General features: G+C 38.9%; 52 protein-coding genes and 1 riboswitch (1 of these 53 running past the window's edge). Of the genes, 24 read left to right on the top strand and 28 right to left on the bottom strand.

Translation table 11 applies throughout. The annotated features are described in order from the left end of the window. The 3 genes from DRW42_RS23220 to DRW42_RS23210 form a co-directional block, all read right to left on the bottom strand. Nucleotides 1–437: the beginning of a glycosylasparaginase gene (locus DRW42_RS23220; RefSeq protein WP_113951259.1), read on the bottom strand. The gene continues 598 nt to the left of window position 1, outside the view; the window shows 437 of its 1,035 coding nt (coding positions 1–437); the start codon lies at nt 435–437; the stop codon falls past the left edge of the window. A gap of 331 nt (nt 438–768) precedes the next feature. Further along, nucleotides 769–1,575, bottom strand: coding sequence for a nitrilase family protein (locus tag DRW42_RS23215; protein WP_208643619.1), 807 nt, complete (start codon nt 1,573–1,575; stop codon nt 769–771). A gap of 21 nt (nt 1,576–1,596) precedes the next feature. Next, the gene (locus DRW42_RS23210) at nt 1,597–2,742 is read right to left on the bottom strand and encodes a methionine aminotransferase (protein ID WP_113951291.1); all 1,146 of its coding nucleotides are present in this window, start codon (nt 2,740–2,742) and stop codon (nt 1,597–1,599) included. A 252-nt stretch (nt 2,743–2,994) separates the two neighbouring features. Here DRW42_RS23210 and DRW42_RS23205 point away from each other — a divergent pair, with 252 nt between their 5' ends. Both DRW42_RS23205 and DRW42_RS23200 read left to right on the top strand, forming a co-directional pair. Continuing rightward, entirely contained in the window at nt 2,995–4,521 is a 1,527-nt protein-coding gene (locus tag DRW42_RS23205; RefSeq protein ID WP_113951258.1) for a DUF2271 domain-containing protein, read from the top strand. Continuing rightward, nucleotides 4,493–5,176 carry a PepSY-associated TM helix domain-containing protein gene (locus tag DRW42_RS23200; protein ID WP_208643618.1) on the top strand — a complete coding sequence of 228 codons (684 nt, stop codon included), beginning with the start codon at nt 4,493–4,495 and terminating at the stop codon, nt 5,174–5,176. The genes DRW42_RS23205 and DRW42_RS23200 overlap by 29 nt, the downstream gene beginning before the upstream one ends. A 78-nt stretch (nt 5,177–5,254) precedes the next feature. Here the strand turns inward: DRW42_RS23200 and DRW42_RS23195 are convergent, their stop codons facing one another. Further along, nucleotides 5,255–6,481, bottom strand: coding sequence for a multidrug effflux MFS transporter (locus DRW42_RS23195; protein ID WP_113951257.1), 1,227 nt, complete (start codon nt 6,479–6,481; stop codon nt 5,255–5,257). A 201-nt stretch (nt 6,482–6,682) separates the two neighbouring features. On the opposite strand from DRW42_RS23195, the gene DRW42_RS23190 reads away from it, so the two are divergent. From DRW42_RS23190 to DRW42_RS23175, 4 genes are all read left to right on the top strand, one after another. Then, nucleotides 6,683–7,453 carry a queuosine precursor transporter gene (locus DRW42_RS23190; protein ID WP_113951256.1) on the top strand — a complete coding sequence of 257 codons (771 nt, stop codon included), beginning with the start codon at nt 6,683–6,685 and terminating at the stop codon, nt 7,451–7,453. A 25-nt stretch (nt 7,454–7,478) separates the two neighbouring features. Beyond that, nucleotides 7,479–7,925: a hypothetical protein gene (locus tag DRW42_RS23185; RefSeq protein WP_113951255.1), complete on the top strand. Its 447-nt coding sequence runs from the start codon at nt 7,479–7,481 to the stop codon at nt 7,923–7,925. A 167-nt stretch (nt 7,926–8,092) separates the two neighbouring features. After that, complete coding sequence (locus tag DRW42_RS23180) at nt 8,093–8,893, top strand: type II toxin-antitoxin system antitoxin SocA domain-containing protein (protein ID WP_113951254.1); 801 nt, start codon at nt 8,093–8,095, stop codon at nt 8,891–8,893. Between the two features lie 2 nt (nt 8,894–8,895). Continuing rightward, entirely contained in the window at nt 8,896–9,240 is a 345-nt protein-coding gene (locus tag DRW42_RS23175; RefSeq protein WP_113951253.1) for a hypothetical protein, read from the top strand. 75 nt (nt 9,241–9,315) lie between these two features. Here DRW42_RS23175 and DRW42_RS23170 read toward each other — a convergent pair whose 3' ends face one another. The 3 genes from DRW42_RS23170 to DRW42_RS23160 all read right to left on the bottom strand — a co-directional run bounded on the left by DRW42_RS23170 (nt 9,316) and on the right by DRW42_RS23160 (nt 13,153). Next, nucleotides 9,316–10,560, bottom strand: coding sequence for a homoserine dehydrogenase (locus DRW42_RS23170; protein ID WP_113951252.1), 1,245 nt, complete (start codon nt 10,558–10,560; stop codon nt 9,316–9,318). A 171-nt stretch (nt 10,561–10,731) separates the two neighbouring features. Further along, nucleotides 10,732–11,790, bottom strand: a complete 1,059-nt coding sequence (locus DRW42_RS23165; protein ID WP_113951251.1) for a homoserine O-acetyltransferase family protein — start codon at nt 11,788–11,790, stop codon at nt 10,732–10,734. A 31-nt stretch (nt 11,791–11,821) separates the two neighbouring features. Next, on the bottom strand, nt 11,822–13,153 hold the full coding sequence (locus DRW42_RS23160; protein ID WP_113951250.1) for an O-acetylhomoserine aminocarboxypropyltransferase/cysteine synthase family protein: 1,332 nt from the start codon (nt 13,151–13,153) through the stop codon (nt 11,822–11,824). Nucleotides 13,154–13,415: 262 nt separating this feature from the next. Next, nucleotides 13,416–13,526: riboswitch (SAM riboswitch) on the bottom strand. A gap of 211 nt (nt 13,527–13,737) precedes the next feature. Here DRW42_RS23160 and DRW42_RS23155 point away from each other — a divergent pair. Next, entirely contained in the window at nt 13,738–14,751 is a 1,014-nt protein-coding gene (locus DRW42_RS23155; protein ID WP_113951249.1) for a hypothetical protein, read from the top strand. A 193-nt stretch (nt 14,752–14,944) separates the two neighbouring features. Here DRW42_RS23155 and DRW42_RS23150 read toward each other — a convergent pair whose 3' ends face one another. Further along, nucleotides 14,945–16,060 (bottom strand): trans-sulfuration enzyme family protein, encoded by a 1,116-nt coding sequence (locus DRW42_RS23150; RefSeq protein ID WP_113951248.1) that lies wholly within the window; start codon nt 16,058–16,060, stop codon nt 14,945–14,947. A gap of 123 nt (nt 16,061–16,183) precedes the next feature. Here DRW42_RS23150 and DRW42_RS23145 point away from each other — a divergent pair, with 123 nt between their 5' ends. The 5 genes from DRW42_RS23145 to DRW42_RS23125 all read left to right on the top strand — a co-directional run bounded on the left by DRW42_RS23145 (nt 16,184) and on the right by DRW42_RS23125 (nt 20,335). Next, complete coding sequence (locus DRW42_RS23145; protein WP_244215356.1) at nt 16,184–16,678, top strand: hypothetical protein; 495 nt, start codon at nt 16,184–16,186, stop codon at nt 16,676–16,678. A gap of 333 nt (nt 16,679–17,011) precedes the next feature. Beyond that, nucleotides 17,012–18,205, top strand: coding sequence for an aminofutalosine synthase MqnE (gene mqnE, locus DRW42_RS23140; protein ID WP_113951289.1), 1,194 nt, complete (start codon nt 17,012–17,014; stop codon nt 18,203–18,205). A 128-nt stretch (nt 18,206–18,333) separates the two neighbouring features. Next, nucleotides 18,334–18,957, top strand: a complete 624-nt coding sequence (locus DRW42_RS23135) for a histidine phosphatase family protein (RefSeq protein WP_113951246.1) — start codon at nt 18,334–18,336, stop codon at nt 18,955–18,957. 32 nt (nt 18,958–18,989) lie between these two features. Then, nucleotides 18,990–19,718, top strand: a complete 729-nt coding sequence (locus tag DRW42_RS23130) for a menaquinone biosynthetic enzyme MqnA/MqnD family protein (RefSeq protein WP_113951245.1) — start codon at nt 18,990–18,992, stop codon at nt 19,716–19,718. An 11-nt stretch (nt 19,719–19,729) separates the two neighbouring features. Beyond that, on the top strand, nt 19,730–20,335 hold the full coding sequence (locus tag DRW42_RS23125) for a hypothetical protein (RefSeq protein WP_113951244.1): 606 nt from the start codon (nt 19,730–19,732) through the stop codon (nt 20,333–20,335). Nucleotides 20,336–20,409: 74 nt separating this feature from the next. Here DRW42_RS23125 and DRW42_RS23120 read toward each other — a convergent pair whose 3' ends face one another. Further along, nucleotides 20,410–20,724 carry an HPF/RaiA family ribosome-associated protein gene (locus DRW42_RS23120; protein ID WP_113951243.1) on the bottom strand — a complete coding sequence of 105 codons (315 nt, stop codon included), beginning with the start codon at nt 20,722–20,724 and terminating at the stop codon, nt 20,410–20,412. A 70-nt stretch (nt 20,725–20,794) separates the two neighbouring features. Continuing rightward, nucleotides 20,795–21,544, bottom strand: a complete 750-nt coding sequence (locus DRW42_RS23115) for a phospholipase D-like domain-containing protein (RefSeq protein WP_208643617.1) — start codon at nt 21,542–21,544, stop codon at nt 20,795–20,797. 467 nt (nt 21,545–22,011) lie between these two features. Between DRW42_RS23115 and mutS the strand changes: the two genes are divergently transcribed. The 4 genes from mutS to DRW42_RS23095 all read left to right on the top strand — a co-directional run bounded on the left by mutS (nt 22,012) and on the right by DRW42_RS23095 (nt 26,516). Continuing rightward, nucleotides 22,012–24,624 carry a DNA mismatch repair protein MutS gene (gene mutS / locus DRW42_RS23110; protein ID WP_113951242.1) on the top strand — a complete coding sequence of 871 codons (2,613 nt, stop codon included), beginning with the start codon at nt 22,012–22,014 and terminating at the stop codon, nt 24,622–24,624. 135 nt (nt 24,625–24,759) lie between these two features. Next, on the top strand, nt 24,760–25,284 hold the full coding sequence (locus DRW42_RS23105) for a C40 family peptidase (protein WP_113951241.1): 525 nt from the start codon (nt 24,760–24,762) through the stop codon (nt 25,282–25,284). A 152-nt stretch (nt 25,285–25,436) separates the two neighbouring features. Continuing rightward, nucleotides 25,437–25,904, top strand: coding sequence for a TlpA disulfide reductase family protein (locus DRW42_RS23100; protein WP_113951287.1), 468 nt, complete (start codon nt 25,437–25,439; stop codon nt 25,902–25,904). 6 nt (nt 25,905–25,910) lie between these two features. After that, complete coding sequence (locus tag DRW42_RS23095) at nt 25,911–26,516, top strand: thioredoxin family protein (RefSeq protein WP_113951240.1); 606 nt, start codon at nt 25,911–25,913, stop codon at nt 26,514–26,516. On the opposite strand, the gene DRW42_RS23090 is transcribed toward DRW42_RS23095, so the two are convergent. Beyond that, nucleotides 26,513–27,700 (bottom strand): acetyltransferase domain-containing protein, encoded by a 1,188-nt coding sequence (locus DRW42_RS23090; RefSeq protein ID WP_113951239.1) that lies wholly within the window; start codon nt 27,698–27,700, stop codon nt 26,513–26,515. The two genes, DRW42_RS23095 and DRW42_RS23090, sit on opposite strands and share 4 nt — an antisense overlap. A 275-nt stretch (nt 27,701–27,975) precedes the next feature. Between DRW42_RS23090 and DRW42_RS23085 the strand changes: the two genes are divergently transcribed. The 3 genes from DRW42_RS23085 to DRW42_RS23075 all read left to right on the top strand — a co-directional run bounded on the left by DRW42_RS23085 (nt 27,976) and on the right by DRW42_RS23075 (nt 30,986). Then, the gene (locus DRW42_RS23085) at nt 27,976–29,400 is read left to right on the top strand and encodes a glycoside hydrolase family 125 protein (protein ID WP_113951238.1); all 1,425 of its coding nucleotides are present in this window, start codon (nt 27,976–27,978) and stop codon (nt 29,398–29,400) included. A gap of 207 nt (nt 29,401–29,607) precedes the next feature. Continuing rightward, nucleotides 29,608–30,795 (top strand): GAF domain-containing sensor histidine kinase, encoded by a 1,188-nt coding sequence (locus DRW42_RS23080; protein ID WP_244215355.1) that lies wholly within the window; start codon nt 29,608–29,610, stop codon nt 30,793–30,795. Further along, on the top strand, nt 30,792–30,986 hold the full coding sequence (locus DRW42_RS23075) for a hypothetical protein (protein WP_113951237.1): 195 nt from the start codon (nt 30,792–30,794) through the stop codon (nt 30,984–30,986). The genes DRW42_RS23080 and DRW42_RS23075 overlap by 4 nt, the downstream gene beginning before the upstream one ends. 118 nt (nt 30,987–31,104) lie before the next feature. Here the strand turns inward: DRW42_RS23075 and DRW42_RS23070 are convergent, their stop codons facing one another. The 3 genes from DRW42_RS23070 to DRW42_RS23065 all read right to left on the bottom strand — a co-directional run bounded on the left by DRW42_RS23070 (nt 31,105) and on the right by DRW42_RS23065 (nt 33,931). Beyond that, the gene (locus DRW42_RS23070) at nt 31,105–31,458 is read right to left on the bottom strand and encodes a nuclear transport factor 2 family protein (RefSeq protein WP_113951236.1); all 354 of its coding nucleotides are present in this window, start codon (nt 31,456–31,458) and stop codon (nt 31,105–31,107) included. 230 nt (nt 31,459–31,688) lie between these two features. Then, the gene (locus tag DRW42_RS28875; RefSeq protein WP_158544388.1) at nt 31,689–31,865 is read right to left on the bottom strand and encodes a hypothetical protein; all 177 of its coding nucleotides are present in this window, start codon (nt 31,863–31,865) and stop codon (nt 31,689–31,691) included. Then, nucleotides 31,862–33,931: a glycoside hydrolase family 95 protein gene (locus DRW42_RS23065; protein WP_158544387.1), complete on the bottom strand. Its 2,070-nt coding sequence runs from the start codon at nt 33,929–33,931 to the stop codon at nt 31,862–31,864. The genes DRW42_RS28875 and DRW42_RS23065 overlap by 4 nt, the downstream gene beginning before the upstream one ends. A 330-nt stretch (nt 33,932–34,261) precedes the next feature. Here DRW42_RS23065 and DRW42_RS23060 point away from each other — a divergent pair, with 330 nt between their 5' ends. Together DRW42_RS23060 and DRW42_RS23055 are read left to right on the top strand one after the other, a co-directional pair. After that, nucleotides 34,262–36,415: a GH92 family glycosyl hydrolase gene (locus tag DRW42_RS23060; protein ID WP_113951234.1), complete on the top strand. Its 2,154-nt coding sequence runs from the start codon at nt 34,262–34,264 to the stop codon at nt 36,413–36,415. A gap of 442 nt (nt 36,416–36,857) precedes the next feature. Further along, the gene (locus DRW42_RS23055; protein ID WP_113951233.1) at nt 36,858–37,475 is read left to right on the top strand and encodes a class I SAM-dependent methyltransferase; all 618 of its coding nucleotides are present in this window, start codon (nt 36,858–36,860) and stop codon (nt 37,473–37,475) included. Nucleotides 37,476–37,640: 165 nt separating this feature from the next. On the opposite strand, the gene DRW42_RS23050 is transcribed toward DRW42_RS23055, so the two are convergent. The 3 genes from DRW42_RS23050 to DRW42_RS23040 form a co-directional block, all read right to left on the bottom strand. Further along, nucleotides 37,641–38,693, bottom strand: coding sequence for an alpha/beta fold hydrolase (locus DRW42_RS23050; protein WP_113951232.1), 1,053 nt, complete (start codon nt 38,691–38,693; stop codon nt 37,641–37,643). A 94-nt stretch (nt 38,694–38,787) separates the two neighbouring features. Beyond that, nucleotides 38,788–39,588: a M12 family metallopeptidase gene (locus DRW42_RS23045; RefSeq protein WP_113951231.1), complete on the bottom strand. Its 801-nt coding sequence runs from the start codon at nt 39,586–39,588 to the stop codon at nt 38,788–38,790. A gap of 42 nt (nt 39,589–39,630) precedes the next feature. Further along, nucleotides 39,631–40,428, bottom strand: coding sequence for a M12 family metallopeptidase (locus tag DRW42_RS23040; protein ID WP_113951230.1), 798 nt, complete (start codon nt 40,426–40,428; stop codon nt 39,631–39,633). Nucleotides 40,429–41,215: 787 nt separating this feature from the next. On the opposite strand from DRW42_RS23040, the gene DRW42_RS23030 reads away from it, so the two are divergent. Then, on the top strand, nt 41,216–41,845 hold the full coding sequence (locus DRW42_RS23030; protein ID WP_113951228.1) for a TetR/AcrR family transcriptional regulator: 630 nt from the start codon (nt 41,216–41,218) through the stop codon (nt 41,843–41,845). 56 nt (nt 41,846–41,901) lie between these two features. On the opposite strand, the gene DRW42_RS23025 is transcribed toward DRW42_RS23030, so the two are convergent. The 8 genes from DRW42_RS23025 to DRW42_RS22990 all read right to left on the bottom strand — a co-directional run bounded on the left by DRW42_RS23025 (nt 41,902) and on the right by DRW42_RS22990 (nt 48,871). Then, entirely contained in the window at nt 41,902–42,150 is a 249-nt protein-coding gene (locus tag DRW42_RS23025; RefSeq protein ID WP_113951227.1) for a helix-turn-helix domain-containing protein, read from the bottom strand. 158 nt (nt 42,151–42,308) lie between these two features. Next, nucleotides 42,309–43,421, bottom strand: coding sequence for an acyltransferase family protein (locus DRW42_RS23020; protein ID WP_113951226.1), 1,113 nt, complete (start codon nt 43,419–43,421; stop codon nt 42,309–42,311). A gap of 180 nt (nt 43,422–43,601) precedes the next feature. After that, nucleotides 43,602–44,360: a 6-phosphogluconolactonase gene (locus tag DRW42_RS23015; protein WP_113951225.1), complete on the bottom strand. Its 759-nt coding sequence runs from the start codon at nt 44,358–44,360 to the stop codon at nt 43,602–43,604. Next, nucleotides 44,361–44,627, bottom strand: coding sequence for an HPr family phosphocarrier protein (locus DRW42_RS23010; protein ID WP_113951224.1), 267 nt, complete (start codon nt 44,625–44,627; stop codon nt 44,361–44,363). After that, nucleotides 44,624–46,333 carry a phosphoenolpyruvate--protein phosphotransferase gene (gene ptsP, locus DRW42_RS23005; protein WP_113951223.1) on the bottom strand — a complete coding sequence of 570 codons (1,710 nt, stop codon included), beginning with the start codon at nt 46,331–46,333 and terminating at the stop codon, nt 44,624–44,626. The genes DRW42_RS23010 and ptsP overlap by 4 nt, the downstream gene beginning before the upstream one ends. Nucleotides 46,334–46,344: 11 nt before the next feature. Then, entirely contained in the window at nt 46,345–47,940 is a 1,596-nt protein-coding gene (locus tag DRW42_RS23000; RefSeq protein WP_113951222.1) for a PTS system mannose/fructose/sorbose family transporter subunit IID, read from the bottom strand. 36 nt (nt 47,941–47,976) lie between these two features. Beyond that, nucleotides 47,977–48,447, bottom strand: a complete 471-nt coding sequence (locus DRW42_RS22995) for a PTS sugar transporter subunit IIB (protein ID WP_113951221.1) — start codon at nt 48,445–48,447, stop codon at nt 47,977–47,979. Beyond that, the gene (locus tag DRW42_RS22990) at nt 48,440–48,871 is read right to left on the bottom strand and encodes a PTS sugar transporter subunit IIA (RefSeq protein ID WP_113951220.1); all 432 of its coding nucleotides are present in this window, start codon (nt 48,869–48,871) and stop codon (nt 48,440–48,442) included. The genes DRW42_RS22995 and DRW42_RS22990 overlap by 8 nt, the downstream gene beginning before the upstream one ends. Nucleotides 48,872–49,726: 855 nt before the next feature. On the opposite strand from DRW42_RS22990, the gene DRW42_RS22985 reads away from it, so the two are divergent. Continuing rightward, complete coding sequence (locus tag DRW42_RS22985; RefSeq protein WP_113951219.1) at nt 49,727–50,488, top strand: ThuA domain-containing protein; 762 nt, start codon at nt 49,727–49,729, stop codon at nt 50,486–50,488. A 7-nt stretch (nt 50,489–50,495) separates the two neighbouring features. Here the strand turns inward: DRW42_RS22985 and DRW42_RS22980 are convergent, their stop codons facing one another. The 3 genes from DRW42_RS22980 to DRW42_RS22970 form a co-directional block, all read right to left on the bottom strand. Then, the gene (locus tag DRW42_RS22980) at nt 50,496–53,426 is read right to left on the bottom strand and encodes a two-component regulator propeller domain-containing protein (RefSeq protein ID WP_113951218.1); all 2,931 of its coding nucleotides are present in this window, start codon (nt 53,424–53,426) and stop codon (nt 50,496–50,498) included. 172 nt (nt 53,427–53,598) lie between these two features. Then, entirely contained in the window at nt 53,599–54,366 is a 768-nt protein-coding gene (locus DRW42_RS22975; RefSeq protein ID WP_113951217.1) for a ThuA domain-containing protein, read from the bottom strand. A gap of 179 nt (nt 54,367–54,545) precedes the next feature. Beyond that, entirely contained in the window at nt 54,546–55,631 is a 1,086-nt protein-coding gene (locus DRW42_RS22970; protein ID WP_208643616.1) for a ThuA domain-containing protein, read from the bottom strand. 563 nt (nt 55,632–56,194) lie between these two features. Between DRW42_RS22970 and DRW42_RS22965 the strand changes: the two genes are divergently transcribed. After that, the gene (locus tag DRW42_RS22965; protein WP_113951216.1) at nt 56,195–57,409 is read left to right on the top strand and encodes a family 8 glycosyl hydrolase; all 1,215 of its coding nucleotides are present in this window, start codon (nt 56,195–56,197) and stop codon (nt 57,407–57,409) included. The last annotated feature ends 262 nt before the right edge of the window (nt 57,410–57,671 follow it).

Below are 57,671 nucleotides of genomic sequence, written 5' to 3'. Positions count from 1 at the left end.
TGTAAAGCACCATCGCCGGCCAGCATTACGTGAGGTGTTTTTTCCATTACTTTACGGGCTACCGAAATGGGATGTTTAATATGTTCGAGCGCCAGTACTGCCCCACAGTTCCCCTGCTCATCCATAATACAGGCATCGAGGGTAACTTTCCCGTCACGATCGGGCAAACCGCCATAACCCACCGATTGATTTTTTTCATCGGCTTCGGGTACCCAAACACCCTGTTCAACAGCATCTAGCGCGCGGCCGCCGGTTGACAAAACTTTCCAGGCGTCTGCATTGGCGGCAATACCAAAATCCCAGGTAGAAATTACAATTGGTAGGTTTGCAATTTTTGATCTTTTCTCTGGAATCGCATTAGCAATACTGCTTTTATCAATGGCAAGCAAGCCAGCAGATAGGGCAGATGCTTTTATAAATTTACGGCGGTTAAACATTTGTTGGGTTAATTGTTGAAATGGGTTAATTGTATTGTTAAATTGCTTTATTGCTGGATTGTTGGATCGATCGCTCTAGCTTGGTTATTGTGATTTGATTATTGATTCTTGCGATTTGATTATTGGTTATTGCGATTTGATTATTGGTTATTGTGATTTGATTATTGATTATTGTAATCTGATCATTGATTATTGCAATTTGATCATTGGTTACTGCGATTTGATCATTGATTATTATAATTTGATTATTGGTTATTGCAATTTGATCATTGTTATTGCTAAACATTAATCGTTTTACTAATACTCTAAAACTTCACCTTAATCTTCGGATTTAATTTTCAATCGTAAATCGATCCGCATCCTTTAAAAACGGAAACTGCCTTCTGATTTTAACGAGCTCTTCATAATTGATGCTGAAGGTATATAAATCCTCATCCTCTGGTTTATAATATACAGTATTACCATAAGGATCTAAACACATAGATAGTCCGCTGTGATAAATCTGGTTCCCATCATGCCCTACACGGTTCACTGCAATTACATAACTCTGGTTCTCAATTGCCCGTGCGGGAATCAAGGCTTTCCAGTGTGCCGAGCGTCTGTCAGGCCAGTTTGCAACGAGGAGTAAAATGTCATATTCCTGGTCAACATTCCGCAACCAAACGGGAAAACGGAGATCGTAACAGATGGCCAGCCTGATTTTCCAGCCTTTAAGTTCAACAATTAGTTTTTCTTTGCCCGGACTAAAATGATTGTCTTCATCGCCCATGCCAAACAGATGCCGTTTATCGTAATGTTGGTGTTTGCCATCAGGCTCCATCCAGATCAAACGGTTAAAGTATTGGTTGTTTTCTTTTATAATTAAACTTCCGGTAACGATACAGTTATACTGGTGCGCCATTTTTTGCATCCATTGCATCGTTTTTCCACCCATTTCCTCCGCCAAAGCTTCAGAATTCATGCTAAAACCTGTATTGAACATTTCGGGCAATACGATGATGTCGGTTTTTTCCCGAACACCCATTGAGAGCCTTAATGCTAAGTTTAAGAGGTTTTTTTCAATGTTTTCCCAAAAAAGATAGGCCTGAAAAACAGTAACTTTCAGATTTTCTATTTGAGTGTAAACGGGTGCTTCCATTTTTTATAGTTTTTGAACTCGTTAAACATTTTTTAATTTCTCTGCAGCTTTTGCGAGCGTAGCATCTTCTTTAGCAAAGCAGAAGCGGATAATTTTATGATCGGTCGCTTTCTGGTAAAAAGCTGAAACCGGAATGGTTGCCACTCCGAATTCTCTGATCAGGCGCATGCTAAAATCGGTATCTTTTTCATCGCTGATATCACTATAGCTTGCACATTGAAAATATGAACCGTTACAGGGCAAAAGTGTAAAACGGCTTTCGGCTAAAAGACCTCTGAAATAATCCCTTTTCTTTTGAAAAAAACTGGCAAGTCCGGTGTAATTTTTAGGTTGTTTAAGGTATTCGGCAATGGCCTGCTGCATGGGACTATTAACGCTGAAAACATTAAATTGGTGTACTTTCCTGAATTCTTTAGTGAGTTTTTCGGGCGCGAGACAGTAGCCAAGTTTCCATCCTGTGGTATGTAAAAGTTTCCCGAATGATGCCACAATAAAGCTCCGCTGTTTTAATTCAGGGTAAAGCATTACACTCTGGTGCTTTTGTTCATCGTAAATCAAATGTTCGTAAACCTCATCACTTAAAATTAAAATATCGGTACCGGTAACCAATTTAATCAGCGATTCCATGTCGTCCGATGATAAAATACTTCCAGTTGGATTTTGTGGGGTATTTAAAATAATCATCCGTGTTTTGGCGGTGAACAGTTTTTTTACCATGTCCCAATCTATACCATAATTAGGAGGAGCCAGTTCGTAAGTTTTAACCAAACCACCCAGAAGTTTGATCGTAGGTGCATAGCTATCGTAGGCAGGCTCAAAAATAATGACTTCATCGCCTGCGTTGATAATAGCAGCCAGGGCGGTAAAAATGGCCTGTGTTCCGCCAGCCGTAACTGTAATTTCGGTATCCGGATTATATTTTATCTTATAAAGTGCCTCAACTTTTTCTGCAATGGTTTCTTTTAAAAAGGCAGAACCCGGCATGGGTGCATATTGGTTAAAACCATCTTTCATAGCTTTGTTTACCAATTTAACCAACTCAGGGTCGCAGGCGTAATCAGGAAAACCTTGTGATAAATTAATGGCATTGTGTTCTGCCGCAAGTTTACTCATCACCGAAAAAATGGTGGTACCTACACCAGGAAGTTTAGATTGTATATTCAGCATCTTATAAGCGAAAATAGCAAAAAAAAGCATAAACACTAAACCGGAATATGAAAAGCCAAAGCGGAATAAGGGAAATAAGTTTTATTTTTTAGTGATAATTATTAAACCCTTCGATCTAATTTACGTCCATAAACGGGTACGAAATAAATCAACTTGCCAGTAAATTTGTATTATTTCAAATATAATTTCTGCTTATTTAAAATTATTCCAGATAAACTATTTTCTTTGCATTAAAATCTCAAAAATTCCTAAATGAAATTTAAACACTTAACCGCCATCTTTTTACTGGTGATCACTGCTTCGGCATTTGTGAGTCCCAAAAAAGTTTTAAGAACATTTGTTTCCAACTATGAGAATGTACTCGGTACTTCTTTAGAATTAAAATTTAAAGCAACAAATCAGGCTGATGCAGATTTGGCTGAGCAGCATGCCTTAAATGAAATAGATAGATTGGATAATATTTTGAGTGCCTACAAAACTTCGAGTGAGTTTAGTAAATGGATGAAAAACGGAAAACAACCCACTAAGGTTTCTCCTGAATTATTTGAGGTTTTACAACAATTTGAAAACTATAAAAACTCTACTAACGGTGCGCTCGATGCTTCAGCAGCTTTAATCGGCAATATGTGGAAGAAAGCAGCTGCCGAAAACCGTTTGCCAAGAGCCAATGAACTGGAAAGCGCAGTGGCACTGGTTAAACAGAAACATTATTTATTAAATAAACAAGATCAAACTGTTACCCGTGTGGATGATGTGCCTTTGGCCTTAAATTCTTTTGCTAAAAGTTACATTATCAATAAGGCTGCTGAAAAAGCTTTACAAACTATAGGAATTGAGAATGTGGTAGTAAACATTGGCGGTGATATGGTTATCAAAGGAAATCAGGCCGAAAACATTGCAATAGCCAATCCTAAAGCTGATGCCGAAAATGATGCTGCTTTAACCACGATCAAAGTTTCCAATATGGCTGTGGCCACCAGTGGTAATTACCGCAGGGGATTTAGCGTATACGGTAAATGGTATTCGCACATTGTTGACCCACGAACCGGAAAACCTGCTTCAGAAATTATCAGCGCTACAGTTATTGCGCCTGATGCGAGCGAAGCGGGAGCTTTAGCAACTTCTTTTAATGTATTATCGCTTTCGGAAATTGAGAAAATAGTTGCCAATAGAAATGATATTGCTTATTTATTGGTTACTAAAGACGGTAAAGAAATTAAAAATAAAGCCTGGGCTAAATATGAAACCCTTTCAGAGAAACCAGCGATGGCTTTAACCAAAGCAAATAAAGCTGATAAACTTTGGAATACCAAATACGAATTGATCGTTAATTTGGAAATCGCTAACATCGAATCAACAGACGGAAAACGTGTTCGTCGTCCGTTTGTGGCTGTGTGGGTTGAAGATGCTGCTAAAACACCTGTATGCAATCTTGCTATCTGGTATAATAAACCACGTTGGTTACCGGATTTAAAATCGTGGAACCGTGCCAATGGCGATGAATTTAAAAAAGGAGCGGAAGGGAAATTAAGTTCGACCAGTTCTGCTACGCGTGGACCTGGAAAATATAGCCTGTCATGGGATGGAAAAGATGACAGCGGAAATCTGGTAAAAGCAGGAACTTATACCGTTTACATCGAAGTAGCCCGCGAACATGGCACCTACCAGGTAATTTCGAAAGAAATGAAATTTACCGGTTCGGCACAAAAAATAGAATTAACCCCAAATACAGAACTAGCATCAGCATCCCTTGACTACAGAAAAATCCCAAAAAAGTAATATCGTTTCGGCACCCGGCGGACTAGGAAAAAAGCCTGTAAAAAAGGATAGCGGGAAGGGCAAAGGCAAAAAACGATTAGCGGGTGCATCCCGTTGGCTGCATATTTATCTGTCGATGGTAAGTTTTACCATCCTGTTGTTTTTTGCGGTATCAGGCTTAACCTTAAACCATGCCGATTGGTTTACATCAGGAAAGGAAGTAGTAGTTAAAGATTCGGGGTCAGTGAATTTAAAGTGGGTAAACCAGCCTGATACCAACAAAATCAATAAATTACAATTGGTAGAGTTTTTCAGGAGCAAACACCAAGTAAAAGGAGCTTTGAGCGATTTTAGGATTGATGACCGTGAAATCAGTTTAACCTTTAATGGCCCAGGCTATCTTGCTGATTCTTTTATTGACCGTGAAACGGGTAAATATGAATTAAGCACCACCAGGTTTGGTGCGGTGGCCATAATGAACGACCTGCATAAGGGCCGTGATTCGGGTAAGGCCTGGTCGTGGATTATCGATATTTCAGCAGTGCTGATGACATTGGTATCCATCTCGGGCATTATTCTGATCTGTTTCATCAAAAAGAAACGCTTAAGCGGTTTCATTATCGTCGCTGTAGGAACGATTATCTGTTATATTATTTATAAGGTATTTGTGCCATAAATTTTCAACACTAAGACACGAAGTAGGAGCGTATTGCTGCTTTCTTTGTGTCTTAGTGCTTTATGTAGTCTAACAAATTTAATGTGCCACAACAGTCGAATCGGAAGAAGCTTCAACTTCGGTAGTAATAAATCTTCGGCCTATAAATAAACACAATAAGGCTATAAATGCTGCAGCTGTCATTACCAAAGGCATAGGCACTACAGAATGCTCGCTGAATAAACTTACCATTACTGACGCCAGTGCACCTAAGCCCATTTGTAATGCGCCCATCAAAGCGGAAGCACTTCCAGCATTTTTAGTGAATGGTGCAAGCGATAAAGCGGCCGCATTTGGGTTAATCAATCCCAAACAAGCCAAAAATAAGGCGATAAATCCAATAGTGGAATATAGGCTCAACCAGTTATTTAAAGCAAAAACCAAAAATATCAAACTGAAAATACATTGTGCAATTAATGCCCAGGTAACTATTTTTTTACTGGTAAACCATTTTAAAATTAAACTATTAACCTGACTAGAGCCGATAAACGATACGGATAACAAGGCGAAAATCCAGCCATAACCCGTTTTGCTTACCTCATAAATCTTCATAAATACCTGTGGAGAGGAAGATACATAAGCAAACAGTCCCGAAAAAGTAATCGAACTGATTAACGCGTAGGTATAAAACTGAGGTTCTTTTAAAACTGTTAAAAAATTGGTTAAAATAGGTTTTGGTTTTAAAGAGTAATTCGGATCGGGTTTATAACTTTCGGGTAATTTGAAAATTGATGCCAGCAACATTAAAACAGCCATTAATCCTAAAAATACAAATACATATTTCCAGCCTAATGCCGAAATGAGATAACCACCTGCGGTTGGGGCCAGCATTGGCGAAACGGCAATAACCAGCATTAATGAAGCAAAAACCTTTGGACTTTCCTCTACCGAAAACAAGTCCCTAACCATGGCCACAGAAGCCACTGCTGTTGCACAACTTCCAATAGCCTGTATAAAACGCAGCACGATTAATTGATTTACATCAGTTACGGCCAAACAGCAAACAGAAGCTAAAATGTAAAGGGCTAAACCAAAATATAAAGGTTTTTTCCGGCCAAATTTATCTAAAAGCGGTCCATAGAGTAACTGACCAGCCGAAATCCCGATAAAAAAGCTGGATAAAGAAAGTGCAACTGTAGATTCAGTGCTTTTTAAATCTTTTGCAATATCCACAAAACCTGGCAGGTACATATCGATAGAAAAGGGGCCAAGCGCCGCCAGCGAACCTAAAATAAGTATTAAGAAAAAGTGTTGTTTTTTAGCCATGAAGTTACCGGATTTTGACGGCGTAAAGATTGGGAGATTTAAGTTGCGAACCTATTTTTAACGTCGAACGATTGTAAAAATCATTAATTTAATTCAAACTAATTTTACAGTGACAGAGATGAGTAAACTTTGTATTACCCCTTTCAAAAATAAGACCATGATTGTATTAAAATCTGCGATTTATTTTTAGATTTATAGCCTATGACTTTTAAAACTAAAGAAAGCCGTTTATTACTCATTCTGGGTAGCTTTTTCGTGGCAAATGCCATATTATCAGAATTTATCGGAGTTAAATTATTCAGTGTTGAAGAAACATTGGGTATCAAAAAGTTTGATATTAATCTGCTTGGGGTGCCGAATCTTTCATTTGTAATGTCGGCAGGCGTATTAACCTGGCCGATTATTTTTATAATGACGGATATTATAAATGAATATTTCGGTGTAAAACAGGTCCGCTTCCTTTCCATTCTTACTTCAATTCTTATTGCATTTGCTTTTTTAGTGGTTTGGGGATCGATGCACTTAAGCGCAGCCGACTTTTGGGTACATCAGAATATCAACGGGGAAGACCTTAATATGAACAACGCTTTTGCAGGCATTTTTGGGCAGGGAATGTGGATCATCGTAGGATCAATTACTGCCTTTATCATCGGGCAGCTTGCCGATGTTTTAATTTTCCACCGGATTAAAAAGATTACAGGCGAACGGGCTTTATGGCTACGCGCCACCGGCTCTACACTGGTTTCGCAGCTGATTGACAGTTTTGTGGTGATTTTTATTGCCTTTTATTTAAACCCGCAGTACCATTACAGCTGGCAGATGGTTGCGGCTATTGGCCTGGTTAACTACACCTATAAATTTGTGGTAGCCATTTTAATGACACCTATTTTATATGTGGTGCATGCTATTATTGATGGCTATTTAGGAAAAGACCTCGCCCACAAGCTGATAAAAATGGCCGGAAGGGGATAATTTTAACCAAATAATATAAACCGTTATGAGAAACATCTTAATGCTTTTTGCTGTGCTTTTGTTGTTGGCATGTTCTAATAAAAATGAAAACAAAAAAGACCTTGACATCCAGGGCACCTGGCAATTGATTTCGGCTACAACCATTGATAAAGGAAAAAGCCAGACAACAGATTACTCTGGTAAGCTGAAAATGATCAAGATGTTTAACGATACTCACTTTGCATTTTTAAAACACAGTCTTGATTCGAAAGATACAACCAGTTTTGATGCGGGTGGCGGAACATTCCTTTTAAAAGGAGAGGACTACACCGAACACCTCGAATATTATAAAAACAAAAACTGGGAAGGTAAAACCTTTAATTTTAAACTGGCCATTCATCAGGATACCTTAATCCAGAAAGGCATTGAAAAAGTAGAAGCTGCTGGGGTTGATCGTGTGATTATAGAAAAATATATCAGGTTAAAGCCCTAAACCATATTGATAAATTATAATTTAAGTCAGAAGTTTTGCGGATAAACACAGATTAATATCTGCATGAATTCCCCTCATTATCTATGATTGCAATTTAGATAATTAATGATTTGTTTTAATATAGATCATCATGTTGTTCGTTTTTAAAACATTTCATATATTTGTATATGGGAAATGAAATATCGAAAAAAGAAATTGGTGAGCGTATTATAAATCTGCGTTTAAAAAAAGGTTTCTCTCAGGATGATCTTGCGAAAAGCATTGGCATTTCGCGTCCGTCATTAACACAGATAGAGTTAGGTAACAGAGGAATCAGTTTTAGTGAAATGCAAAAACTATCGGTTGTTCTGAGCTTTTCTCTGGATGATTTTGTATCCAAAGATTTTTACAGCAAACAGCATTTAGAACTTCCTGACGAAGCAGAAGAAAATATTGCTGAAGAACGTATTTCTGTACCCACTTTAAATATAAATAAGTTTAAAAATATCCTCCTTTACATATTAGAACATTGTTCTGGCAAACCCAATGTAGGCGAAACAGTATTATATAAATTGCTTTATTTTTCTGATTTTAATTATTACGAATTATACGAGGAGCATTTAACAGGAGCCAATTATAAAAAACTTCCTTATGGTCCGGTTCCCCAAAAACTGGATGCAATTATCGACCAGATGATTGAGCTTAAACAGATTGAAAAAATCAAAACTGATTATAAAGGCTTTCCTCAAAAACGTTTTATACCACTGGAAAAAGCAGATTTAACCAGGCTAAAAGCAAGTGAAAAGGACGTAATTGATAAAGTAATCGATCAGATGAGCGATTGGTCTGCCAATGCCATCAGCGATTATTCCCATAAAGATTTACCCTGGGAAGTAACGGAAATGGGTTGTGATATCAGTTACAATTTGGCTTTTTATCGCGAATTGCCTTATTCGGTAAGGGTTTATAATGAGGAAGAAAACGATTAATTATGCGCTTTGAATCTATAATAGAATTTGACAAAGACCTCAAAAAACTTTTAAAGCGATACCGTAGCCTGCATTCAGATTTAGAGGATGTTAAAATCATTTTAAGGGTAAAACCTGATGAACGTAATCCTTTTAGTTTTCGGATAGATAATTTAGGCATTACGACCTGTGTAATTAAGATTAAAAAAATAACCTGCGATAGTTTAAAAGGTAAAGGCGTAAATTCAGGGCTGAGATTAATTTATGCTTATTTCGCTGAGGAAAAGAAAATCATTTTTATTGAGCTTTATCATAAGAACGATAAGCCTAATGAAGATAGAGATAGAATTTTAGCGCATTTTAAATAAACGCAAAAGGCCGGACTCGCTCCGACCTTTGTACTTAACAACAAAACAAATAAAAAAATTAACCTTAAAATTAAGTTATAGGGTTGCCAATTCTTCGGCAAAAACATTTTCTGTTAACTGATCCTGTTTGTAAATCTGTCTGCCGGTATAGGCTACAAAAACAGATTTATCCAGAAGCAGGTCGCGGTTTTTAATCAAACTTTCCAGTTTAACTGTTCCAACCACATATTTATAACTATTTGCAGCATAACGTTCGCTGATATTATCAAATTCCAACAGCGTAATCAGATCTTCGTCAGCATAACGCAGATAGATTTCCAGCAGGATTTCGTCTGTATGTTTCACGCCGTTTTCCGAATGATATTTTTTATACTCGTAACGGTAATCGTAACGTAAAGCCGCAATATCCGAAAGTACAGCTGCACCGGTAGGGTGGCCGCCGGCACCTTTACCATAGAAAAACTGTTTATCTGCAAAAGCCGCCTGAACAGCCACAGCATTATACTCGTTCTCTACATTGTAAAGGAAATCGTCTTTGGTTACCAATTTAGGCAGCACGTAAGTCACAATATCTTTTGTATTTACTTTACGTGCCGTTGGAACCAGTTTAATTTTGAAATTTTTCTCGCGTGCGTATTTAATGTCGTGCGATGAAAGGTTTTGGATACCAATATTTAAAATCGCATCCGGATTTACAAACAATCCATAAGCGTGTGCTGTGGCAATGGCCAGTTTGTATTTCGGATCGTAACCTCCTACGTCTAAAATCGGATCAGTTTCTGCAAAGCCTAAATCCTGTGCTTCTTTTAATGCAGCGTTATAATCCTGATTTTCGTTGAATATTTTAGAAAGGATGTAATTAGACGATCCGTTAAAAATGCCGCTTAAAGCATGGAAAAGTTCATTATCGTAATATTCTTCCAGGTTACGGATTATCGGGATACTTCCGCAAACCGCACCTTCGTATAATAGGGAAGTACCATATTCCTGCTGCAGATCTACCAGTTCTTTTAAATGCGTAGCAATCATTTTTTTATTGGCAGAAACTACATTTTTGCCATTTTTTAATGCAGTGGTTACAATTTCGTAGGCTGCATCGGCATCGTTGATTAATTCTACAATCGTATTGATTTCTGTATTGTTCAGTATTTCATCACGATCAGTAGTAAACAGATCTTTATTTAGGGTACGTTTTTTTCTGGGATCTTTTATCGCAATTTTTATGATCTCCAGGTTCAGGTTCTGGCTTTGGATAATATCCAGTAAACCTTGCCCCACAACGCCGAAACCAAATAAACCGATTTTTAAATTCTTACTCATTATTTTAGACTTGATTACACAGATTAACGGATTACTCCGATTAATCATGGTTATATTATTGTTGTTATTTTAATTGATTATACAGATTTTAAGGATCCAACTGATTTAGTTATTCTTCTTGATCATAAACCCTAAACCTTCCACCTTTATGCCTTCTACCTTACTAATTATCTAGGCCGTTTGCTGCAACTTGATAATCTTCTTGTTGCGGCTTTCTTTGATAAAATTTCCGATAATATTGGTTAAGGCGTCTGTTTCGATCAGGAAACCATCATGACCATAATCAGAATGTAAGGCTGTAAATTCTGCTCCGGTTATGTGATCTGCTAAATATTGTTGCTCCGATAACGGAAATAATACGTCGTTTTCTATTCCGATTACCAGGGTATTTGCTGTGATCAGTTTTAGAGCATCGGCAATACTTTTGCGGTTACGGCCAACATTGTGGCTATCCATTGCTTTTGTTAAATAGTAATAGCTATAGGCATTAAAACGGTTGATTAGTTTTTCTCCCTGATAATTCTGATACGAAGACGACCTGAAATGATCAGTTTTATCGTTTACACTTTCTACCTGTGTGCTGCCGTAAGCACTATAAGTTCTGTAACTTAAAAGCGCAATGCTACGGGCGGTTTTTAACCCTTTGCTGCCACCATTGGGTTGGTTGGCGTAAAAAGTCCTGTCGGTAGTAATGGCCAAACGCTGACTTTCGTTAAAAGCAATGCCCCATGGAGAATGTGCTGCATTTGTAGCAATTAAAATCAGGTTTTCTATTTTGTTAGGTTCTGAAATGCTCCATTCAACAGCTTGTTGCCCACCTAAAGAACCACCAATCAATAATTTAATATAATCGATACCCAGGTGCGCCGCCAGTAACTGGTGGGCTGAAACCATATCACGAATCGTAAACTGTGGAAAGGAAAGGTAATAAGGCAAACCATTAACCGGGTTGGTATGTAACGGACTGGTGCTACCATAATGCGAGCCCAAAACGTTGGCGCAAACGATGTAATGATCTTCTGGATTGAACAAAGCATTTTGCCCGAACAAACCTTCCCACCATTCAAAAACATCGGCATTTGCTGTAAGTGCATGGCAAACCCAGATTACGTTATCCTTTGCAGCATTTAATTTGCCATAAGTTTGATAAGCAATCTGCAGGTTGCGGATCTTTTTCCCGCTTTCTAATTTAAACTGTTTATTATAATTATACGTTGATGCTGTACTCATTGTTTTGTTGTATTCGGAAAAATGAACGGGCTTAGGCTAATAAACTCTCTGTCGGAACCGGAACATGGATGGCTGCAAAAGCCTGTTCAAAATCGGCCTTAATATCGTCGATGTGCTCAATACCGACTGAAACCCGTAATGCGTTCGGTTTTACGCCAGCGGCCAATTGCTCGGCTTCGCTTAGTTGCTGATGTGTAGTTGCCGAAGGCTGGATAATCAATGTTTTGGCATCACCCACATTTGCGAGGTGAGAAACCAGTTTTAAATTATCGATCACCTGTGTGGCATTTTCTTTACTTCCTTCCAATTCGAAAGATAGAACCGCACCAAAACCATTACTTAAATATTTTTTTGCCAGGCTGTTGTATTTGCTGCTCGTTAAACCTGGATATTGTACTTCTTTAACCAAAGGATGATTTTCTAACCAGGTAGCCAGTTCTAAGGCATTATCAACATGGCGTTGTACGCGAAGCGATAAAGTTTCTAAGCCTTGTAATAAAAGGAAAGAGTTGAAAGGCGATAGGGCCGGACCTAAATCCCTTAAACCCTCTACACGTGCTCGGATAATAAACTGAATATTGCCAAATGGTCCGCCGATGCCAAAAACATCACTGAAAACCAAGCCATGATAGCCTTCTGATGGCTCGGAGAACTGAGTGAATTTTCCATTGCCCCAGTTGTAGTTTCCGCCATCGATAATTACACCACCAATGCTTGTTCCGTGTCCACCGATCCATTTTGTAGCTGATTCTACCACAATGTTTGCACCATGCTCTAAGGGTTTAAACAGATAACCACCAGCACCGAAAGTATTATCAACCACTAAAGGGAGATCGTATTTTTTAGCAATTGCGGCAATTTTCTCAAAATCAGGTATACTAAATGCCGGGTTGCCGATCGTTTCGAGATAAATGGCTTTGGTTTTTTCGGTGATTTTACTTTCAAATTCTTCAGGAACATCCGGATTTGCAAAATCTACCTGTATGCCCAAACGTTTAAAAGCGACTTTAAACTGGTTATAGGTTCCACCGTATATATGTGAAGAGGAAACAATACTATCGCCAGCTTCTAAAATATTGTTTAATGCAATAAACTGGGCAGCTTGTCCTGATGCAACAGCCAAGGCCGCCACACCGCCTTCTAAAGCTGCGATACGTTTTTCGAAAACATCATTGGTAGGATTCATGATCCTGCTGTAGATATTTCCAAACTCTTTTAAAGCAAATAAATTGGCACCATGCTCTGCACTGTTAAAGCCATAAGAAGTAGTTTGGTAAATCGGTACGGCCCTCGAGCCTGTTGTTGGATCTATTTCCTGACCAGCGTGTAATTGTAGCGTTTCAAATTTATATGATGTTGACATAATTTCTGTTTTATTTGTTGAATGATGAGATATGGCGGTTTAGGTTAACCCTAAAACCTGACATGGCGTATCCCGGTTTTCCGGGACCTTCCAGTTTGAAAAAGACAAAAAAGGAAGATTTTTAAATTACTGTATGCAACAGCACATACAAGTAATCGCACGCATATCGCAACAAATAAAAGAAATAGAATATTTTTCTACTGTTTTAATGTTTACGCAGGGCTCGCTTGGCGATTGAAGATTTAATGTTTTCATCAGTTCTAATTTATATCTCCAGATAACACCGTGTTATCCGGTCAGGAATTGGCACCTTCTCTTTCTGAGGGTTGCCAGTGGGTCTTAGAGCCAGTCTCTCGCCACTTCTTTATAAATCAACCTGTTTAGATTGACTTTTATTCAGCTTTCCGCCAAATAATATTTCAAATGTCTGAAATTAATTTTAATCCACAAAATAAAATTTTGAATTTATATTAACTTGCTGATAATGAATTTAGTATTTTAATGATTAGTTAACTATTTAAAACTTTTAACACAAACTTAATACATAAAATGATAAGTTTGTTACCTATCTAAATCTAATCATCATGAAAAACACAAGATCCCTGTGTTTGAGCCTGCTCATTTTTCTGGCAGGTTTAAGCAATGTAAATGCTCAGTTTGGAGGCCTTAAAGATAAATTATTAAAAATTGGAACTGCCCAAGGTGCCAAAGCCTTAGGTGTAGATAAGTTCTTGAAGCAACCAGCCGCGATCACCACCAGTTTTGAAGATGTGAATCGGGAAGGTGAAAAAATGCCCGACTTTATCAATTCACTAAAATTGAAAGCACAGCCATTATATTTATTGCCTAAAAATCCTGATGGTGGTTTTGTACTTTGTGAAGGCTTGTACGAAATGACAAACAAAAGCTATTGTTTAAAAGCCGGAACTTTTGCCCCATCAAAAGGTGATGGTTACATGTTTGCCCCGGTTTTGGGCCCGAAAGAGGAAATCGTGGTTTCCATTTTAAAAAGCGCCGAAAATCATCCCGAAGTAGAACAGCACGATATACAGGCTTTATTGTGGACCATTATTGCCAGAACAAAATTTGCCGACTATAATGGACAGGTTAAATTAACCGCTATAAAATTATTAACAACCAAACAGCTTACCCAATTGGAAGGTGGCGCTTTGGGTGTTTTGCCATTTGATGTGATGGAAAAAGCAAAAGATCAGTTACCATCAGGCGTGAGGGCAGTTTTTGAGGCCGAAAATAATATTCGGCAGCTGGTGGCCTCGGGTAATTATACTTATGCGGATCTGGAGAAATATGCTATTGTTGCCGGAATGGCGCCACCACGCAGCGATGTACCAAGCGGTATCTGGACGAAACATCCTGATGGTTATTATGTACGTTATTTCCCATCGGGATATTCGATTACCAAAGTCCAGGTATATGTGCCAAAAGAGTTACTGGCTAATGGAAATAAGCTCATTTATGATGCAGCCGGTGATATTGCCTGCCCTGCAAATACAGGTTCGCAACGTTTGGCGCAAACCAATGAACCACTGGAAGCTAACTATTCTTTAAAGCTGACTACTGTTTGTAATCCGAAGTAAATTTTAAGACCTCGTAGGTTTTTAAAACCTGCGAGGTCTACACTTAATTTATTTGCTTTAGTCCTCGTTTGTAACTACGATTAGTGAGATGTGCATTTTTAATGCACAAAGAGAGAAATACCCCCAGCGATAAAATCGCTTTTCTCGTGCATCCTCATTAAAAACGAGGACGGTGTTACATTATATACTCAATTTAGGCTAAAGCCTGTTCCAAATCGGCGATTATATCATCAATATGCTCCAATCCTACAGAAATGCGGAGCAGGTTTTTAGGTGTTGTGCTATCAGGTCCTTCTACCGAATAACGGTGTTCAATCAGGCTTTCCACACCACCTAAACTGGTGGCCTGTGCAAATAACTGAACTTTGTTAACTACTTTATGTGCAGCAGCTGCATCACCTTTAACCAGGAACGACATCATGCCGCTAAAGTCTTTCATTTGTTTTTTAGCAATCTCATGCTGTGGGTGACTTTCCAATCCAGGATAAAATACCGCTTCAACATTGGGGTGCTGGTTTAAATAATCTGCGACTTTTTTGCCATTTTCGCAATGTCCTTTCATGCGGTAGGCTAACGTTTTGATACTTCGGGTTAATAAAAAACAATCGAAAGGAGCAGGTACTGCACCACCGGTTTGCTGAATGTTTTTAATCCTTTCCCATAATTCATCTTTCCTGGCTGTTACTAAAATCCCACCCAGTACATCACTATGTCCACCTAAATATTTGGTGCTGCTATGCATCACAATATCGGCGCCCAATAAAATGGGGTTTTGTAAAATAGGCGAAGCAAAAGTACTATCGCATACCAATGGAATATTTTTAGCTTTAGCTATTTTTGCAATTTCTTCAATATCGGTAACCTTTAACAATGGATTTGATGGAGTTTCGATCCAGATGAGCTGGGTATTCGGTTTAATAGTCGCTTTGATTAGGTTTAAATCAGTTTGATCGATAAAATCGAATTCTAAACTCTCATTAAATATGGTAAGCAACTGTTTTTTTATTCCCCAGTACATATCATCAGGTGCTATAATATGGCTGCCAGGTTTTAAAGCCTGAAACATAGCCAGTCCGCAGGTATTGCCCGAAGAAAATGCTGCTGCATCTTCGCCATATTCTAATTTAGCTACAGTGTTTTCTAAAGCAGACCGGTTTGGATTGCTTACCCTGCTATACATGTGTCCGCCGGGGTAGCCGCCATCTTCGCCACGAAAAAAAGTTGTAGATAGATTAAGCGGTGGCGTAACATCACCTGTAGCAGTTTTTATAAGATTAGAGGCGTGAATAGCAAGGGTTTCGGGTTTCATGATAATTATTCGTGGTATAAGTAATATCGAAATACAATTTAATAATTTGGCGCTAATTTAAGGTTCGTAATGGTTTTGGCAAGATTTATGTAACAAGTTTGTCGAAATTTAATTAAACAAAAAATGAAAAGATTATTTATAGCTATCGCAATAGCATGTTCTACTTTAGTAATGTTACAAAGTTGTAATACCGCAAAAAGGGTAACTGCTGGTGTTACGGGTAGCAGAGGTACAGTTGTTCGCGACTGGGTAGTAAGTAATGTAGCATTAGAGGGTTTGCCTGATGGTGCGGTACAAGGTTTATTTGGTGAAAAATCGTATAAATGTTTTCAAGGTAGTACCTGGCATTTAACCAATAGCGGTAATGGTTCGTATACTTTACCGGCATCAAGCGCATGTGGTTCGGTAATACAAACTATTTTCTGGTCGGCAGCGCCTAAAGATCAGACTTTCCAGTTCAAAAAAATATTTGAAGGCGATAAAGCTAAAAATGTAGCAGAAGGTTACCGTTTGGTTTTGACCGACCTTTCAAGCACACAGATGATTTTAAAATCACCAATCGAATTTGGTGGCAGAACTGCAAACATCGTGTTAACTTTTGTGCCTGAAGCAAGATAATTTAATCTACCTGTGAAAAACATAAATTGAGCACATCTGAAAAGAGGTGCTTTTTTGTTTCAACTTTTTTTGCCACGGATGCACAGATTTACACAGAATTAATTTATTTCCGTGATTTCTGAAGTTCAGGTACAATTGCGTGTGTACAAAAACAAGATCCGTGGTTTTCCGTGTCTCCGTGGCAAAATACTTTACAGAAAACTCAACATCTGTGTTTATCCGTGTTCATCTGTGGCTAATTAATATTGCCACTATTCAAAAATCGCGGTTTGTTACAAGAAAATGATTTTGAAATCGCCCCTTTATTGTATTTTTGTTCAAAATAAATCAGGAATGAATACAACTGAGCAAGTTGAAAAAATATTAGCTGATACCAATTTATCAACTGAATTACAAAACATAGCACATAAAGTTCTTCACGGAGAGCGCATTACATTTGATGAAGGCGTATACCTTTACGAACATGCCGAATTAGGCTATTTGGGTGTACTCGCTAATTTTATCCGCGAGAAAAAACATGGCGATAAAACCTATTTCAACCGAAATTTCCATTTAGAACCAACCAATCTTTGCGTTTATGACTGCAAATTCTGTTCTTACTCGCGATTAATCAAGCAAAAAGAAGAAGGCTGGGCGCTAACCATGGAGCAAATGCTGGATATTGTTAAAAAATATGATGGTGAGCCCGTAACCGAAGTGCATATTGTAGGTGGGGTGCTTCCCCAGTATGATGTAGCCTTTTATTCGGCACTTTTTACTGCAATTAAACAACATCGTCCTGATTTACATGTAAAAGCATTAACCCCTGTAGAATATCACTATATTTTTAAGAAAGCCAAAATCGATTACGCAACAGGAATGCGTTTGATGAAAGAAGCCGGATTGGAATCGATACCAGGTGGTGGTGCGGAAATCTTTCACCCTGAAGTGAGGGAGCAGATTGCCAAAGATAAATGTACTGGTCAGCAATGGTTAGACATACATGAAGAATGGCACAAACTGGGCATGAGAAGTAATGCTACGATGCTTTACGGACATATCGAAAAATACTGGCATCGTGTAGATCACATGGAGAAACTTCGCGAGTTACAGGACCGTACAGGTGGTTTCCAGACATTTATTCCTTTAAAATTCAGAAATCAGCACAACCAGATGAGTAATGTGCCAGAATCATCAGTAATTGAAGATTTAAGGAATTACGCCATTGCACGTATCTACATGGATAATTTTGACCATATTAAGGCTTATTGGGCAATGATTAGTCGAGAAACAGCCCAGTTATCTTTAAATTATGGCGTTGATGATATCGACGGTACTTTAGACGATACCACCAAAATATACTCTATGGCCGGTGCAGAAGAACAAACACCTGCAATGAGTACCAAAGAACTGGTTAACCTGATTAAACAGGTAGGTAGAAAAGCAATAGAACGCGATACCTTATATAACGTAGTTACTGATTTTGAAAATGTAGTTTTTGAAGAAGAGAAAAAACCTCAGTATTATAAATTACCAGTAGTGAATTAATTATTGAATGAATTAATGAAGGATTGATAGAATGTGACAAGTAATTCCTTTATTCACTCATTCAAAACTCATTCATTCGATAATTCAATCATTCAAAATTCAATCATTTTAACAATCAATCATTATTAATGAAGGAAATATACATCATCCGCCACGGCGAAACGGAACTTAACAGACAGGGCATAGTACAGGGCAGAGGTATAAATTCTGACTTAAATGATTTAGGCAGGGCACAGGCCGAAGCTTTTTATCAAACTTACAAACACATTGCCTTTGATAAAATTTATACTTCGGATTTAAAACGTACCTGGCAAACCGTACAAAAGTTTATTGATTCGGAATTACCATGGGAGAAACTGTCTGGATTGGATGAATTGGCCTGGGGTGTTTGGGAAGGAAAACCCAATACTGAAGATGCCCGTGATGCTTTCCGCGAGATGTTACAAAGCTGGGAGAATGGAGATTATACTGCTCATTTTGAAGGTGGAGAAAGTGTGCAGGATGTATATGAACGGCTGAAACAGCCAATGGAGATTTTAAAGAGCAGACCAGAGGAAAAAACGGTGCTGCTTTGCATGCACGGCAGGGCAATGCGTGTTTTCCTTTGTTTGCTTCTGGGCAAGCCATTGAATGAAATGACAGAATTTCCGCATCAGAATACTGTACTATATAAAATGGGACTGGAAGACGGGAAATTTACCGTACTTGAATTTAACAGTGCCGTTCATCTGGACGGTTTAGTAATTGAATAATACGCTTATCGCAAAGCGCAAAACATAATACCTTGAATAAGATTAAAATATCGGCTGTTGCTTATACCAACACCAAAGCTTTTATATACGGATTAGAACATTCCGAAATTATAAATAAAATTGATTTAAGTTTAGATATTCCTTCAGATTGCGCAGCCAAAGTAATTAACGGTCAGGCTGATATAGGATTAATGCCAGTTGCAGCTATTCCGTTGGTTCCGAATGCAAATATTGTAGCCGATTACTGCATTGGCAGCGATGGCGGTGTTAATTCGGTATTTATTTTTAGCGATGTGCCTGCAGAGGAAATTAAAACAGTAAGATTGGATGCCCATTCGCGCACATCAAACAATTTAGCTAAAGTATTGCTTAAGTTTCACTGGAAAAAAGAAGTAGAATTTACGACGGATCCTACTGCAAAAACAGATGCTTTCGTGCTGATTGGTGATAGAACTTTTGGCAAAAAAGATGATTTCGCCTACGCTTATGATATGGGCGAGGAGTGGAAAAATTTTACGGGATTACCTTTTATGTATGCCGCCTGGGTAGCCAACAAAGAAATTTCAGAAGAATTTAAAGCTGAATTTAATACGGCTTTAAAGTTTGGTTTAGATCACAGAAAAGAAGTTTTACAGGAGTTACCAGCATCACCAAATTTTGATCTGGAAGATTATCTGTATCATAAACTTCAGTTTGATGTAACAGACGACCGAAAAAAAGCATTGAATTTGTTTTTGGGGTATATCGAACAACTAGACTAACAGCAAATAAGTTGATTAAACAGATTAAAAGGAAGAAATGCCTTGCAAAGTATCCAATATTTCCGCTCAGAACTTACAGCGAGGATATTGAAGATTACGATTATTTCTATCCCAATACTTTTTCCAATTATATTTTAACCTTAAAATCGAAAAGCTATAAAAAGCACCTTAAAAACCTGGGAGAAGAACTTTCTAATCTTTGTGCCTGTTTAAAATCAAACCATTTTATTTTTTTAGGTGATGAAAAACTGGCATGGCGATTTCGTGAGGGAAAGTATAAAAATTTTAAAAAGGGTATGGATTATTTTGCAAGCGAAGGGATTAAAAAAAAGTTTTCTGGTGGTTTGCTTGTGGGTGAAAATGACATGTTGGATTTTACTAAACACCTTGCTTACCTTACAGCTGTTAACGGACTGATACAATATATTCACTTTACAGATGAATCTCAGAATATTATAGGCTCAATTTGTAATTATGGAGATATCCATGTGAGTACAATAAATGAAATTAGCAATGAGTTATTTATAAACGCTGTTTCGGATACGAAATTTGATTTTTTAGATGGAAAGTGTAATTCTCAGTTCGATATTAAAGGTAAAAGATCAACATCGTTTTAAAAGAAAAAAGCAATCTGATCAGATTGCTTTTTTTGTTATCGTAGTGCTGAACTTGTTCGGCATCTCTTTGTCTTTTAATGGCTTTTCATCTTCCCGGCAACTTTTTCAAGCGAACTTTTTAGTTTGCTAAGCGCACCTGTAATGGCCAGATCATAAGTATTACCCAGGTTTGAAACTGCTATTGGTTCTTTACCGGTAATTCTGGCTTCCAACAAACATCTTTTATCATCTAATCCTTCCTTACTGCCATTTTCGTCAGATAAATGAACCTCTAAGCGTGTAATTAAATCACTATATCTGCTCAAGCCCTCATTTAACTGGGTTTGTATTTTTTCTTCGTATTCCTGATGTATCGTTAAATTCTTGTCGGTATTCAGTTGGATCGTCATAGTTATAAAATTAGGTATATACATGAATAACAATACTTGCCTCAAAACGTTTTAAAATTAACTGTTAATTTTAGTTAATAGGTTCAATATATATTTGTTTTCCCCAAATCTGTAAGTCTGCTACCGGCAGGAAAGGATGTTCAAAAAGTAAATCAATTTCTTTCTTTATTTCCTGGATCGCATTTACATCAGTTGTTCTTATTCGGGTTTCATGATTAAATTGAGTGCCACTCTGGGTAAAGTTTAATGAACCCATATATGCTATCTGGTCATCAATTAAGTAAATTTTACTGTGAATTAAAGATGTTTTTTCGTCAGCTATGTACACTTTAAATGGAAATAACTGGGTATAATAATAACTGTAGATCTGCAGTTTTTTTATTTTTGTTTTATATAAAATTTGGATTAAAAAAAGGATAATAATAGGAATAAAACCAAAAAACACATTAATATCCCTGAAATAATAGGCTAAGATAATTAATACGGCTACTAAACTAAAACCGATATAAGAAAGACGGTTTGTAAAATTGATCCACTTATCCCTGATTTTTTGCTTCTGAAGATCGGTATTTCGATTTTGAATAATCAGTTTATATATGTTTTTTTCACGATAACCATAAAAATCTTCTATGTTATTTGTCGTAATTAATTTGATATCAATGTTGTTATTTTTTAGATAAATCAACTCTGAAATCAAATAAGGAGATAAAAAAGGAGAGACTATCTTAACTGAACGCTTCGCAGCTTTCATATCATTCATAAGTTTTTTGCCAGCTCCACTTCCAATATAAATATCACAAATAGCGTTATTGTAAAACATAAAAAAATGAGGTAATAGTTTGACTAGATTTATTAATTTATAGCCTCTAAAAATAAATTTAATAAAATTTCTTATATTTTATTAAAAGTCTAACTCCCAAGTCATCTTAATATGGTGTTTAAAACAAACCCTTGTTAATAAACCTGATAGAACGGAAAGCCCGGAGCGAAGCATGAGTGAGGACTTGGAGGGATAGCAGGACTGCAGCCTCCGAAATGCACAGAACCCCTCATTTTCTAATTATGGTTAACTGTATAAATAGGTTAAATGGTTATAAAACTATTGTTAATGTTCATTGAAAGATTGATCATTGATTATTAGGTTACTTGTTTAACTGTATAAATTGGTTAACTGTGATATCCTACAATTAACCGATTAAACAACCCATTTTTCTTAACTTTTCAACAAAACAGCCGTAAAATGCATATTCGTGTTATCTTTATGGCTTTTGTAAATTAATTTCAGTTTTGGCTAAAGACACGAATAAAGAAACCCCTTTGATGCAGCAATACAACGCAATTAAAGCGAAGTATCCGGGCGCACTTTTACTATTTAGGGTTGGCGATTTTTATGAAACCTTTGGCGAAGATGCCATTAAAACGGCTCAGATTTTAGGTATTGTACTTACCAGGAGGGGTACAGGCCCAAATGGTGGTGCTCTGGAACTCGCGGGCTTTCCGCATCACTCGCTGGATAATTATCTTTCTAAATTGGTTAGGGCAGGGCAGCGTGTGGCGATATGCGATCAGCTCGAAGATCCTAAAACCACAAAAACCATTGTTAAACGTGGTGTAACAGAGTTGGTTACCCCTGGGGTAGCTTATGGCGATAACATTGTAAATCAAAAATCGAACAATTTCCTGGCCTGTGTTTACTTTGATAAAGCACAACTGGGGATTTCATTTTTAGATATTTCTACCGGGGAATTTTTAATTGCACAGGGAAATAGCGACTATATCGATAAACTTTTGCAGGGTTTTAAACCTACAGAAGTAATTTTTCAAAAATCGAAGCGACAAGCTTTTGTAGAAAACTTTGGCGACCGCTTTTATACTTTTGGTTTAGATGAATGGCCTTTTACCTCCGATTTTGGAAACGAAACCCTGATGAAACACTTCGAGGTTTCTTCACTTAAGGGTTTTGGTGTGGAGCGCCTGCAAAGTGGGATAGTAGCCGCGGGCGTAATTTTGCACTATCTGGGCGAAACTGAGCACCGTAATCTGCAACACATCAGTTCGATAAGCCGTATTGAAGAAGACCGTTACATGTGGTTAGACCGCTTTACCATCCGTAACCTGGAGCTGGTGAACTCTCCCAATGATAATGCGGTAACACTTTTTGACATTCTGGATCATACCTGTACGCCGATGGGCGCACGATTGCTGCAGAAATGGATCATTATGCCTTTAAAAGAACTTAAACCCATCCAGGAACGCCTCGGAATGGTGGAGTATTTTGTCGGGCATGAAGAGCTACAGGGTGAGTTTTTAAATAATATTAAACAGATCGGCGATTTAGAGCGCTTGATCTCAAAAGTAGGTTTACAACGCGTTGGTCCGCGTGAATTAGTGGCTTTAAAAAGGGCTTTATACCACATCGAAGCGGTTAAAAAACTCGCCAATGATTCTAAAAACACTTTCCTGATTAAAATAGCGGATCAGTTGAATCCATGTTTAGCCATCAGGGATAGAATTGAAAGAGAACTACAACCCGAACCACCGGCATTACTGATTAAAGGAAATGTAATTGCGGATGGCATTGATGAAGATTTAGACCGCCTCCGTAAGATTGCTTTTGGCGGTAAAGATTACCTGGTGCAGATTCAGAAACGTGAAGCAGAAGCAACCGGCATCCCGTCGTTAAAAATTGCGTTCAATAATGTTTTTGGTTATTATTTAGAAGTTACCCATACCCATAAAGATAAAGTGCCCGAAGGCTGGATCCGTAAACAAACCCTGGTTAATGCCGAGCGTTACATCACACCGGAACTTAAAGAATATGAAGATCAGATTTTAGGTGCCGAGGAGAAAATACAGGCCATAGAAGTACGTTTGTATAACGAACTGATGTACGAAACAGCCAGCTACATCAAACCGATTCAACTTGATTCGTTTTTAATTGCACAGCTGGATTGTTTATTGTGTTTTGCACAACTGGCTGCAAAAAATCATTATAATAAGCCTAAAGTTACCGAAACTAAGGTGCTTGACATAAAAGGTGGCCGTCACCCTGTAATTGAGAAACAACTACCTGTGGGGCAGGAATACATCACTAATGATGTTTATCTGGATACTGATAGTCAGCAGATTATTATGATTACCGGACCCAATATGGCGGGTAAATCGGCCATTTTAAGGCAAACTGCCTTAATCGTGCTCATGGCGCAGATGGGTTCATTCGTACCTGCAAAAGATGCTGAAGTTGGTTTGGTAGATAAGATTTTTACCCGTGTGGGGGCATCCGATAATATTTCTTCGGGAGAAAGTACCTTCATGGTAGAAATGAACGAAACGGCCAGCATTTTGAACAACATTTCGGATAACAGCTTGATTTTACTGGATGAAATTGGCCGCGGAACAAGTACTTACGATGGTATTTCGATTGCCTGGGCCATTGCAGAGTTTTTGCATCAGCATCCAACATCAAGGCCAAAAACGCTTTTTGCCACACACTATCACGAACTGAATGAGTTGGCGAATACCATGCCGCGTATCAAAAACTTTAATGTTTCGGTTAAGGAAATGACCAATAAGGTAATCTTTCTGCGCAAACTGATACCCGGCGGAAGCGAGCACAGTTTTGGTATCCACGTGGCGAAAATGGCCGGTATGCCACCTAAACTGATCGGAAGGGCAAACGAAATATTAAAGAAACTTGAGATTGACCGTACTGAAGGGCAAAGCATTAAAGACAGTATTAAAAAGGTGCAGAACCAGGCATACCAGTTGCAGATGTTTGCCATAGATGATCCGGTTTTGGTTAAAATCCGCGATACGCTTAATAACCTTGATGTGAATGCCCTAACTCCAGTAGAAGCTTTGCTAAAACTGGATGAAATACAAAGATTGATTAAAAATTAAGAAAAGTGTAGGGTATAAGGTTTAAGGCGAAAGGTGAAGAACCGTAAAGCTAAATGAAATAACACAATAGAAATTACCTTATACCCTAAGCCTTATACCTTACGCCCAAAATGTTAATATAAGAATGGCAACACTATGGATATAACCTTAAACTTTACGCCTTACACCTTTCGCCTCAAAAACATTCTTTATTTAATAACGCTGGTTGCATTCTTCTCTTCTTGCGGTACGCGTAAATACACCGTTAAAAGCGATACCAAAGCTTCGAAAGCAGCAGATGCCATGGCCAATTTAAAAAGCAAGCAACTTTATCGTTTCATAACCGATTGGACAGGGGTAAGGTACCGTTTTGGTGGATTGGATAAAAGCGGGATTGATTGTTCGGGTTTTGCATTTTTACTGGAAAAAGAGATTTATGGTGTTACGCTTCCCAGGATTTCACGAGATCAGGCCAATGCAATAAGAAGAAAAGATGTCGATAATTTAAAAGAGGGTGATTTGGTGTTTTTCTCTTTCGGAGGAAGCGATGTGGATCATGTTGGCATTTACCTCAATAATGGTTTTTTCGTTCACGCCAGTACAACCCGTGGTGTAATTGTTGACGATTTAACATTGCCTGCATACCAAAAGGTTCTGGTGAAATCGGGATCGGTTAATTAATCCATTTCCGTCATTTCGACTGGAGTGCAACGAAACGGAGAAATCTGCTGTATAGATTTCTCCATTTCGCTACCGATGAAGAATCGATTAGCTTCAGTCGAAATGACGATCTCTTTATGAAAACAATCCCAATTAATTTTCGTTATTCTGTTATGCGTATATTTCTTATAATCTGCTTATCTTTAATTACTTATTCTGTTAATGCACAGGTAAAACTGCTCAAATTAGATGATTTAGACAAGCGCATTGCCAATGGAAAAGATACCACTTATGTGATCAATTTTTGGGCTACCTGGTGCTCTCCATGTGTGGCAGAATTGCCGAATTTCGAGAAATTACGTTTAGCCAGTTTAAAAAAGCCTGTTAAGGTGCTTTTGGTGAGTTTAGATTTTAAATCAAAACTGCTAAAGGAAGTGATTCCATTTGTAGAAAAAAATAAGATAAATGCCGAAGTATTTCTTTTAAATGAACCCGATCAGCAGCAATATATAGAGAGAATTGATAAAAAATGGTCTGGCGCTATACCCGCAACACTTTTTGTAAACAAGAAAAGCAGACGATTTTACGAAAAAGAATTTACCGAAGCCGAACTGAACAGTACTTTGTTAAACTTAAAATAAATTGTAATGAAAACATTGATTTTAATGGCATTTATGCTGCTTTCAGCAGTATCATTTGCACAAACAGAAGGTTATAAAATAGGCGACGTGGTTAAAGATTTCTCGCTGAAGAATGTGAACAACAAAACGGTTTCCCTTGCCGATTATAAATATGCCAAAGGATATATTGTGGTATTCACCTGCAATACCTGTCCGGTTGCAAAAGCCTACCAGGGCCGCGTTGCGGCATTAAATGCCACTTATGCAACTAAAGGTTATCCGGTTGTGGCCATCAATCCTAATGACGCAGGTGCTGTTCCGGACGAAAGTTTCGAAAAAATGCAGGCTTTGGCTTCCCAAAAGAAATTCAGTTTTCCTTACCTTTTAGACCCTGATCATGTGGTTACCAAACAGTTTGGCGCTACCAGAACACCACATGTTTTTGTGCTCAACAAAACCGATAAAGGTAATGTGGTAGAATACATTGGTGCAATAGATAACGATCCGGAAGAGGCAAATGGCACTAAAACCGACTATGTTAAAAATGCAGTAAACGAATTGTCGGTGGGTAAAAAGCCTGTAGTTGCTTCTACCAAAGCCGTTGGTTGTGGCATTAAGTGGAAAAAAGGTTAAACATAGCTTAACCACCATTGCCGGTGCGTTTCTTTATATTTCTTAAACCATCGGCATGGCAAATAAAGCGAGACAACCACGCAGATCCATATTAAATAAACAAAAGGCAAACTAAAGCCAAATGTTACAGGCCTGAATAAAAATGGTATCTGCACAATTTCCTTTGTGCTATAACCTGTGGCAAAAAATAAAACAACAAGGAGCGTGTGTAACAGGTAAAAATGAATCACATAATAAAAGAAAGGAACGGCACCGTAAACCGAAGTTATCCTGGTAAATCTGTTGTTCAGGTTTTCTATAACTGCCAGAATCAACATCGCCGGACCTATCGTCATAGCGAGGTATTCTAATGATGGCGGGTATTTACTCACATTAAAAAATGCCAGCAGGTTTTTAAAGAGGTCATGGTATTCTTTCCGCGGAGCCGGATCGCCATATACATTGATGAGTCGTAAGCCGATAAATAAAAGTACTGTTAACGAACCAACAATTAATAAGTTCCGTTGCCTGATTTTAGCTTCATAATTTCTTTTAAACCAGATACCGATTCCATAACCTAAAAACATAACACCCGTCCACGGCAGGATAGCATAAAAGACACCTATAAAATGGTTGCTGTTTAAAGGTACAACCGTTCCGGATGCGGTGAAAAATACCTTTAAGATCATCCCTGCGGTTGCATCTTTAGGCTCAGGAAATAAATTGAAAACATTATGACCGAAAACCAGGATCAAGCCGATAATCAAAACCATTCTATATGAAATCCGGCTGGCCAGAGCCAAAAAGACCATACTCCAGCCGATGGCCCATATTACCTGTAGAATGATAAAATTATATTGAAGATTAAAAGTGAGGCCCAGTGAGATGACCGCAATTTCTATAAATATGAGCCAAATTCCGCGTTTTAATAAAAATAAACTGGCCTGCGCAGGTGTTTTTTTCTGGGCGGATAAATAAGCTGATAAACCAGATAGAAAAACAAAGGTTGGCGCACAAAAATGTGTAATCCAGCGGGTAAAAAACAACATTCCTGTTGTAGTATCGGGGTTTAGGGGGTCGCCGGTCATGGCACCGATATGGAAAAAATCCCTGGTATGATCAAGCGCCATAATGATCATTACGAGCCCGCGTAATATATCAATGGATAAAATGCGTTTTGATGTGGTGGTTAGATCAGCATTCATCTTAAAATGTTTGGTTATTTAAAGATAGTAAATCGAAGCCAAATAAGCATTGATCTGTTTTAAACCTCTAAACATATAATTTCAGGATAATTCATAACACAAAAATCGATTTAGGAATGCTTTAATTGCATATTTTCATTTTGATGTTCCAAATATTATCATAATATTTGTTTGAGCGCTAACCGAATAATCTTACCCTTTATCATTGAATATATTCAATATCAGATAGATTTTCCGGTTAACATAAACGAACCAAATTATCATAACACAACATAATGAAAAGAAGAACATTTATACAAAACACAGGTTTATTGGCCGGAGGAGTAGTTGCATCGAAACTTTCTTTTGCTGCCAATCTCGCTCCCGAATTTCCTGTGGTACGTGTAGCTGCTGCTAAAAGGCATTTTCAGAGCAAAGCTGTAGATGCGGCAATTAAAACTTTCCAGGCAAACGTTAAAAACCCGGAACTGGCCTGGTTGTTCGAAAACTGTTTTCCCAATACCCTGGATACCACGGTATATTATAGCGAAAAAAGTGGCCGCCCTGACACGTATGTCATCACTGGTGATATTGATGCCATGTGGTTGCGCGACAGCTCTGCACAGGTTTGGCCATACCTTCAGTTTGTAAACGAAGATGAACCCCTTAAAAAATTAATTGCGGGGGTAATTATCCACCAAACAAAATGTGTGTTAAAAGACCCGTATGCGAATGCTTTTTATGGCGATGCCACTAAAGTAGGTGAGTGGAAAACCGATAAAACAGCTATGCAGCCAGGTGTACACGAGCGTAAATGGGAAATCGATTCGTTATGTTATCCTATCCGTTTGGCTTACCACTACTGGAAAAAAACAGGCGACAAAACTCCTTTTGATGCCGATTGGAAAAAAGGAATTGAAGCGACCTTAAAAACATTTAAAGAACAGCAGCGCAAGACAGATAAAGGTCCGTATCATTTCCAAAGGGAAACTACCCAACCCACCGATTCGTTACCAATGGCAGGTTATGGTTTTCCGGTAAATCCTGTAGGTTTAATCTGTTCGGCTTTCCGCCCAAGTGATGATGCCACTATTTTTCCTTTCCTTGTGCCATCTAATTTCTTTGCCGTATCGAGTCTGAAACAAGCGGCCGAAATGATTAAAGCATTACAAAGCGATAAAAATCTGGAAAGTAGTTTGTTAAATCTTGCTGACGTGGTAAATGCTGCCTTACAGAAACATGCTATTGTTAACCACCCGAAATATGGCAAAATTTACGCCTTTGAGGTAGATGGGTTCGGAAGTTCTTATCTGATGGATGATTCTAATGTGCCAAGTTTATTGGGTTTACCCTATTTAGGTGCAATGAAAATTGAAGATCCTATTTACCAGAATACCAGGAAATTTGCGCTATCTAAAGATAACCCGTATTTCTTTAAGGGTACAGCAGCAGAAGGTATTGGCGGGCCGCACGCCGGACAGGACATGATCTGGCCGATGAGCATTACCATGCGCGCGTTAACATCAAAAGATGATGCGGAAATTAAATATTGTATAGATACTTTACGTAAAACTCATGCAGGTAAAGGTTTTATGCACGAATCGTTTAATAAAGATAATCCGGCCAATTTTACCAGGGCATGGTTCGCATGGTCTAACACCTTATTTGGCGAATTACTTTGGAGAACATACCACGAAAAACCAGCTTTGCTAAAAGCTTAACATAACAGACCGTATTTATTGGTAATTTTATTTTACAGATAAATACGGTCTTATCATTGCTAACACAAACAGGAATAATTACAGGTATAAATACGTTATTTAAGCGCTAAACTTACAGCCTTTGTAAAACATGCGTTAGAATTTATGACCAGTCTTTTCTGCAATCAGAAATATTTGTAAATTGCTGCAAGATTATTCATTCCCGCTTTGCAAAATCCCGAAAAAACCATTCTTTCTGATATAGAAGCTATTAATAAAATCCCGGCCATTGCACATATTTTAGAAATTGTGTGCCGTACCACTGGCATGGGTTTTTCTGCAGTTGCGAGGGTAACCTCCGATAAATGGATAGCCTGCGCTATACATGATGAAATTAATTTTGGTTTACCGGTTGGCGGGGAACTTAAACTGGAAACCACCATCTGCAACGAAATCAGACAGCACCAGCAAGCTGTAATCATTGACCATGTTGATGAGGACGAAAATTTTAAAGGACATCACACTCCGTTGATGTATGGTTTTCAAAGTTATATTTCTGTACCGATTATTTTAAAAAACGGTAATTTTTTCGGAACACTTTGTGCCATTGATCCTAAACCCGCCAAACTTAAAAATCCTGCCATTACAGGCATGTTTAGCATGTTTGCCGATTTAATAGCTTTCCACATGGATGCATTGGACCAACTGGACATTGCTGAAAAGGAATTGAAAAAACAGCAGGAAATAGCCATCTTAAGGGATCAGTTTATTGCCATATTGGGCCATGATTTAAGGAATCCGCTAAATGCAATATCAAGTAGTGCGCAATTATTGTCGCGCTTAAATTTAGATGAACGCGGCATCCGTATCGCCAAAATTGTAAAAGATTCTTCTTTCAGGATGAATGGCCTGATCGAAAATATACTCGATTTTGCCAGCGGACGTTTAGGCGATGGTATTACCATTAACAGAACTGCCGACGAAGACCTGGAAAAACTGCTGGTACAGGTAATTGATGAATTGCAAACGATATGGCCAAGCCGGCATATCAAAACTGACTTTGATTTTAAACATCCGGTTAATGCTGATGGCAAACGTTTGGCGCAACTTTTTTCGAACCTGCTGGCCAATGCCTTAAACTATTCGCCAGCTGATTCTACTATAGAAATTACCGCTTTCAGTACTGATAAAGAGTTTAACCTTTGTGTGGCCAATAAAGGAAAACAGATTCCGGAAGCTGCAATGGAACGTTTGTTCCAGCCTTTTTCGAGGGGAGAAGTAGAACCAAATCAAAAAGGTCTGGGTTTAGGCTTATATATTGCATCAGAAATTGCAAAGGCACATGATGGAAGTTTAGATGTTACTTCTACACCCGAAAAAACTTGTTTTACCTTAAGTATACCTTATAAAAAATGATAACTGTAAACGATCAGTTACCCACATCCACACTTTTAGAATTGAAAATCGGTGAAGACATAACTGATGGAAATACACTATCGGGAAAAATATCGGCTATCGAAATCAGTGAAACAGACGAATTTCTGATGTTCCTCTTCCAACTGGAAAACAGCCACATGATCATCAGAAAATTGAAGCAGGTTTGTTAGTCCACTTTGCATTCGTCATTTCGACCAAAATGCAATGGAGCAGAGAAATTTAAAGTTAATTCATGTTATAGATTTCTCGACTCCGGTCGAAATGACGTAAATTTTTAAATGTCGATACTTATAAAATTGGCCGTGGATCGAATATTACCTGAAACGACTGGATTTTATCGTCGACCAGTTTGTACCAACCGCATGAGAAAATGGTTTTCGCACCCATATCAATGTCGTACCAAAGGCAAACCTCTTGCTGATCTACAAATACCTTTTTAATATCGTACTTGAATTTCATCTTTTTCATGTCTTCAATGTAAAGGTCGGCACCGTTTCTTTCACCCATCACTCCTTTAAAGCTCATATCATCCTGCAACTGTTGACGGGCAAGTTCGAAATCTTCTGCGTTTAATGCGTTGATAAAATCAAGCACAACCACTTTTGCATTGTGTTCAGTCAGTATTTTATTTGAAGTACTCATTTCAATTCTTTTCAAGAAAAACGGAAATCAAAAGGAAAATGTTTGAGGAATTAAGTATTGAATGAATGAGTTTTGGATGATTGAATGAATGAGTTTTGAATGATTGAGTGAATGAATTTTGAATGATTAAGTGTTATGAAAATCTGTAATCTTTCGTTCTTTAATTCTCCCATTCAATCATTCTATCATTAAACCATTCTCTCATTCAATCATTCTCTAATTTTGTCATCTCATTTATCCTTCAAGCTATAAACTTTTCCAACCTGTGTTTTAAAGCTATATTTAAAGTCGCTTCCTGATTTTTCTTCTTTAACTCCTTTAACTTTTAACGCATTCGGACTTCTCACCACGCAATCTTCACCAGATAGTGATTTAATTGATAATTTGCTTATCTTACCTTTTTTCATTCCAAATCTGTGATTTCGAAGTTACCCCTTGCTCTTAAACCTTGTATACTTCCCGACGACCATTGATCAGGCAGGGCAGGTAAAAACTGAAGCTCACCTGTCTGGCTTTGCAATAACATTTCTGAAATGCCAGCGGTATAACCAAAATTTCCATCAATCTGAAAGGGTGGATGTGCACAAAAGAGGTTCGAATAAATTCCGCCACCTTTATTATAATCAGTGCCCGAACCGCCAACCGGTGTTATAAAGTTCTGCAGTATTTTATAGGCATGATTACCGTCCTGTAACCTCGCCCAGAAATTCATTTTCCAGGCCATCGACCATCCTGTTGATTCATCACCACGTGCAGTTAAAGTAACCCGTGCCGCTTTTGCCATTTCAGGTGTTTTAATGGTGCTGATTTCTCGTCCGGGATGCAGGCCAAAAAGATGCGAAATGTGTCTGTGCTGATCTTTTGGATCGTCGCGGTCGGTTTCCCATTCCTGCAGCTGTCCCCATTTACCTATTTTTGGTTTTAACAGGTGTGCCTTTAAATCAGCAATATGTTTTCTATAATCGTTGTCGATACCTAAAATTTCAGCAGCTTCGATATAATTGGTAAACAGATCGTATACAATCTGCTGATCGTGCGTTACCCCATCTTCGGTAGGGCCGTGCTCCGGCGACCATCCCAGTGGCGATACCAATGTGCCATCTGGTCTTCTTTTTAAATGATCGTCCCAAAATTCAGATATTTCTTTAATAATCGGGTAGGCAAAATTTTTCAGATAGTCCCTATCTTTTGTAAAGGCATAATGCTCCCAAAGCGCCTGCGCGTACCATGCGCTGCCTGGTGTATTCCACAAATAACTCATTCCGCCGAAAATGTTATTTTCTGTTTTTACTGTCCAGCCACGGGTGTTAGGATAATCTTTGCGGGTAGTAACCGCACTTACCTCGCGCATGCTGTTAATGTAATCAAGATATGGAATATGGCATTCAGATAGATTGGTAGGTTCGGCCAGCCAGTAATTCATCTGGATGTTGATGTTGGAATGGTAATCACTTCCCCATGGTGGCGTATTGCTCTCGTTCCAAAGTCCCTGTAAATTGGCTGGTAAACCACCTGGCCTGGAAGAGCTGATCAACAAATACCTTCCGTACTGGAAAATTAAGGTTTCAAGGTCATGATCGGGCGTTTTTTTATAATTGATCAGGCGCTGATAAGTAGGTAAACCATAGTTCTTAGTATCGCTTTCTCCTAAACTAATGGTTAAGCGGTTAAACAGCTTCTGGTAATCATCTATATGGCTTTTTAATAATGTAGCATAACGTTTTACAGATGCTGCTTTGAGGATGCGCTCAATTTTTGGCGCCGGTTCTTCACCTTTCCAGTGCTTTTCGCGTTTATTACTGTAATTGGTTGCCGCGGTAAAAATAATGGTAATGGCATCTGCTTTATCTATTTTCAGGCTTTCACCATCATCATTTTTTACCGCATAGGATTTTCCATTTTCAATTTTAACCAGTGCCGTAGCCTGATAAGGCATTCCGTTTGATAGCGTACCTGTGAATTGAATGGTGTTTCCATTAACGGTTATTTTGCCCTGATGTGCATTTTTGAGCCTGATTGCTGCCGAATAAGCATTCTTCTGATCAGAAGTAAGCCTTAAAACCATCACTTTATCCGGAAAACTGCAAAAATATTCGCGTTTATAATGAGTCCCGTTTTGGGTATAATTGATTGTATGTACCGAATTGGCCAGGTTTAAACCGCGCTTATAACCTGTAAAATTCTGGTCTTTCTGCACAAAATCAATAAACAGATCTCCAAAGGCCTGGTACATGCCCCTGTCGTTTTCATCGCCTGTCCAGAGTGTATTATCATTAAACTGGATATGTTCGTTATTTACTCCTCCAAAAATCATTCCGCCAATGCGGCCGTTCCCAATGGGGTAGGCCTCTGTCATCCAGTTTTGGGCTGGTTTATTATCCCAGAGCAATAAGGGGCTGGCTGGTTTCTTTTGCGCAGATACAGTGCTCGAAAAGCTTAATGCCAAAAATGAAATCAGCATCAGGCAAATCATTTGCTTAGGTTTAAAAAGCATAACGATATTTGATTAGTGTGATTTCAAAGATATATATAATCAGAGCGCGATTGCATCTCGATTATTGGCATTTTATTCAATTATTTAAGCATTGGGAGGGATTTTACTGTCACAGCCGTCATTGCTAGGCACGAAGCAATCTTAATGAGAATAGCGATCATTGTAAGATTGCTTCGGCTGCTGAAAAAGCCTCCTCGCAATGACGAGTTTTTTGATGGGATTTATGAATGGTAACTATTATGATATTTAGCTGATGGATTTAATAGATTTTATATATTTGATACCACACACTAAATCGTTTTATGTAAAATGAAATCACTAACCAAATTTCTAAGCATTATCTTATTTTTTACTGTTTCGGCCAATTACCGCGCCCTGGGGCAAAGCAAAACAGTTTACACCAAATATGTAAATACCTTTATTGGTACGGCTCCGCTTACCGATCCTAAAATATTGGGCTATGAGCTTCCGCAGGGTTGGCGCTCCTGGGCAGGCTTAACTTTTCCCGGCAGCTCTTTACCCAATGCCATGGTGCAGCTGAGTCCGATTACCGAATTTGGTTCTGGTGCAGGTTACGAATATGAAGATGATACCATTTATGGTTTCGCGCATACCAACAAAGGCCATTGGAACCTTTGCAATATCCCAATTTTACCCCTTTCCAACCCGGGAGAAAAATTCGGATCAAAGTTTTCGCACAAAAATGAAAGCGCTGCACCAGGTTATTACCAGGTTTATCTTGATGACTATAAGGTGAATGTAAAGCTTACTTCAACATTAAGATCAGGATATCATCAGTATGAATATAAAAATAACCACGACAGGCAGATATTATTTCTATTGGGAAAAGCAAACAGCGGCGTTTCTACCTGGAATATCGAACAGGTGGGGGCTTCAGCTGTACAGGGTTTTCAGGGCGGCGAGAATATTTATTTTTATGCAACCATAAACGGCAAAATAGATAAGCTTGATCAAACTGATGTTGGAAAACGCTCGGGTTATGCCATTATCCACCTGGCTGATGGAAGTACCGGACCGGTAGAATTAAAAATCGGACTCTCGTTTGTGAGTACAGCCAATGCTAAAGAAAATTTAGAAAAAGAAATCGGCAATAAAACTTTTGCACAGATCCGTAATGAAGCAACAATAAAATGGGAATCACTTTTATCGAACATCCAGGTAAAAGGTGGTACGGAAAAACAAAAACAGATGTTGTACTCATGCCTGTACCGTTCGTTTTTATGGCCTGCTTTGCGCAGTGATGTAAACGGCGAATTTAAAGATGCTAAACGCAATGTAATTAAAGGCAACTTCAATTATTATACCGAACCATCACTTTGGGATACCTACCGCAACAAAGATGTACTTTTAGGCCTGATTACGCCGAAAGTAACTTTGGATGTAATTAAATCAATGAAAGATGTAGGTGACAAAACCGGGTTTATTCCAACCTTTTTCCACGGCGATCATGGTGCATCGTCAATCGCTGGGGCCTATTTACGGGGGATTGATGATTTCGATATCAGGGGCACTTATCAGATTTTATTACGCAATGCCAATGTGGATGGTGGTGCACGACCTTTTATTAAGGAATACATCGATAAAGGTTATATTTCTGATCCCGATGTTAAAAATCCACATGTAGAAACGAAAGCAAAAGCCGGTGTTTCTAAAACGCTCGAATATTCGTACGATGATTATTCGCTGGCGCAGATTGCAAAAAAACTGGGCGATACCGCAAACTACCGCATCCTGATGACCAGATCGAAAAACTACAGAAACATGTTTGATCCGAATACGCGTTTTATGCGTGGGAGGTTAGATAATGGCGACTGGATAAAACCTTTTAATCCGCAATACCCATATTACGAATACATGTACAGGGAAGCCAATGCCTGGCAGGTTTCGTTCTACGCGCCACATGATATGAAAGGCCTGATCGACCTTTACGGTGGCGTAGACGGTTTTGAATCTAAACTCGATTCGCTCTTTACTTTGCCATGGAACCCGAAATATATTGCCAGGAATGTAGAAACCATGATCGGGCAGTACTGCCAGGGTAACCAGCCTGATCACGAAGCACCATTTGCCTATACTTTTATAGGTAAGCCAGAGAAATCGCAAAAAATAATCGACAAAATCCTGAACGAACTTTATGGGATAGGAAGCGATGGTTTGGCACTTTCGGGAATGGATGATGCAGGCGAAATGTCGGCCTGGTATGTATTCAGTTCTTTAGGCTTATATCCATTTTCGGCAACTGATCCGAATTATATTGTAACTGCTCCGCTTTTTGATGAGGTGAAATGGAAAACAAATACTGGCAAAATACTAACCATCAACAAACCAGGCAAGGGCAGGGGAATTACCGATATTAAAGTAGATGGAAAAATCAATCAGGGCTATTTTATCTCACACGATCTTTTCAAAAACGGAGGGAATGTTGTCATAAATACTAAATAATAGTTGTCAGGACCTCGCAGGTTTCAAAAACCTGCGAGGTCTACCTATCATCCTCGATTCTAGTCTTAGCATCTCGCTAAGACTTTAAAAAACTTTATTTGCCTAATTATTCCTTTATTTAGGTGATTTAACAGTTTTAATCATTTGGGCGTTACCCTTTCCCGATGAAAAATAGGGAAAGGGTCGGGCTTTTCAGGGCTCCGCTTCGCTCCGGTACCGATGAAGGATCGGTACTAAACCCTTACAATCCCTAACGCAAAGACTCTCGCAGGTTTCATCCGGCTAAAAAACCTTTATAGTACCCTTTTAGTTTTAGCGTCTCGCGACGACCAGAAGCAGCAGACCTCGCAGGTTTTTAAAACCTGCGAGGTCTGTTAAAAACCTGACATCCTTCTGTTCATAATGTGATGATTCTATATTAATTTTAGGCAAGATGATAACTATGGAAGATAGTAGTGAAAAACCAGAATTCTGGGAAACCGCATTTGGCGAAAAACAGGAAATGTGGGGGCTGGAACCCGCACTTTCAGCTGTACTGACCAAAGATTTTTTTCTTCAGCATGCTGTAAAAAATATGTTGATCCCTGGCATTGGCTACGGGCGCAATGCACAGATTTTCAGGGACCATGGAATTGCTGTAACCGGTATCGAAATTTCGAATACTGCAATTGAACTGGCGAAAAAACATTTTGGTGAAGATATGCGCATCTACCATGGTTCGGTAACAGAAATGCCATTTGATCAGAATACATACGATGGGATATTTTGTTATGCCCTGATCCATTTATTGGATAGCAATGAAAGGAAAAAGCTAATCAGCGATTGCTACAATCAACTCTCAGAAAATGGCTATATGGTATTTACCGTAATTTCGAAAACAGCGAATACTTATGGAAAAGGAAAACTGATCAGCACAGACCGTTATGAACTATTTGAAGGTGCGCAAATCTATTTTTATGACCAGGAATCAATAAAAGCTGAATTTGGCGGATACGGATTATTTGAAATTACAGAAATTGAAGAAAACCAATCATTCTATCTGATTAAGTGCAAAAAGTAAGTTCGATTGATGACCTTTAATCTTATAAAATACCCGCGAAGCAACTACGTCAGATTTTCAATTTGCTTTCCTTAGGCCCTTATATTAAAGTTAAATAAACAACTTCTCATTTTTTAATGAGAAGTTGTTTCAAAAAGCGATCATTGGGCCGTTATCGTGATAACATTAAAAGCTTTTTATAAAATTTTCTATAGCTGCTGCAAACTCAGCCGGCTCCTGAAACATGGGCAAATGACTGGAAGCCATAAACTCTTTATTCACCAGCTTTTTTGAACCGCTATTGGCCAGAGCCTGGTCACGGATTTGTTTAGAAACCGAAAAATCATATTTACCCCATAATACCAAGGTTGGCAAGGCGTAACTTCTTAGGTAGCTGTTATTATCTGTCTTAATTTCTACCGGGAAAATGTACCTGTTACTGTTAAGGGCACGGGCTGTATTGGGGTATATTGGATATACTTTAACGATGACTTCTTCGATATTTTTTATGCAGTCGTATGATATCGGATTACTACTATATGGGTTCGAAGAAATATTTTTTTTAACTCCTGTCCAATAGTCTACATTCTGATTTAAAGCAATTCGCTTGTTGGCTTCCGCATTTAAATCCTGAACAGAAAGTTCGATAAGACCTACTCCATTATGCACGCCAGCAATGTCTACCCATGCTTTAATTTTGGCCCGTCGTGCGGGAGTTCTCAGGTAATAGGAGGTGAGCATACCACCCCAGCTGTGTCCCATCAGTACAATTTGTTTACCCGGATATTTGGCTAACAATACGTCTACTACCTTATCGCAATCTTTAGCATACTGCGGAATGGTGTAATATTTAGGGTTATCAGGGCCCTGCGATTCTCCGGAAGCACGTTGCTGCCAGTAAGCCACGATGTAATTAGTTTCCAATCTTTTAAATGCAATGCATTGATTAACAGTTCGGTAGGAAGTAACAATATCTCCCGGCCCACCGTGTACCATTAAAATAATGGTGTTGGAATTGGCGTTGCCGTATAGCCAAACGGGCATACTTTCTTCATCTTGCTTTACAATGATCTTTTCATCAACATTTGTGGCATTCTGATTTACAGCGGCTGCCATAGTTTTTTTATTTGCAGCTGCCGTTTTTACATCTGACAGGTTTTCAACCGTTTCTTTTCTACAGGAACTGAATATCAGGATATTGAAAAAAATAAATAAGAAAAGTTTAGAAAAATAGTTCATTATGGTTTTTAGTTAGTTAATAGCGGATAGAGAGATGCCAGTTTACTATCCGGCATCTCTCTTAACAATCTGGATTTTTCGAAAAAGAATTTAGTTAATTCCTTCCCGGATAGTAAGTTCTTACATAAGCAATGTCGCCCTCCGAAATGGTTGTATTATTTGGCGCAATTACAGTATTGTTAGTTGTAAAACGTGCTTGAACCGGGTAATGCATGATTGATTTTGTATCATAGGCATTATAGTTATAACCATTTCTCGGACTTACAGCAAGTACATTACGATCAATCTTTGCTTTGTCCCAATTGTTAGGTGGCCCCATGTAATAATCGTAAACAGCTTGCCTGTTCCATGGAATATTTGAATCTGGATGCGACTGCTCGTGCCCCAATCCCAGGGCATGACCAAATTCGTGCACTGTGGTTCTTCTAAAATCCGTATCGCTGGTATTGTCGTTAAACCATCCAAAATTCATTGAAGTTGACTGGTATCGGGCATCAGTGCCGATATAAGACGAAGAGCCTGGCGGAACAAAAGCGATTTTAATATCCGCAGGTGCATTATCGGCAACAAAAGAAAAGGTAATATTGGCATAAGCTTCCCAGCTTTTGGCGTACTGGGTTACCTTACTGCGCACGTATGGAGATCCGCCGCTAAAACGAACTTTAACCGTGCTACCATTGGGCCATCTTTTATTTGATGGTCCGTTGGCTTCAGTTACGGGTCCGGTAGTATTAAGACTTAACATTTCGCAGCTGAAATTTTCATAAAGAGCTGTCTTTTCTGTTTTCAGGTTAGTGGTATCAGCCATCTTGTCTTCTGCATTTTTCTTGCAGCTTAATGCTGTAACTGCAAGCATGATGAGTACCATACCCGGTTTCAATAAATTAATTCTCATTGGTTTTATGTTTTATAAGTTAGTATTTGGCCAGCAAATGAATTAATTTCTTCCCGGATAATAAGTTCTTACATAAGCAATGTCGCCCTCCGAAATGGTTGTATTATTCGGAGCTATTGCCTTATTGTTAGTTGTAAAACGTGCCTGAACGGGGTAATGCATGATCGATTTTGTATCGTAGGTATTGTAACTTAAGCCAGTTCTCGTGTTTACGGCGAGTACATTATAATCGATATCTTCTTTCGACCAATAATTCGGAGCACCCATATAGTAATCGTAAACAGCTTGTGTATTCCATGGAATATTTGAATCAGGATGAGCCTGTTCGTGGTCTAAGCCCAAGGCATGGCCAAACTCGTGCGTGATTACCCTTCTAAATTCAGTTTCGGGGGTACTGGTGCCAAATCCTCCGTAATTCATAGATTTTGTCTGTGACTTTGAATCGGTACCTAGGTAAGACCAGTAGCCGGGCTCATCAAAGCCGATTTTAACATCAGCAGCAGCATTATCGGCAACAAATGAGAAGGTAATGTTTGCATAAGGCTCCCAGCTTTTTGCATACTGCTTAACTTTATTGCGTACAAATGTAGATCCTCCCTTAAAGCGCACTTTAACCGTGCTTCCATTAGGCCATCTTACCGCAGTTTGTCCATTTCCTTCAGTTGAGGGACCACTGGTGCTAACGCCAAGTATTCTACAGTCAAAATTTTCCTGATGCTCTTGTTTTTCAGTTTTCAGATCCACATTTTCTGGAAGTGTTTCTTCCTTTTTTTTACAGCTCACCGCCATGGTAACAACCAATCCCAATAGCAGGCCTGATTTTAAAAAATTGTTTTTCATTGTTTTAGGTTTTAAAGGTTAATAATTAATTGATTTTTGTAAACGGGCTAAAAAAAATGAGCAAAAGCGGCTGATGAAAGATTTCACGTAAGGGGACGTGCCAGCTAAAAATTAGCTAAAAAATAATCTTATACCGTATTTTGGGATCGCCTGAAGCAGAATGGATTGTTTGCCGAAAGTGGCTGATTTTTGGCTTATTGCCTTGTTAGAAATAAAAAAGTCCTGCATAATACTGTCTTTTGTTTTAGTTGTAAAATATTATTTGGGACTTGGTTTCAAATATAGGGTAGTTAAAGGTTTAGTTGAAAATGAATTTTATTTTTTTTACATGAAATCAGACAGCACGACTGTTTAATTAGATTTAAGCTGTAATATTTTCATAAATTTTACATGAAAGCTTGAAAAAATGTTTTTTTTGCTGCCAACATTTTAACGTTAACTGTAATTTTTACAATTAATTTTAATGTAATTTCAGCCATAACTTCCTAATTAAAGGCGGGTCCTCATCACTTTTTTCAATAGGCTGGTTAAGTTTGCTATCCATTCAGCAATTCCAGCACTGCTAAAAAACAAATTGTAAACCCTGGTAAAAGACCGGTTATTATTTCCTATATGTGCACATCGGGATAGCAAACAGAATATGGTTAGCTGAATGCCTGAAAAACCTGATTAATGGACATTAAATACATGATCAGGATTGATTTAATCGGGTATTGATTTACATAAATCAATTACGATTTGAAATATCACTTAGAAAATTGCAAATTGCGCCTTAAAATGCATTTAAATGGGTAGAAAAATAACCGACGGACCTCTAAGAAACAAAGAAAGGACAAAACAAAAACTTATAGATTCGCTGGGCATTATCCTAACCGAAAGTGGTTTTGCAGGTCTGAATGTAATGCAGGTAGCTGCAAAGGCTAATGTAGACCGGAAACTTGTGTACAAGTATTTTGGCGGATTGGAAGGGCTTGTAAAAGAATACCTTTTTACAAAAGATTACTGGAGGTTTAGCGAAGAGCAGACCCAGCATGTTATTGAACAGATTAAAGTAGATTCTGGCCAGACAATGGCTTACCAATTACTTGTAGATCAGCTGGATGCGCTGATGGGGAGTGAGGAAATGAGAAAAATCATAACCTGGGGCATCTCGGAAGATTTTGAACCCCTGAAAGAACTCAACCGCCAGCGTGAAGAAGTAGGCGAAAAACTTTTTGCAACTGTTTACGATGAATATTTTAAGGATAAAGACAAGAATATACGCGCAATAGAAGCCATTTTGATTAGCGGTATTTATTATCTGTCACTTTATTCGCAAAATAACGGAACTTTTTGTGGTATTGATGTGAAAGGCGAGGAAGGGCAAGCCGAAATAAAGCGATCGCTGAAGCAAATCATCGACTGGGCTTATTCTTAAACCGTAATCCTGGCTACGGTTTAAGATTTTAAGGAAAATAATGAAAGTTTATCTTTCTAGGCAATTAATTTGCCCGAAATTTCCTTTAATACATTAATACTAAAGGTATGACGGCCACTAAGCCATCTTTCGATTTCCATAGGATTGATATCTACCAGTACAGAAAGATCTTTGCTTGTAAGTCCTTTATCAGCCAATACTTTAGCTGTTTTACCTGAAACTTCAGCATTTGCAAGGGCAAGTTCTTCAATTGCCGGGTTTCCGCTTTCTTCGAGCCAGATAGATACAAAATCGTTTTCTTCCATTTTTATGTTTCTTTAATGGCTAAACTCCCTTAGTTAGCCTCCAAATATATCAGGGTGCGAATTTAAGAATATTCAACCCGAAAATCCAAGTTCAGGAAATACGATTCAGGAATATTTTCTCACATTTATTATCGAAAGTGAATCCGATAACGCTACAATTAGCCAAGTTTTTTTCTCAGCCATTTGCGAACAGGCTCATCATACCATTTTAACGTAATATAGGCTAAGGCAATGCTTCCAATCAAAATCAGCAAGGCATAAGGCCAGGCCTGTACAATGGTTACACCTTTATGATTACTGATCCAGGCTACGTAAAAATAAACCAAGGGGTAATGTACCAGGTAAAGCGGATAGGAGATATCGCCCAGGAATTTGGAGAGCTTAAGCTCAGTCTGGCTTTGTATGATGCCGCTTGCCCCAAGGTAAACAATGAGCGGAAAGATAATGATGATACATACCGATTCGTAAATCCCATTCATCCAAACCTGTTCGGCGCCACCAATACGTGGCATATATAAAACAATGGCAACCAGGAGACTGCACCATAAAAAAGCATTTTTGATACGTGTGGGTTTTGCTATCCTCGAAAGCAGCAGCCCGGCAAAGAAAGGAAACATGGTACGGGTAATACCAACGCGGCCCTGTTCCCAATTAAGTGTCCAGCCTCCGCTTACATCCCCGTTAGGGCTGGTAATGGCTAAGTGTGCGAGTGCTACAGCCGCAATGAACACCAAAATACCTAAGGCAGTTTTCGAAAATTTCCGGATACCGATGGCGTACAAAATATTGGCAACATACTCAAAAAACAACGACCAACCCACGCTATTAAGCGGATGCATCTCTTCCCAGCCCCTGATATCCATTGAAAGGGGAACAGGCAGAATGGTATAACCGATCAGCATTACCAGCAGCATTTTCCACAGCGGAACGGTATGGATAAGGGGCCAGATGGTTGAATCTGTAAAATAAAACCCGATTGCACCGAGCGTCATCCCTAATATCACCATGGGTTGTAGCCGTTCTATCCTGCGTTTAAAGAAGGTGCCGATCGTCATTTTATGCCAGCGGTCATCATAAGCATAGCCGATTACAAAGCCCGATAAAAGAAAGAAAAAATCAACGGCCAGGTAACCGTGATTAACCAATATGTCCAGGTGTCCGGTTCCTAGGGGTTCGGTAAGGTGAAAGGTTACAACGATAATGGCTGCCACACCACGTAATCCATCTAATATTGGGTAATGAGGCTTCGCTGAAAGGCTCTTATCGGTCATTGCTTCTGTTATTTGAGATTTGGTTATTTGTTGCTGCTCAATGAATCAGCAAAATTATATAAATAACTTATCCGGCCTCTACGAATCGTATCAAAATCAGCACAATTAGTCTCATTTTAAAAATTCGTCAGGTGGGTGCTTAACCAAAATTATCATAACGTCTATTTTTTTGCCGCCGATCTAGAAAGAATATCCGCGTTCTTTAGCATAATCAGCAATCAGTGAAGCAGCCTCAGCATCTAACAGGATTTCGCAATCAGGATGCAATTGAACTACTGATGCGGGAATATCGGTGGTTACCGGCCCTAAAATAGCCTGTTTAACAATTTCAGCTTTATGGGCACCTTTGGCAATTAAAATGAGTTTACGGGTGTGCATGATGTTTTTTATGCCTCTTGTTAAACCACCCAGGACAATTTCTGGTGGTACCTGCGTTTCCCTTCTTACACGGGCTTCAAAATCGGGATCCATGGGCGATACCCATGTTTCACTTTCAAAAGGCGTTCCGGGTTGGTTAATACCGATATGGCCATTGCTGCCCAAACCAAGCATCTGCAAGTCGGCACCACCGCGTTCGGCCAGTCTTTTTTCGAAGAGTATGCTTTCTGCCTCGAAATCATCCGACAGTGTTGGAGGCATGATAAAATTATCGGCTGGAATACCAAGCGGACCGGCAATCTGATTTAATATCATGGTGTAACAGCTTCCTGCATAAGAGCGATCGAGGTTGGTTAACTCATCTACATTAAATAAGGTAATGTTCGCTACGTCAAATGGATATTGAGTGTAAATATCAGACACAATGCGGTGCATATTGATGGTAGTTTGACCGGTAGAAAGTCCGATCACTGAATTTTTCTTTTCCAGCATCTGAGCTATAATGCGCCAGGCTGATACGGTATCAAATTCCTGTTCGTTTTTTGTTATGGTAATCTTCATTTATAGATTTTTTAGTTCTGTTATAAAAAACTGATCAATATTCGCTGATGCTGCCTGTTCATCTTCACCTTCAATAAACACGGAAATGGTTTCTCCACCCTTTACATTTAAAGAGAGAATATTTAACATGCTGTTCAATCTGATGGTTTTTTCGCCTTTTTTAAGGCTTATGGCCGACTTGTAATTTTTTGCCAGCCTGATGAGGCTTGTGGCCGGCCGTGCATGCAGCCCCAGGGGCGCAGTAATGATATAATCTTTGCTTATCATAGGTTTTGTTCTAAATAGGAGATAATCTCTGCTGAACTGTTCATTTGCATTACTTTACTGCAGATTTCCCCTGCTTTCTCCATATTGTTTGAAAGGATGATCTTTTTAACAGCGGGAATAGAGGTGGCAGACATTGAAAATTCTTTGAGTCCCATTCCCATCAGCAATTGGGTAGCCAAGGGATCTGCTGCCATTTCGCCACACATGCCTACATGGATGTTGTGTTTTTGGCTCTGTTCGATCACATGACTGATCAGCCTGAGTACACCCGGATTAAAAGGATCGTAAAGGTGGCTGATCTTTTCGTTCATCCTGTCTACAGCCAGTATATACTGACAAAGATCGTTGGTGCCAATGCTAAAAAAACTGACTTCGCGGGCCAAAATATCAGCTGTTATGGCCGCCGAAGGAATTTCGATCATGATGCCTACTTCAATGTCCGCATTGAAGTTTACATTTTGTTGCGTTAAACTTGATTTAGCTTCTTCCAGAATCTTTTTTGCTTCAAGGATTTCTGACAGATTTGAGATCATCGGAAACATGATTTTCAGCCCGCCATAAACCGAAGCCCTTAATATGGCTTTTAGCTGTGTAATGAAAAGGTCTGGCCTGTCTAAACAGATCCTGATAGCCCGGTAGCCCAGAAAAGGATTTAATTCTGCAGGTAAATTAAAATATGGCAGGCTTTTATCACCACCAATATCAATGGTTCTAATAATTACCGGTTTGCCCTTAGCATTTAAAGCAATGGTTTTATAGAATTCGAACTGTTCATCTTCATCAGGGAACTGGTTACGGTCCATAAACAGCATTTCGGTCCGCAATAAGCCCACACCTTCGGCACCGTGGTTAAACATAGAGTCCATTTCGCCTGCCTCTGAAATGTTACCTGAAAGTGTGATCCTAGTACCGTCTAATGTGATTGCAGTTTTATCTTTTAACAACTTTAGTTCTTCACTATGTTTCTGGTAATCCATGATCACGGCCTGATATTGATTGCGCACATTTTCATCTGGATTAACAAACAGTATACCTTTGCTACCATCCAGGATAATTACATCATTATTGCGGATTTCATATATTTTTTGACCGCAGTTAACAATTGCAGGAATCCCTTTAGCTTTTGCAATAATGGCTGTGTGAGAAGTTTTGCTACCGGTTTGTGTGGCAAATCCGGTTATGTACCTGATATCCATTGTAATGGTATCGGAAGGAGCGAGGTCATCAGCGATAATGATGGTATTCGGTTCGAAGCGATGAACTTCGCTTTCTGTTTTATTCAGGTGTTTGAAGATGCGGTTGGCAATGTCTTTCATGTCGGATGATCGTGCCCGCATATATTCATCATCCATGTTTTCAAACAATTGTACTACAGCATCAAGCACTTGTAATAAAGCATCGCTGGCATTAATTTTTTGCGCGTTGATTTTTCCAATTACGTCTTCCCTGATCTGCGGATCGCCAATCAGTTCTATCTGGGTTTCGAGGATGGCAGATTCTTCCTCATTCAATGAGGTTTGGGTATCGGTTTTTATAGTTTGTATTTCTGCTGTGGCAAGTTCAACAGCAAGGTCGAATTGCTTAATCTCGTGAAGGATCTCAGCTTCGTTATTTAATAAGCGTCCGTTAATCTTGCCCTGGTTCTTTTTTATTACAAAAGCCCTGCCGATAGTTATACCTGGTGAAACGCCAACTCCGTTAATCATATTTTTACCGGTTAAGCGAATAAATGGATGATACTCCCGGCAAAACCCAGTGCAAGTAATCCGATTAATAAATAAGTGGTTTTTACATTCTTTCTCACAAAGTGATACACCAGGAAGGTAAGTCCCAACGGAATCATGGCCGGCATCATCTGATCTAAAATTGCTTGTAAACTCACTGCAGATTTGTCGCTACCCAATTTAAGCGGGGTATTAATGTTCATCAGCGTAGCGGGCATGGCACCAACAACCATTAAGCCAAGGATGGAAGCTCCCTTTGTGAGCCTGTCCATCACATTGTTTTTTGCCAGATCCTGAAGAAATTTAGTACCTGTATGGTATCCGATAAAAGTGAGCTGGTAACGCAGCAGTAAATGTGGAAGGTTAAAGATGAACAGAAACAATATGGGCCCAATGATATTTCCTTTAATGGCCATTGATGTGCCTACCCCTGCGGCAATTACCTTAAAAGTTCCCCAGAATAACGAATCGAAAACGCCGGCAAGCGGTCCCATTAAACCTAATTTAACAGAATTGATCGACTCCTCATCAAGGTCTTCATTCCTGCTGTTCTGCTCTTCCATGGCCGCGGTAATGCCAAGAATTAATGTTGAACCATAAGGACTGGTATTGAAAAACTGCAGATGTCTTTTTAAGGCCGCTGCCATGGCCTGTTTGGTAAGATAAAGTTTTCTTAATACCGGGATTAACGCATAAGCAAAGCCAGTGTTTTGCCAGGTTTCGAAGTTGAAATTAGCTTCGAGCAACATGGAGCGCCAAAATAAAGACCGGATATTTTTTTTACTCAGCCTGGGCTTAATGGCAAGTATATCAGCAAGTAGTTCTTCTGTTTCTGTAGCGAAATCATCCTCCTCGTTTGCGATTGTTTTTTCCTGAGGTTTTTGTGTAACCAATAAAGCAATAATCAGCCCAAATCCTCCGATAGCAATTACCGGCAGTTTGAGGTAACTGGCTAGCATAAAACCCAGAAAGAAATAAGGGGCAACGGTTTTATTGAACATCAAATTCATCAGCAGCGCAAAACCCAGTGCAGGCAGCATGTTCCCGGCAACCTGTAAGCCGGATTGGACCCAAGTTGGAATAAGGTCTAAAAATGATTTCATGGTTGTAGCGCCAAGTTGCAGCGCTAGAAAAACGATAATCCCCATTAGCAAAGGTTTTAAACTGCCGGAAAAAATATGCAAACGCTGTATACCTTTAAAGTTGCCTTCTTCTGCGTATTGGTTAAACCTTTTATTAAATACCGGACGAAAAACAAAAAGGCCGCTGATTACTATTTCTGCTAAGATTGAAACCGGGATTGCAATGGCCAGCGCAATAGCCGGGCCTTTGCCCGAGATGATGGCGAAAGCGGTACCCAGCACCCCGCCGGTAATTACATCAGGAGGAATAGCAGCACCAACCTTTATATTGCCTATAAAGATTAATTCGAGTGTGGCACCAATAATGGTACCCTGGGTTACATCACCAAGTACAAGGCCAACGAGTGGACCTAATATCAACGGGCGACTGAGTAAAGTGGTGCCCAAAAAATCTTCTGAATGGCCAAACACCGCGATGAGTGCGATAAGCAGGTATAAAAACGACAACTTAATTATTATTTAGGTAAATGTTAGTTAATGGTTTCAAATCAGTTCTTTAACAAATTTTTTATTGTCTGTAGGTACCTGCCTTACTTCCAGTTCGATTCCTTTTTCCAGTAAGTTGCGGATAATTTCGATATCATCACCGTTAACCGCAAAAGCCTTTGAAATGAGTTTCGATCCGTCTTTGGATCTTAAACCGCCTAAATTAATCGAAGTAATTTCCGGAACCAGCGCAACCAATGTACCGGCATCTTTTACATTGTTAATCAATACCAGGATTTTTAAAGCTTTACTACGCTCATCATTTAAAAAAACAGCGGCATCAGCTACCGATTTGATCAGTAATTTAATTCCTGAAGGTTTGGCAAGGTTAAGAGTCATTTTCTGGAACTCATCCTTCACAACCTTATCATTTGCTACTAAAATGCAATCAATACCTAGCGAGGGAGTCCACGTAAAAGCTACCTGTCCGTGCACCAGTCTGTCGTCTATGCGGGTTAACTTAATCATTGTTGGTATTTTGGGTTGTTAAAAGTTTATTTACATACACCATCTGTTCTTTTGCATTTATAATTGCTTCGGCAATCACCTGTTCTACAGGTGTTTCAATATCCGAAAGCAGGATTTCCATCACCAAACCCAGGTTAAAACCGGCAACGATATGCACCTTATCCCTTAAACCATACTGAAGGATCTGGTTGGTTACACTGCCACCCAATAAATCGGAAAAAACAATCAGTTCTTCATCATCGCCAAGTTCTTTAACAAATGGAACGATTTCTTCTTCCAGTGATTTATTTTCTTCTACATAGGCCTGCATGAGAAAGAGGTTTTCGGTAGCTCCGATAATGATATCAAGCGATGACTTTATCCCAGAAGCAAGGGTACCATGCGTGGCAATCAGAAACTTCCGGCTGTTTACGGTTTTATCCATAAGGTGGTTTATTCTTTAGTTTATTCAGCAACAGTGTTTCAAGCTGTATGCATATATTGGTTAGATTAACGCGGATTTGCGTTTTACAATTATCAGGGAAACTTTGATTAATAGCGATTTTATGACCACTACAATGCCTCTACAAGTGTGCGTAGATTGCCTTTTTAATAGAGAATAATGAATGATTTTTAATAATCAATAATCAAATTTCAATGTTCAAACGGAGTATTCACAGATAAGAAAGATTACTTAACGTGTGTCTATTATAATACTCCCGCTGATTTGCGGATTACCGCAGAGAAATGAATGATTAAGTTTTAATGATCAATAACCAAATTTAAATTTCAAACGGAGTGTAAGGGGATAAGAAAGATTGCTTCAAGCCTGACTGTATTGCTAGTTTCGGTTCGCAATGATGAGGAGTAAATTCAAATAAGATCTGCGAGATCAGCGAAATCCGCGGGAAACCATTGGATTAATTTTTCCTGCAGATTTGGCAGATTAGTACAGAAGGGGAAGTCATCAAGCTATAAGGGGGTAGTGTTAATGTAGTAGTTTAAAAATCTTTGACGAAAATGAAATCAGTTAGCTTTGAAGAACAAGCCTGATCCTGCCTTTTAATCTTTGTGCGGCGAAATGAAGGTCGCATGATGTTAATTGGCGGGATTTATGGTTATTTAGTAGTGGTAATTTTGGCCTCGTTACTTAATAATCGTTATGCGGATCTTTCCTACCAGATAGACGCTAATCCTAATTTGGGAACATGGACAGGGTGTCAGTAAAAAATTAAATATTTACAGAAAACCTTTTAAAGGCATATTATTAATTGAAATAAGTTTCAAAACATATACAGAAATGAAAAAGATAACCTTATTACTAGCCATTATACTTATTAATGCAGGCACTTTACTGGCACAAAAAACACCCAAATTTAAAGTGATTGCGCTTTATGAGAATGGCGGGCACCATATCGACTATTCAAAAGCAGCAGTGCTGTGGCTCAATAAACTGGCAGCAGAGGAAAATTTTAGTATTGAATATATTCAGAACACGGATAAGATAGACAGCGCGTTTCTTTCAAAATACCAGCTTTTTATCCAGTTGGATTACCCGCCTTATGCCTGGAAAGATAAAGCCGTAAAAGCTTTCGAAAACTATATTGATCAGGGCAAAGGGGGGTGGATTGGGTTTCACCATGCTACTTTATTGGGCGATTTTGATGGTTATCATCTTTGGCCCTGGTTTTACAAATTTATGGGCGAAATTAAATTCAAAAATTACATTGCCAAATTTGCAAGGGGTAAAGTAAATGTAGAAGATCAGAAACACCCGGTAATGAAAGGCGTATCCCCATCATTCTGGGTTGAAAAAGAGGAATGGTATACCTACGATAAAAGTCCGCGTGCCAATGTAAAAGTACTTGCCAGTGTAGACGAAAAATCCTACGAACCTAAAGACGGCATCACCATGGGCGATCATCCGGTAGTATGGACAAACCCGGCCTATAAAGCGCGTAACATTTACATTTTTATGGGCCACTCGCCAATTTTATTCGAGAGTAAAGATTATACCACCTTATTTAAAAATGCTATTTTCTGGACGGCTGGCAAAAAATAACTCCCTTTTAGTTGGTTGATTCTATTAAAAAATCATAGAGGTTTACTTCTGTCGATAAATTTAATTTTTTCCGTAAACGGTAGCGACTGATTTCTACTCCTTTTAGTGAAATATTGAGCAGTTGCGCCGTTTCTTTTGAAGAAAGATTCAGCCTGAGGTAGGCGCATAATTTCAGATCGGTAGCACTAAGGTTTGGAAATTTTACTTTCATGGTTGCCAGGTAATTATTGTATACCTGATCGAAATAAATGGCAAACTGATCCCAGTCTTCATCGCCATTCTCCGTATCACTTATCAGTTTATACACCCTGCGAAACTGATAATCAGCATCCGGAATGTTCAGTTTTTGTGTTAGTGTGATCAGTTCATCTTTTATGGCCTGCAATAATTTACCACGATCAACCAAATGCATGGTGATGGTTGCAAGCTCCCGGTTTTTATAATTCAGTTCTGCTTCAAGGTTATCGTTTTTCAGAGCAATGATTTCTTTTTCATTGCGGTCCATTTCCAGTCCATGTAAATAGCTGAGCCTTTTCTGCTCCTCTTCGTGTTTTTTCTGGTGGAGTGCAAACCGCTTTTGCTGTCGGTTAACAAAATAGTAAATAATCGATACCAGGATTGCCAGGTAAAGTAAAATGGCCCAAAGCGTTTGATACCAGGCCGGTTCAACGATAAAAGTATAATTTACAGGCGCAGAAGCGTTCCCCAGGTTATTGCGGACTTTAACCGAAAAAGTGTATTTTCCATAAGAAAGGTTGGTATAATCTTTTTCAGTTTTTGTAGACCACCTGGACCACTCGTTATCAAATCCGATTAACTTATAAGAAAACTCTTCGTTGCCTTTTTGCGCAAAAAGGGTAGAAGAATACTCAAAATGAAAAGAATTCCATTGGTTAGAAAGACTTGTTACTTGATCTGCAGCCTGACCGCTTGAGATCTGACCATTTTTAAGGAAATAACCACCAAATATCAGACTGTCTTTTTCGCCTATGGCTTTTACCGAGGTAAGCAGAACATTGAGCTTACTTTCTGAAGATACATATCGTTGGTAATTGAGGTGAAAAACCCCGTCGTTAGAGCCAATAAAAATATTTTCCATATTATAAGGATAAATATGTTCAGCGCCTTTAACGGTTTGTCCGGTAAGTTCCGGGAAATAAATCGGATTAAATTTTCCTTTTTCAGCCGATCTGCTAAAGTCAACAACACCCACACGCTGGTTGCTTACAAACCACAGATTTCCTAAACGGTCTTCCGTTAAACAGGCTACCGGATTATTACCAAATACAGGTTTGTAAAAAGCTGAAAAAATGAATTTATTCTGCCTAACATTATATTCATATATGCCTTTTTCTGTAGCAGCAATGATTTTGTTATTTATAAAATAAACATGGTTGTTTAATTTAGATGGCAGCCCATCATCATTTGTGTAGATTTTATAATGGAGTACCGTTTTCCTGTCTGCAGATAATCTGGCCTTAAAAATCCCCCTATGCGGATGTGTAGCCCATAAATTATCTTCATTATCCCTAGCGAGGTTACCCAATGATTCATAAATACCGTTAATTTTTCCATCATTTACAAAACCGCCATTACGGGCTTTTAACAGTTGAAAACCAGTGTAGGTACCAGCAATTACATCTCCTGAAGGCGGAAATGCCTTTAACATCCACGCACCGGGACCATTGGTTATCAGGTGCGCCTGGTTGTTAACAATATTCATTACCCCATCCTGATGCCCTGCAAGCAGGTTGTTATTTACCTGCGCCAAACTAAGTACAGCGCCCCTGGTATTCTCCACCTCAGTAAATAAACCCGTGCCTGTACTGATATCACCTTGCAGATCGCTAATCGCTGCGCTGTACAAACTGTTAGAAGATCCAATATATAATCTCTTGCCAGATATGATTACGGCGTTGCCTTTAACATGATTTTCCCTGCTCGGATAAATGTGTTTTATAGAAGTATTGTAATTGATAAAATCGGTGCCATTCTCCAGGCCCAGCCACAGGTTTTGATTGTTATCAAGTAAAATGCTGTTGATATTGTTATTTTGGAGACCATGTTTATTAGAAAATTGCTCAATCAGTTTACCCTGCGCATCGATGATGATCAGCCCCTTGGAAGCTGTACAGATGGCAAACCTGTTTTCAGCTATTTTTGTTGCGGCGTTAATTAAACTGCTGTTCAAAATACCATCTGCCGAAGTTGCCATTTTTTTCAGCATAGTGCTACCCATTAAAAAAAGACCGCTTTTACGTGTGGTAAGCAATAGCGAATCTTTGTTATAAGCTGCAATGCCCGTAATTTGAAGATTTGAGGTTTGTAACTGCCCGGGTTTTGGCGCCGGGCCATACGGTTGCCATTTAGAATCCTTGAAAAACAAAAGTCCGAGATCTTTATCTGATGCAAACAGTACCGAACCCACCCGGCTTAATGCAATCCATCCGCCCGGGGCGTCGTAAGTAGTGATTTTGTTGTTTTTCAGCTCAAAAATGCATTCTATAGTCCGGAAAAAGACCTCGTTTTTATAAAGTACAATGTTCCAGATATCGGCAAACTGCCTGGCCGTTTCGGGCATCAGGTGTTTAAGCGAATGGAATTTCAGTATACCAGACTGATCAGGAAAAAAATACCCTATTTCATCTTGTCCACCAACATATATTTTGCCCGACGGATCAATCTCCAGCGACTTGATTGCACTTTTATTGGGTAGCGGATATGTTTTCCAGTAGCTGCCATCAAAAGTAAGCAGTCCATCGTTGTTGGCAAAATAAAGTATTCCGTTTTTGCCCTGTTTAATGTCCCATATTCCGCTTCCGGCATTATAATCAGCAGTAGTATAACTTTTAATTGAAGGTATGGCCAGTTTAGATTGTGCCATTAAAGTACCTATAAAGGCATTGCAGATCAGAATTAATAAGGAAATTTTTTTCATTAATGGATTTAGTGAAAGGGGATAAACCGATTCATAAATTAGGCTTAGGATAAAATTGATTAGAATTGAGCTGTAATTTAGTTAACATTTTGTTTAAATGGGAAATGTTTTGCAAAATGAACAAATCCTTATGGGTACGATTTTGCCATTGCTGGATATAATAGAAAAGGTATCAATGCTTTAAAGTCCATAAAATAGAATTACGGAACAGGGTGGTAAAGTTTTTATCTTCCAAAAGTTCGGGGAAATGGCCCATGGCGATATAAATGTTTTTTGCTTTGACCTGTTCGTTGCTCCAGATTACCGGATGATCGCCCATCATAACATCTTTGCCGGGATTGTAGGTAGATTCATCAATACTGGCCAGCACATGTACATTTGGCCGCGGACTCCGGTTATAAATATACCATTCATCTCTTGTGGTAAAAGATGCGGGCAGTCCCTTTAGTACCGGATGTTTCTTTTCTTCGAGGTTAAGTTTGGCAAAAGTGCCACCGGGAATATGCCGTTTAAACTCTATTTTCCCCATAAAATCAGAATACCATTGCCACATGGGATAATTATCAAACACCCCCAAAAGGGTAGGATGATGAAAGCCGATCCATCCGCCTTTGCCATTTACGATATAATCTTTAAAAGCTTCCTGGGCTTCTTTTTCCCAGGGATAAGGCGGATAATCAAGCTGAATAAAAAGCTGGTACTGTTTTAAGAATTCCTTATTGATTTTTTTTGTATCGCTGGCATAATCAATGATGAATCCCTTTTCTTCAGCAAGTTTATTTAACCATATTTTTGCCGCACGATCAAATAAAGCATGGCCACCGCCATTTTCGGCAAGGGCAAAAATCCTGATTTTTGGTTTATCATGATGTAGCTTTGCGTTGGCGTAACTGCTGGTGATGGTGATGTAAATAAGGTATAGTAGTATAAATTTTCTCATTGTTGTTTCTTTGAGTAGTAATATTTTAATATCGCGGTATCATAATCCTATTTTCTTTAACGGTTGGTCACGTTGAGCCTGTCGAAACGCAATAAATAGTATTTGCGCAGGTCCTTCGACAGGCTCAGGATGACAAATTATCTGTGTTTATCAGTAGTCAAATTTTGAATACTTATCGCTTACTTTTCTTTGCCAAGCCACAAAAGCCCGTCGATGATGAATTTGTTTTGGATTTCGCTGCCAAAAGTAGACGATTTGCCAACGTTTGCTGCGTAATCCATCGCATTGTGACCGAAATTGGCATAAAGCATTTTATATTTGTTGTTCGTCCATATAATAGGATAGTAGCCGCTGTACCAGCTTTGTTTAGGATCGGTGCCCAGCGGGAAACTGCTTTCGTGTACCGAACACAACACTTTAATATCCGGATTTTGGCGCAGATCTTTTGTCCAGCTGTACCATTCGCTAACAGAAGAGGTAAACGTTTCGGGAAGGCGCAGTGTTGAGGGATGTTTCTGATCTTCGCATTTCAATACAGCTGTAGTAGGGAACCAGGTATTGTTTTTAAAACTACCTACGCCTAGAAATTTATTGTAGTACCAATCCCATTCGGCCGGGTTGGTGTTAAATGCACAAACATGGAACCCCATCCAGCCACCACCTTTTTCCATATAAGCCTGAAAAGCTGCTTCCCTGACTTTTGGTGCGCGGTCATCAAGAAAAAGAACCACCTGGTATTGCGCAAGAAAGGTTTCGTTCAGCTTGCTCCAGTCATTTGTAGCCGTATAAGTAAAACCATATTGCTCGCCGGCCTTAGGGAACCATTCGTTTGCTTCTTTAACAAAGTTAATGTGTGCTAGATCGTAGGTACCATTGTAAAAGGCAATTACATTGAATTTTTTAGCTACCCCAATTTTTTTGGTGCTTGTAATTTCCCTGTTTTTAACCGATGCCACAACTTTTACAGTATGCTCTTTGTTATCTTTAAACATAAAACTCAGCACATTACTGTAAATGCTGGCACCGGATACCGCTTTTGCATCAACATCGTCAATAAACCATGAGATTTTATCCACTTTGTACTTGTAAATGGGAGTAAACGAAACCAGTGAACCGATTTCCGGGTTTTCATTGTTCGATTTGATGGAAATACTTGTTGCGTAAACCGGTTGGTTAGGCAATTCATCTTTGGATTCTGCTTTTTTACATCCTATAATGAGGATGATTAGCATTATAACTGCTGAAAATAATGATTGTTTGTTCATAATATATTGGTTAGATTTTAGGTTGGTATATGCAGTCCGAATTTATAACCTTATCTACATACTGCGTCCTTGTGCTGCCTCTACATTTGCTCTACAATCTTGTTTTGATCCTAAAAGCCGGGTAAACCAAGTATAGATGAATGATTTTTATATTACTTTAGTTCCTTCTTGCTTGCGCTCGTTTCCAAACGAGTGTATAAATAACTACACGATTTTATCGTTGTAAACGATATTCTGTTTAATGCTCGTTAGAAACGAGTATTAACGGTAATACCGCTCGCAGGCCGTCATTTCGAGTGGAGTGCAACGCAACCGAAAACCACGCAGTGCTCAGCAAAGCTAAATCTGTCTCGAGATAGATTTTTCCACTTCGCGATGCTTGGGTCGAAATGACGACCAGCAGCGAAGTGCAATGGCAGATTGCTAGCTCTTACCCCTATAACGAGACTTTTTTAGATACTACATCTCTACTACCACAACTATTTTCGGTCTAAATTCCTTGTCGCAATGGCTTGGTTTTGCTCTATTTGTGCCACAAACATTCTATTTATAAGCTAACCAAAATGAATAAATTATTATTATTCCTGATCCAGGTAATGACACTAACCGGCATTAGCTATGCGCAACAAAAAGTAATTGTAAAAACGGATTATACACCAGGAACCATCAAACCCAACCATAAATCACCAGAACAAATAAATGCAGACCTGGGTATGGTGTACGATCGCTGGAAAAAGAATTACCTTACAGAAGATGTTGGCGTAAAAGGCCAGTATTATATTAAAAGCCAGCGCACCGGAACGGTAACCGTTTCTGAAGCGCATGGCTACGGCATGATCTCTATGGCTTATATGGCCTGGCACGATAAAGATGCCAAATTATATTTCGATGGCATGGTGCGTTTTTTCAAGGCTCACCCCAGTAATGGCAACAAACATCTGATGTGCTGGCAGGAGGGAATCCGCGATGGTAAGGTAGTTTCGGTAGGGGGAAGTTGCGCAACCGATGGGGATATGGATATAGCATACGCATTTTTACTGGCCGATAAAATATGGGGCAGCACCGGAGAAATTAATTATAAGGCAGAAGCTTTACAGGTAATTGATGCCTTGATGCAATCTATCGTTCACCGGAAATTTAAAACACTTAAAATGGGCGATTGGGCAGGTAATGAAGGCTCGAGGGTTAGCGATGGGAGTCGCCCATCAGATTTTATGTTGCAAGAATTAAAAGCCTATCAAAAAGCGACGGGTAACAAGGCATGGAATACTGTGGTAGATAGTACTTACGCTATTACACAGCATATTTTTGCCAATAACAGTCCAAAAACGGGTTTAATGCCAGATTTTGTTGAAAGAAAAAACGGACATTTTATTCCTGCTGTTGGCGAGCTGCTTGAAGGTGATACTGACGGATCTTACTCTTATAATTCGGCCCGCTTTCCGTGGCGTTTGGCTACCGATTACCTTACAACAGGCGATAAACGTGGATTGGCACAGCTCACCACATTGAATGCCTGGATACAAAAAGCTTCATCAGGCGAAGTGAACAAAATTTATACGGGTTATCATTTGGATGGTTCGGTATTATCCGGAAGAAACAATACTGATCTGGCTTTCCAATCGCCTTTTATGGTAAGTGCCATGATCAGTAAAGACAATCAGTTATGGCTCAATAAGCTATGGGATAATGGCGTAAAAAGATCGGGCAGTTATTTTGGTGATTCGATAACCCTGCTCTGCATGATTGTGGCTTCGGGTAATTGGTGGACACCTTAATAATTACTTAAATATTTCTGTTGATCTCATAAAATAAGTTTAACCACAGATGCACACAGATAAACACGGATTTTATCTGTGTGCATCCTTTTTATCTGTGGTTAAATTATATTATCCGGGGTTATTGGCTTAACTTAATAGCATTGGTAGCGTCTCGCTACGACATGTTATCGTTTATTTTTAAGGGGCTTAGCGGGATGCTGAGAACAATATAGTATTCCGGTGGTCTGTGGGGACACCAATGCTATTAACTTAGTGTTAT

Source organism: Pedobacter miscanthi (genome assembly GCF_003315595.1).
GTDB classification, from domain to species: domain Bacteria; phylum Bacteroidota; class Bacteroidia; order Sphingobacteriales; family Sphingobacteriaceae; genus Pedobacter; species Pedobacter miscanthi.
This window is presented reverse-complemented; position numbering and strand designations above follow the sequence as displayed.

Bases quoted from the DNA above. Each gene is read 5' to 3' on its own strand.
- DRW42_RS22975 (WP_113951217.1), bottom strand. From the start codon at position 54,366: ATGAGAAAATTTATACTACTATACCTTATTTACATCACCATCACCAGC.
- DRW42_RS22965 (WP_113951216.1), top strand. From the start codon at position 56,195: ATGAATAAATTATTATTATTCCTGATCCAGGTAATGACACTAACCGGC.
- DRW42_RS23015 (WP_113951225.1), bottom strand. From the start codon at position 44,360: ATGAAGATTACCATAACAAAAAACGAACAGGAATTTGATACCGTATCA.
- DRW42_RS23045 (WP_113951231.1), bottom strand. From the start codon at position 39,588: ATGAGAATTAATTTATTGAAACCGGGTATGGTACTCATCATGCTTGCA.
- DRW42_RS28875 (WP_158544388.1), bottom strand. From the start codon at position 31,865: ATGAAAAAAGGTAAGATAAGCAAATTATCAATTAAATCACTATCTGGT.
- mqnE (WP_113951289.1), top strand. From the start codon at position 17,012: ATGAATACAACTGAGCAAGTTGAAAAAATATTAGCTGATACCAATTTA.
- DRW42_RS23180 (WP_113951254.1), top strand. From the start codon at position 8,093: ATGGGAAATGAAATATCGAAAAAAGAAATTGGTGAGCGTATTATAAAT.
- DRW42_RS23100 (WP_113951287.1), top strand. From the start codon at position 25,437: ATGCGTATATTTCTTATAATCTGCTTATCTTTAATTACTTATTCTGTT.
- DRW42_RS23165 (WP_113951251.1), bottom strand. From the start codon at position 11,790: ATGAGTACAGCATCAACGTATAATTATAATAAACAGTTTAAATTAGAA.
- DRW42_RS23155 (WP_113951249.1), top strand. From the start codon at position 13,738: ATGAAAAACACAAGATCCCTGTGTTTGAGCCTGCTCATTTTTCTGGCA.
- DRW42_RS23040 (WP_113951230.1), bottom strand. From the start codon at position 40,428: ATGAAAAACAATTTTTTAAAATCAGGCCTGCTATTGGGATTGGTTGTT.
- DRW42_RS22985 (WP_113951219.1), top strand. From the start codon at position 49,727: ATGAAAAAGATAACCTTATTACTAGCCATTATACTTATTAATGCAGGC.
- DRW42_RS23120 (WP_113951243.1), bottom strand. From the start codon at position 20,724: ATGACGATCCAACTGAATACCGACAAGAATTTAACGATACATCAGGAA.
- DRW42_RS23030 (WP_113951228.1), top strand. From the start codon at position 41,216: ATGGGTAGAAAAATAACCGACGGACCTCTAAGAAACAAAGAAAGGACA.
- DRW42_RS23170 (WP_113951252.1), bottom strand. From the start codon at position 10,560: ATGAGTAAGAATTTAAAAATCGGTTTATTTGGTTTCGGCGTTGTGGGG.
- DRW42_RS23205 (WP_113951258.1), top strand. From the start codon at position 2,995: ATGAAATTTAAACACTTAACCGCCATCTTTTTACTGGTGATCACTGCT.
- DRW42_RS23075 (WP_113951237.1), top strand. From the start codon at position 30,792: ATGATAACTGTAAACGATCAGTTACCCACATCCACACTTTTAGAATTG.
- DRW42_RS23210 (WP_113951291.1), bottom strand. From the start codon at position 2,742: ATGCTGAATATACAATCTAAACTTCCTGGTGTAGGTACCACCATTTTT.
- DRW42_RS23190 (WP_113951256.1), top strand. From the start codon at position 6,683: ATGACTTTTAAAACTAAAGAAAGCCGTTTATTACTCATTCTGGGTAGC.
- DRW42_RS23025 (WP_113951227.1), bottom strand. From the start codon at position 42,150: ATGGAAGAAAACGATTTTGTATCTATCTGGCTCGAAGAAAGCGGAAAC.
- DRW42_RS23050 (WP_113951232.1), bottom strand. From the start codon at position 38,693: ATGAACTATTTTTCTAAACTTTTCTTATTTATTTTTTTCAATATCCTG.
- DRW42_RS22970 (WP_208643616.1), bottom strand. From the start codon at position 55,631: ATGAACAAACAATCATTATTTTCAGCAGTTATAATGCTAATCATCCTC.
- DRW42_RS23090 (WP_113951239.1), bottom strand. From the start codon at position 27,700: ATGAATGCTGATCTAACCACCACATCAAAACGCATTTTATCCATTGAT.
- DRW42_RS23145 (WP_244215356.1), top strand. From the start codon at position 16,184: ATGAAAAGATTATTTATAGCTATCGCAATAGCATGTTCTACTTTAGTA.
- DRW42_RS23070 (WP_113951236.1), bottom strand. From the start codon at position 31,458: ATGAGTACTTCAAATAAAATACTGACTGAACACAATGCAAAAGTGGTT.
- DRW42_RS23060 (WP_113951234.1), top strand. From the start codon at position 34,262: ATGAAATCACTAACCAAATTTCTAAGCATTATCTTATTTTTTACTGTT.
- DRW42_RS23115 (WP_208643617.1), bottom strand. From the start codon at position 21,544: ATGTTTTACAATAACGCTATTTGTGATATTTATATTGGAAGTGGAGCT.
- DRW42_RS22980 (WP_113951218.1), bottom strand. From the start codon at position 53,426: ATGAAAAAAATTTCCTTATTAATTCTGATCTGCAATGCCTTTATAGGT.
- DRW42_RS23215 (WP_208643619.1), bottom strand. From the start codon at position 1,575: ATGGAAGCACCCGTTTACACTCAAATAGAAAATCTGAAAGTTACTGTT.
- DRW42_RS23135 (WP_113951246.1), top strand. From the start codon at position 18,334: ATGAAGGAAATATACATCATCCGCCACGGCGAAACGGAACTTAACAGA.
- DRW42_RS23085 (WP_113951238.1), top strand. From the start codon at position 27,976: ATGAAAAGAAGAACATTTATACAAAACACAGGTTTATTGGCCGGAGGA.
- DRW42_RS23195 (WP_113951257.1), bottom strand. From the start codon at position 6,481: ATGGCTAAAAAACAACACTTTTTCTTAATACTTATTTTAGGTTCGCTG.
- DRW42_RS23020 (WP_113951226.1), bottom strand. From the start codon at position 43,421: ATGACCGATAAGAGCCTTTCAGCGAAGCCTCATTACCCAATATTAGAT.
- DRW42_RS23010 (WP_113951224.1), bottom strand. From the start codon at position 44,627: ATGATAAGCAAAGATTATATCATTACTGCGCCCCTGGGGCTGCATGCA.
- DRW42_RS22990 (WP_113951220.1), bottom strand. From the start codon at position 48,871: ATGGATAAAACCGTAAACAGCCGGAAGTTTCTGATTGCCACGCATGGT.
- DRW42_RS23065 (WP_158544387.1), bottom strand. From the start codon at position 33,931: ATGATTTGCCTGATGCTGATTTCATTTTTGGCATTAAGCTTTTCGAGC.
- DRW42_RS23095 (WP_113951240.1), top strand. From the start codon at position 25,911: ATGAAAACATTGATTTTAATGGCATTTATGCTGCTTTCAGCAGTATCA.
- DRW42_RS23185 (WP_113951255.1), top strand. From the start codon at position 7,479: ATGAGAAACATCTTAATGCTTTTTGCTGTGCTTTTGTTGTTGGCATGT.
- DRW42_RS23175 (WP_113951253.1), top strand. From the start codon at position 8,896: ATGCGCTTTGAATCTATAATAGAATTTGACAAAGACCTCAAAAAACTT.
- DRW42_RS23105 (WP_113951241.1), top strand. From the start codon at position 24,760: ATGGATATAACCTTAAACTTTACGCCTTACACCTTTCGCCTCAAAAAC.
- DRW42_RS23055 (WP_113951233.1), top strand. From the start codon at position 36,858: ATGGAAGATAGTAGTGAAAAACCAGAATTCTGGGAAACCGCATTTGGC.
- DRW42_RS22995 (WP_113951221.1), bottom strand. From the start codon at position 48,447: ATGATTAAGTTAACCCGCATAGACGACAGACTGGTGCACGGACAGGTA.
- DRW42_RS23150 (WP_113951248.1), bottom strand. From the start codon at position 16,060: ATGAAACCCGAAACCCTTGCTATTCACGCCTCTAATCTTATAAAAACT.
- DRW42_RS23160 (WP_113951250.1), bottom strand. From the start codon at position 13,153: ATGTCAACATCATATAAATTTGAAACGCTACAATTACACGCTGGTCAG.
- ptsP (WP_113951223.1), bottom strand. From the start codon at position 46,333: ATGATTAACGGAGTTGGCGTTTCACCAGGTATAACTATCGGCAGGGCT.